We start from the raw sequence: 44,317 nt of genomic DNA on the forward strand, positions 1-44,317 counted from the left end.
TGCTGACCTCGCTGGTGAACCGGCTGCACGACGTCACCGAGGGCGCGGTGCTGCTGGACGGCGTGGACATCCGCGACATGGAGCTGGCCGAGGTGCGTCGCCGGGTCGCGGTCGCCTTCGAGGAGCCGGTGCTCTTCTCCGCGTCCGTCCGGGAGAACGTGCTGCTGGGCCGGCCGGAAGCCACCGACGACGAGCTGGCGGAGGCCCTGCGGGTGGCCCGTGCCGAGTTCGTGCACGACCTGCCCTGGGGCCTGGACACCCGGATCGGCGAGCAGGGTCTGTCGCTGTCCGGCGGTCAGCGGCAGCGACTCGCGTTGGCCCGTGCGGTGGTCGGCCGGCCGGAGGTACTGGTGCTCGACGACCCGTTGTCGGCGTTGGACATCCACACCGAGGCCCAGGTCGAGGCGGCCCTGCGGTCGGTGCTCGGCAGCACCACCGCGCTGGTGGTGGCGCACCGGGCGTCGACGGTGCTGCTGGCGGACCGGGTGGCGCTGCTGGCCGGTGGCCGGATCGCGGCCACCGGCACCCACAGCGAACTGATGGCGCGGGTTCCGGCCTACCGGGACCTGCTGGCGAGCCGCGAGGAGGTCGGGGCATGAGTGACACCACACCGGTGAGCACCGACCAGGACTGGCGCGGGGTGGCGCTGGAGGACGCCGACACCGTGTCGGCCGAGGCCGGTGTGAAGCTGCAGGCGCGTTCGCGTCGGCTGCTCGGATCGCTGCTGCGGCCGCACCGCCGGTGGGCCGTGCTGGCCGCCGTCGTGATGATCGTCAGCGAGGCGGCCTTCCTGGCCGGACCGCTGATCGTGGCGTACGCGATCGACACCGCCGCACCCGCGCTCATCGCCGGCGACGGCACCCCGTTGACCGTCGCCACCCTCGGCTACCTGGCTGCGGGCCTGGTCAACGCGGGCGCCAAGGCGCTGTTCGTCAGGCTGTCGGCGAAGGTGACCCAGGCGATCCTGCTCGACCTGCGCGGCCGGGTGTTCGACCACAGCCAGGAACTCAGCCTCAGCTTCCACGAGCAGTACACATCCGGCCGGGTGATCTCCCGGATGACCAGCGACCTGGACACCCTCTCGGACCTGTCCCAGGAGGGCCTGGACGGGCTAATCTCCGGCATCCTGTCGGTCACCGCGGTGACCGTGACGCTGATCGTGCTCGACCCGTGGCTGGGCATCGTGGCCCTGTTGGCGTTCCTGCCGATCTGGCTGCTCACCCGGGTCTTCCAGGCCCGGTCCCGGGCCATCTACCGCCGGACCCGGACGGCGATCGCAGCACTGATCGTGCAGTTCACCGAGACGATGAACGGCCTGCGGGCGGTGCTGGCCTTCCGTCGGGAACCGCGCAACCGCACCATCTTCCGGGAGTTCAACGAGGAGAACGCGCAGTCCAACGGGGACGGTCTGATCGCGCTGGCCCACTACGTGCCGGCGGTCCGGCTGGTCGGCAACCTGGCGCTGGCCGTGGTCATGGTGATGGGTTCGTTCCGGGTGCTCGACGGCGCGATGGAACTGGGTGTGCTGGCGGCGTTCCTGCTCTACGTGCGGCGGATGTACGACCCGCTGGACGAGCTGGCCATGTTCTACAACGGGTACCAGTCCGCGGTCGCGGCGCTGGAGAAGATCTCCGGCCTGCTGGAGGAGGTGCCGGCCGTCCCCGAGCCGGCCCGCCCCACGCCGATCGGCGCGATCGCCGGCGACGTCCGGTTCGAGCGGGTCGAGTTCGCCTACCACCCGGGCGCACCGGTGCTGCCCCGGATCGACCTGCGGGTGCCGGCCGGGCAGACCGTCGCGCTGGTGGGTGCCACCGGTGCGGGGAAGTCGACGCTGGCCAAGCTGCTGGCCCGGTTCTACGACCCGACCGCCGGCCGGGTGCTGCTCGACGGCGTCGACGTCGCCGGACTGTCCACCGCGGATCTGCGGCGGGGCGTGGTCACGGTGACCCAGGAGTCGTTCCTGTTCTCCGGGTCGGTGGCGGACAACATCGCGCTCGGCCGGCCCGACGCGACACGCGCGCAGATCGAGCAGGCGGCCGACGAGATCGGTGCCGGCGGCTTCATCCGGGCCCTGCCTGACGGGTTCGACACCGACGTCCGCAAGCGCGGCGGCCGGCTCTCCGCGGGGCAGCGGCAGCTGGTGGCGTTCGCCCGGGCGTTCCTCGCCGATCCCGCGGTGCTGATCCTCGACGAGGCGACCGCCTCGCTGGACATCCCGTCCGAGCGGGCCGTCCAGGCGGCGCTGACCACCGTGCTGCACGGCCGGACGGCGCTGATCATCGCCCACCGGCTGTCCACCGTGGCGATCGCCGACCGGGTGCTGGTGATGGAGGGCGGGCGCATCGTCGAGGACGGTGCACCGCACGACCTCATCGGCGACGGCGGTGCCTTCTCCGAACTGCACCGGGCCTGGCGGGAGTCGCTCGTCTGACCTGGTGCTGACCTGGTGCAGGGGCGGTGACGGTCGTACCGTGAGGCGATGATCCGCCGGCTGCTGGGCGTCGCCCTGGTGGGAGCGGTGCTGCTCGGCGGCGCCGCCGTCGCCCGGCTGCACTGGAGCGGCCTGGCCGGCATCGCGAGGACGCTCTCCGCCGAGCGGCCGGTGGCGGGCGACTGCATCCGGACCGCCGGCGAATTCGCCGAGATCGTCGCCTGTACCAGCGCGCACTCCGCGGAGGTGGTGCTGGTGCTGGACCGGGCGGACGCCGCCCGGCAGCGCCAGGCCGGCACCCTGGGCACCCTCTGCCAGCAGGCCGCCGACGGCTACACCGGCGGCCTGCGGGTGACGGCCGCGCCGGACGTCGTCGGCTGGCAGCAACCGGTGGTGCTGCTGCAGGTGGCGAGCACCCCACGGATCCGGCCGCCGGCCACCGGCCCCGATTGGCGGGCCTGCATCCTCGAACCGGTGGACACGCCGTCCGGCGGCTACCGCGGCGACCTGCGGTCGATGACCACCCGGGTGCCGGCCGAACTCGCGACCTGCGCGCGACAGGTCAGCAACCAGTACGGCGATCTCGCCGTGTCCTGCGACCGCCCGCACCAGAGCCAGACCTTCGCCCAGCAGATCGCCTGGGTGCCGGCCGACGACCGGCGGGCCGCGCTGCACGACCCGGACATGCTGGCGAGCTGCCGGGCGATCGTCGCCACCGCGATGGACACCGACGACCCGACGGCCGGCGGGAAGCTGGTGGTGGAGCTGGCCCGCACGCGCGGCACCACCGCGGTCACCCCGACCGCGGACCAGGATCCGGGTTCGCTGGGGATCCCCTTGGACTGCCGGGTGCGGGTGATCGGCACGGCGACCCTGGACGGATCGCTCACCGGGCTGGGTAACAACCCGCTGCCGCTGCAGCAGTAGGTGTCAGGCAGGTCGATCAGGCAGTTCGGGATCAGGCAGTTCGGGATCAGGCAGTTCGGGATCAGGCAAGGAAGATCAGGGCGGCGAACCAGCCGACCACGATGCCGAGGGCGACCCCGCCGGCGACCCATCGCAGTACCGGCAGCGTGCGGGTCAGCCAGACTGCCGGGGCCAGGCCACCGGCCACCACGAGGTTGATCAGCACCGCCATCAGCGGGACGTCCGCCAGCCCCGAGGACAGCACGAAGATCGCCACCCCGACGAGCAGGGCCGAGAAGAGCAGCAGTGCCACGCCGGGCGCCCACGGCGTGGGCTCGCCGGAGGAACGGATCTCCCGGACCCACCGCCAGTCCTCCGGATCGGCCCGGGGCCGGCGCTCCGGCGGGCCGGGGATGCCGTCCTGCTCGGTCCCGACCGAGTCCGGCTCGGTCCCGACCGTGGCCCGCTCTGCGGCGACCGCGTCCTGCTCCGGGGCGACCGCGTCCTGTGCCTGGTCGGCGGGTCCGGCTGTCATGCCCGCGATTCTGGCACGACCGGTCCGTCGGCCCCGGCCGCCAGCGCCGCGAAGACGATGGCACCGGCCGTGGCGATGTTGAGCGAGTCCACCCCGCGGGCCATCGGGATACGGACCCACCGGTCGGCGGCCCGCAGCGCCTCGTCCGTGAGCCCCGGCCCCTCCGAGCCCAGCAGGACGGCCGCCCGCAGCCCGCCGAGCCCGGCATCGGCGAGCGGGACGGCCTCGGGGCGCGGGGTGGTCGCGACCACGGTGAAGCCGGCCGTGCGCAGCTCCCCCAGCAGGTCGCCCACCGGTCGGTCGTCCACGGCGAACGGCACGTGCAGCACGGTGCCCATCGAGACCCGGACGCTGCGCCGGTACAGCGGGTCGGCGCAGCCCGGCCCGAGCAGCACGGCGTCGATCCCCAGCGCCGCGGCGTTCCGGAAGACCGCCCCGATGTTCTCGTGGTCCCCGACCCCTTCGAGAACGGCGAGAGTTGTTGCAGTGGAGATCATCCCGGAGACAGGCGGGAACGCGACCCGGTCCGCGGCGGCCAGCACCCCGCGGTTGAGGTGGAACCCGACGATCTGCGCCATCACCTCGGCGGTGGCCACGAAGAAGGGTGCCTCCAGGTGCGCCAGGTCGGCGGCCAGCTCGTCGTACCGGCGGTCGACACCGAGCAGCCCGCGCACCGGGTAGGTGGAGTCGAGCAGCCGGCGCACCACCACGGTGCCCTCGGCGAGCACGAGTCCACGCCCGCCGGGCCGGTCCGGCCGGCGGTCGGCCCGCTTCAGATCGCGGAAGTCACCGACCCGTGGATCGTCCGGATCGGTGATCTCGACACGCGGGGACACCTCAGCGCAGCGCGAGTTCGTTCATGATCGTCGCCGCCCGCTTCAGCACCTCGCGGTCGCGGGCGGACAGCGTCACCAGCTGCTCGGCGAGCCACTCCTGCCGCAGCCGGACGTACTCCTCCATCCGCGAGGCCCCCTGCTCGGTGATCTCCACCAGCACCTGGCGGCCGTCGGCGGGGTTCGCCTTCCGGAACACCATGCCGGCCGCCTCCAGCCCGTCCACCACCCGGGTGATGCTCGGCGGACGCACCTGCTCGCGGGCCGCCAGGTCCCCGGCCGTCAGCGGTCCCTCCCGCCACACGATGGCCAGCGCCGACAACTGCGTCAGCGTCATCTCGGACTCCGGCTGCTGCTGGCGGAGTCGGCGGGTGAGACGGTGGATGGACAGCCGCAGCTCGTTGGCCAGGGGCGCGATGTCGGGCATACCCGAGGCTAAGCCATCTTTCGCCCGGGCAACCACCGCGGGACCCCTGCCTGCACCACAAGCTGCGTCACAGGCTGCGTCACACCTGCCTTCACAGCCTGTGGATCTGGCAGACGCGGGGCCAGGCCGCCAGACCGTGGGCGGCCTCGCCGGCCACGATCGCCGTCAGCTCCGGTCCGCGCGCGTCGTCGGGCAGGTCGACGAATCCGCGGGCGCGGTAGTAGGGCGCGTTCCACGGCACGTCCCGGAAGGTGGTCAGGGTGAGGGTGTGCAGGTCGCGGGCGAGTGCCCACCGCGCGGCGTGGTCCAGCAGAGCCGTGCCGAGCCCGCGGCGGCCGACGGCCGGATCCACGCTCAACTGGGCGACGTGGGCGGCGCCGTCGACGATCTCTAGGGTCAGGTAGCCGACCGGCCGGTCGCCGCCGATCGTGGCGACCGCCAGCCGTCCGTCGGCCAGGAACGGCCGCAGCGCGGACGGCGTGGGCGAGGGGTCGTCGGCGATCGCGTCCATGCCGACAGTCCGGAACAGCTCGCCGGCGGCGTCCTCGATCCGGCCGAGCGCGGGCAGGTCGTTCTCCCGGCCGTCGCGGATCCGCGTCCCTGGCACCCGCGGGCCGACCGTGCTCATGTCGACCGACGGTAGTGGCCTACCCTGGGGGCGTGTCCGAGCACCCCGCCGCCCCGGCCGGTCCCCCGCCGTTGCCGCCGGTCAAGGCCAACCTCGCGCACATCGTGGTGCCGCTGACCGGTCTGTGGTTCGTGCTCTCGGTAGTGCTCTTCTTCGTCCGCGACGAACTGCGCGCCCACGATGCGATGATCTGGTTCTGGACCTGCCTGGCCGGTTGGGTGCTCGGGGTCATCGGGCTGTCCATTTACGCCTGGCAGCGGCAGGCGGCCCGACGGGGCACCCGCTCGGCCAACGCGATGGCGTTGGAGGAGAAGATCCGCTAGCCCTGCCCGCCCTGGCTGCCGCCGAGGTCGTCGACCGCGAGGTCGGTCCAGCGGCCCAGGGCGGCGGCCAGTGCGGTGCGCCGGAGCGTCCAGTGACCGGTGTGCCAGGCCGATGCCAGGCAGGCACCCTCGATGCCGTCGACCCACCAGCCGCCGTCACCGTCCGGCCAGAACGCCACCCCGACGGTCCGGTCCCCCGCCGACACGGTGAGGGCGTCCACGGCGCGGAGGACGGGCAGACCGGCGCCCAGTGCGGTCGAGATCCGGTCCAGCACACCCGGGTCGAGTGTCGTCGAGGATCCGGGACCGGGCCGCACGGCGCTCTCGGAAGCGGTGCGCAAGTCCAGCAGGTCGGCCACCGACGCCGGGTCCGCACCGCCCGGGACCACCGTGGCCGGGTCCAGAAGTCCGGCGTACCAGGGGACGTCGAGCACCACAGCGTCCTCCGCCGGGACGGCCGACCCGTTGACGGCCCGGACGAACGCCGGCAGGGGCAGGTCCGGATCCTCGCGCACCAGCGCCACCACCGCGGCGGTGAGTGCGGGCACGGCGGCGGGCGGGACCGTGCGGGCCGGGTCGGCGTAGCGCTGCAGCAGGTCCCCCGGTTCCTGCCGGACCGCCTCCGACAGGTCGGCCGGCACCCCGATCGCTGCGGCCACCGACCTGTCGTCGGTGAAGGGGAAGTCCTCGTACAGGCCGCGCGGAATGGTGCCACCCGGCCGCATCCACGTTCCCGCCCGCCGGCCGTCGAACCGGGCGTGCTCGCCGATCCACCAGGCGGCGTACCCGGGACCGTCGCCGACCCCGGTGAGCAGCGCGGCGCGGGAGTCCCGTCCCTCGGCCAGCATCCGCAGCGCCTGCGGCCACCGGTCCTCGTCGACGAGATCGAGATCGGCGACCAGCGAGGCGGTGCCGCCGGTCGTGGCCACCCCGGCAGGCAACTGCTGCCACCACCGGTCCAGGTCGGCGACGGCGGCGAACCGGGGATCGTCCGGGTCGAAGGAGTCGTCCAGGGTGGTCTCGATGATCCCGAATCCGCTGCGCAGCCCAGCCGCGAGCAGCACCTCGGCCGGACGTGATGTCCAGTCCGGGTGCACCTCGGGCAGATCCGCGTCGTCGGCGAGCACGTCCGCGAGCACGGCGCCCGGCAGCAGCAGCTCCGCGGCCGGCCAGGCCAGCCCGTCCGCGTCGGTCAGCACCAGGACGCCCAGTGCCCCGCCGCGCCCGCCCGCGGCCGCGAGATCCAGTGCCACGCCGGCGAGATCGTCGAGTTCGTCGGGATCGGGCTCGGCATCGTCGAGACCGTCCCGGAAGTCGGCGAACCGGTCGAGCACCGCCGGTGCGGCCAGCAGTTCGTCGGCACCGGCCCGCTCCGCACCCCAGCGCAGCAGCGCGCGGTGGGCCGCGGCGGCGTGTACCAGCGGCAGGCCCGGCACGAGATCCGCCACCCGGGTGGCGATCTCCGCCAGGCTGTCGTCGGCGAGCAGGGTGCCGCGGGCGCCGATCCGGCGATCCCCGTCGGCGAGAGGCACCGGGACACCGGCCATGTCGTCGGCGGACCGGTCGGCGAGCAGTTCGTAGAGCCGGGACCAGAACTCCGCCGGACGGTCCAGCCCGGCCAGCGCCGCGACCGCCTCGGACAGGCTGCGCCGGATGATCCCGAGCCGGCGGGCGGCCGCCCGTCCCGCGGCGGTGTCCGGTTCCGGGACGAGTCCCGGAACCGCCTGACCCAGCAGCTCGGCAGCGGCCGGGCCGACGCCCTCCACCATGCTCGCCGCATCCGGTGTGACCGGGTCCCCGGCGGTGGAGACCAGCACCGGCGCGCTGCGCAGCGCCTCCAGCACCGACGACTGCAGCCGGCCGTCCACCTCTCCGACCGGGAACCCGTTGCCCGGCACCAGGTCCCAGCGACGGTCGGGGGGCAAGGACACCACGAGTTCCAGGTAGCCGGTGACCGCCTCCGCCATCAGGTGATCGGTCAGCGGGCCGGGCGCGAGCCTCCGGCGGGTGTCCTCCACCGGGAACGTCCCGACCAGTCCGGCCGGCAGGGTCAGCCGCTCGTCGGTGGGCATGGGGGCGCCGAGCTGCGGCGGGACCGGCGTGGCGGCGCGCTCGCCCGGGAGGTCCCACACGTCGGACGCCACGGGCGCCGCCGGGAGCACCCAGCTCAGGCTCCAGCGGGTCCTTTCCTGCTCCTCCACCGGCCGGTCGGCGAGCAGGTCCGGCGGGATGGTGCCGGTGCGGGTGACCACCCGGTAGGCCTCGGCGTCCCCGGAGGCACTGCGCAGCACCACCTCGCCGTCCGGGCCGTCCTCCCGCGCCAGCTCCAGCGTGCCGTCCGGGGTCCGTACTTCGAGCCGCCGCAGGTCCGGCAGCGAGAAGAACAGGTCGCGGGCGCCGCCGGCCCGCAGCCGGTCGAGCACCCGCTGCAGGTCAGGCAGCCGGTCCGGCGGAACGGCGAGTTCTACCTCGGTGACAACACCCGCGGAGATGTCGGTGGTGTCGAGCGCGAACGGCAGCCGGAGCGTGGGCACCCGGCCGTCCCGGCGCTGCACCTCGCCGCGCAGATCACCATCCGCCGCGTCGAGGAGGGCGGCCGTCGCCGCCCGGTCGAAGAACACCGCACCGGAGGTGGACCGCACCACGATGTGGTCCGAGATCGTCGACACCGCAGTGAACCCCACGCCGAAGTGGCCCACACCGACCTGACCCACACCATCGGCAGTCCCCCGCTTGGCGGAGGCGCGCAGCGACGCCAGCGCCGCCACGCCGTCCGCGGTGAGCGGGGCACCGGTGTTGGCGACGACCAGCACCGCACCGCCACCGGCGGCGGCCGTGACCCGGATCGCCAGGTGGGCCGGAACCCCGGCGGCCACCGCAGCGTCCACGCCGTTGGCGGCCAGCTCCTCGATCACCCGGTCCGCGTACCCGCCGAGCGCGAGCGCCTCCTCGGCGTTCGCGTCCTCCCGGAACCGGCGTGGCGAGGCCGTCCAGGCCTGGAGCACCGCCTGCCGGAGCTGCGCCGTGCCGAACGGATCCGCGGCGCCGGTCGGACCTACGGCCGACGGGTCCGCGGAGCGGTTCACGCGCCGGAGTCCTCCGCGGCGCTCTCCGCCGGGTCGGTCTCCTCGGGGCGGTCCCCGTCCGGGCCGGTCCCGTGCGCGACAGCACCTGCCGCGACGGAGGTCTCGGCGACCGAGTCCTCGGAGAAGTCGGCGACGGTGCCGGCGCCCACCTCGGCGACGGCCTCCGGGAGATCCGCGACGGCGTCGGGAAGGTCGGACACGGCCTCAGCCACGACACCGTCCGGCACGGCGTCCTCCGCCGCGTCGAGCGGTGCGGCGTGCGCGGCATCCTCCTCCGCGGCCTGCTCGGTGGCCATCAGATCGTCCAGCACCTTCAGGTCGGCCAGGTCATCGGCGTCATCGGTGGGCACCAGCTCCCGATCGCCCCCGTCCAGTTCGGCCAGCTCGGCCACATCCGACAGCTCCGCGAGATCCGTTGCCACGGCACTGATGTCGGAGAGATCCGGCTCGCCGTCGGCGACCGTGACCACCTCCCGCTCCGGCCGGGGGTGCACCTCGAGCCGCAGCTCGTCCACCACGTTCTCGCCGGCGGCGGACAGCGGCGGCAGCTCCACCACCACCTCGGAGTGCGCGCCGCAGCCGTACCCGGCATCGACGACCCGACCCTCGGCCGGACCGAACTCGTTGCCGCAGGCGCCCGCGACCACACCCAGCGACCCGGCGAGCGGGAGGTAGAAGCCGCAGCTGCTGCACCGGGCCGGGGCCTGGTGCGCCATGTCCGACGAGGGACCGAAGGGCCCGTCGTGCCAGCGCTCCGCGACGTCGGCGCGGCCGTCCCGGCTCATCACCCGGACCCGTCCGATGCCGAGCTCGTGCGCGACGTCCTCCACCGCTGGGTCGTCGGACTGGACGTAGGCGGGGACCAACCGCGGATCGTCGACCGGCGGCGGCAGCAGGTCGCCGGGTCCGATGTCACCGGAGCGGATCCGCTCGCTCCACGGCAACCAGTCCGGCGCCAGCAGCGCATCGTGGCCCGGCAGCAGCACCACCTCGCTGACCGTCGGCCGGTCGTCGCCGACGAACGCCAGCGTCACCGACCACACCCACCCGCGGTAGCCGGGATCGGTGGCGGCGAACAACGCGGACACCGCCACCTCGTCCTCCGCGACGGCGCCGGCGTACTCGCCGACCGCGGTCCCGGCAGGCAGGTCGGCGGCCAGCGCGGCCCGGGCGATGTCGATCGCATCCATCGGCAGGGTCACCGGGGTGCGGACGTCGGCAACGGGCGCGTCGATCGCGGCGACGGACGCTGCCGAGGACTCGACGGCGGAGTCGGCGGACTCGGAGACGGTCGGGGAACTCACCGGCCCATGATGCCGCATCATCGGCCCGGCTCCCGCCTCGTCGGCACCGATCCGGCTGTCCGCCGACGGACGGCGGGACCGGTACGGCAGGATGGGACCGTGCACGAGCCGGGCGCCGACCAGGGTCCCGCCGGACCCCGGCGGGAGGACGGGGCTGCCCCGCGCCCGGCATACCCCTACCCGCCTGCGGAGCAGCCGCCGACGGCGGCGCCACGGGCCCAGTCCCCGGACCAGGAGACGACCCAGATCCATCGGCCGCGCCGGCCGCCGGTGCCGCCGCCCCCGGACCAGCAGGCCCCCCGCTACCGACAGGCACCCTCGGACCGGCAGCAGTACCAGCGACCCGCGCAGCCGCCGGAGCGCCCGTACGCCGCGCCGCCGCCGGCCCGCCGGGTCGAGACCCACCGGCCGCAGCCACCGGCCGGCGACCGGTACCGCGCGCCGGTCGACCCGTACAGCGGTGACGCCTACGAGACGGAGCAGCTGCGGCGCCCGGCCGCACCCCCGCGGCGCGACCCCCGGCAGTACGAACAGCCGCAGTACGAACAGCAGCAGTACGAACAGTCGCAGTACGAACCGCAACAGTACGAGCCCCGGCAGTACGAGCAGCAGTACGAGCCGGAGCAGTACGAACCGCCGCTGCCCCCGCGGGTGCCGATGGACAAGCGGCCGCCGCAGCCCCGTGGCGCCCACCTGCCGCCGTACCGGGAGCCGCTGGCCGAGCCGCCGGCCAAGGCCCCGTCCCTGGACCCCAGCCGGGCCACCGGCGGCCGGAGCCCGCGCAAGCTGACGGTCACCCGGGTCGCCGCGCTGCGCAGCCGGGAGCTGACCCACCGCGGCGTGCAGCTGTTCCAGCGCGCCACCACGGCCGACGGCGCGGACCGGTCCGGCCTGGCCCACCTCACCTATGCGGTGATGGCGAACTACGCCGTCGACGCCGCGCTGATGGTCGCGCTGGCGAACACCATCTTCTTCGCCGACACCGGATCACCGGGCAAGGTGCTGGCCTACCTGGCCATCACCGTCGCCCCGTTCGCGGTGGTGGCACCGTTCATCGGCCCGGCACTGGACCGGTTGCAGCAGGGACGGCGGATGGCGCTGGCCATCTCCAGCTGGGGCCGGGCGCTGCTGGCCGTGCTGATGGCGTTCAACTTCGAGCCGTTCAACCCGTGGGTCATCTACCCGTGCGCGCTCGGGAACCTGGTGCTGTCCAAGGCCTTCAGCGTGCTGAAGGCCGCGCTCACCCCGCGGGTACTGCCCGAGCAGATCACCCTGGTCAAGACCAATTCCCGGTTGACCGTGTTCGGCCTCATCGCCGGCGGTGTGGCCGGCGGCCTGGCCGCCGGGATCCTGGCGCTCACCGGATCACCCGGCGCACTGATCTTCACCGCGCTGTGCGCGGTGGGCGGTGGCATCCTCTGCCTCCGGATCCCGGCCTGGGTGGAGTCCACCGAGGGCGAGGTACCGGTCAAGGCCGTCGGTCACTCGCGCACGAAACGCAGCCTGCCACCGCCGGTGGTCGCGACGTTGTGGGCGAACAGCACGATCCGGATCGAGACCGGCTTCCTGGCACTGTTCATCGCGTTCGTGGTGAAGAACCAGTACGAGCACCTGTCGGCGTTCACCCAGCTGCTGCTGCTCGGCATCGTCGGCGGCGCCGCCGGTCTCGGCGGGTTCGTCGGCAACGCGCTCGGCGCCCGGCTCAACCTGTCCGCGCCGGAGCTGATCTCGAACATCTCGCTCGCCGCGACCAGCCTGGCGACCCTGGTGGCCGCGATGATCCCGGGCCTGCTCACGGCGACGATCGTCGGCCTGGTGGGATCGACGGCGTCGTCGCTGGCGAAGGTCTGCCTGGACTCGGTGATCCAGCACCACCTGCCGGAGGAGAGCCGGGCATCGGCGTTCGGCAAGACGGAATCCGTCCTCCAGATCGCCTGGGTCTTCGGCGGTGTGGTGGGCCTGTTGATCGGAGGCGTGTGGTTCGGGCATGTGGCCGGGGTGTACTCGATCGGCTTCGGCGTGGTGACCGCGCTGCTGGTGATGGGCATCGCCCAGTGCCTGATGATGCGCAAGGGCCGCACGCTGGTGCCGGCGATCCGGCGCACGCCGAAGCCGTCCGGGGCGTCGAGGAAGAAGCCGGCCGCCGGCACCACGACTCCGATGGGCCCGCTGCCGACCACCCCGGACGTGCACGGGGCACCACCGGTGAACCCGGCGCCGCCGCCGGGCCGGGCGCCCTCCGCCGCTCCCCGCAAGGCCGGCCGTCGACCGCGCAAGGCGGGCACCGACCGATGACGAGGCAGCTCCCCCGGCTCCCCCGACTCCCCCGACTCTCCCGGCTCCGCGGCCTCGCGGCGCCGGTCGGTCTGCTGGCAGCTCTGTTGGTGCTGGCCGGCTGCACCGCGCCCCGACCGGACGTGACGTTCTACGGCAACCGGCACGACGTGCAGACCGGTCCGGCGCTCTGGTGCACCGTCGACGACGCGAACCTGACCTTCGCCTGCCCGGAGCAGGACGACGCGTCCTTCGCCCGGTTGTCGCTGCGGGCCGGCCAGGGTGTGCAGATCAGCGTCGGCGCCGAGATCGGCGACACCCCATGGGTGGTCTACGTGCAGTACCGCTCCGCGGACGGCACCGAGGACGCGCTGCGGACGGCCTTCTTCACCGACGGCGAGCTGTCGGCCACCGTGCACCCGCCGGAGGCCACCGACCAGCTGCTCCGGGTGGAGGTCCAGGCCGGCCTGATCCTCACCGCCACCGCGGACGGGTCGGGGGTGGACTACACCTCGACCCGGTCCTGGGTGCTGCTGGTGGATCCCGAGGCGGAGCCGTCACCGGACGAGGGCACCTCGAGCTGACCGGCGGGACCCGTCAGGCGTCCAGCTCGTTGGCGACGGCGCGCAGCACAGCGGCGATGCGGGAACCCATCGCCCGGTCCGGGTAGCGACCGCGGCGCAGGTCCGGCAGCGCCTTGGACTCGAGCAGCTTGATCATGTCGTCGACCAGGCCGTGCAGCTCCTCGGCCGGCCGGCGGGTGGCGGCGACCACCGACGGCGGGGCGTCCAGCAGCTGCACCTGCAGCGCCTGGGGACCGCGGCGGCCGTCGGCCAGGCCGAACTCCACCTTCTGCCCGGGCTTGAGGGCCGCGACACCCGACGGCAGGGCGCCCGACCGGACGTGCACGTCGGCGCCGCCCTCCTGGGCGATGAAACCGAAACCCTTGTCGGCGTCGTACCACTTCACCTTGCCCGTAGGCACCTGACTCACCCGTCCGTCGTGTCGCTGCGTTCTCCGGACCGATTTCGGCCCGGCTTTCCAGCGTACTGGTCGGCCGGGCCGGACCAGGACCGGTTTCCTCGGGCGACGATGAGCCGCGACTCACGTCCCGGCGCCGACCAGCCGCGATATCCTCTCGGGGTGAGTGCCACCGAAGCCGCCGCCGACCGCCCGCACGCCGGCACGATGTCCAGGGTGAAGAACCGGCGCAAGGCCGCCCCGCTGGCCAAGGCCGGGATGATCCTGTTCGCCCTCGGCGTGGTGGCGATCTTCGCCGACATGATCCTGTTCGCGGCCGGGTCCAGGGACCTGCCGCTGTGGCTCAACCTGGGCGCGATGCTGGCCCCGGTCGGTCTCGGGCTGGGCCTGCTGGGCGTGGTCCTCGAGGCCCGCAAGGGATCCCGGCGCACCCCCGCCTGACCCTGCGAGCAGCCGGCCGGGCAGTGACTCGGAGGGTCAGTGGACGGTGGCCAGCAGGTAGCCGTCGAGCCAGGCCGGGAACGCGGTGAGGTCCTCCAGTACGACATCGGCGCCGGCCGCGGCCAGCTCGAGCGCACTGATCGGTCCGGTGGCGACCGACACGGACAAGGCGTCGGCCGACCGGGCGCCGGTGATGTCTCCCAGGTGGTCGCCGACGTAGACCTCGGCGCCGTGCTCGCGCAGCGCCACCGCCTTGGCCGAGCTCCACAGGTCGCCCACCACGTCGATCTCCGGCAGGCCCATCCGCTCCAGGTGCAGGCGCGCGGTCGGCCCGTACTTGGCCGTCACCACCACCACCCCACCGCCACGGGAGGTCACCGAACGGACGGCCTCCACCGCACCAGGCATCGGGACGGTCGCCGGCACCACCAGATCCGGGTAGAGCTCCCGGTACCGGGCGACCAGCTGGTCGCACACCTCCGGGGCGAGGTCGTAGCGGGCGAACTCGTGCGCCAGCGGGGGGCCCAGCCGGGTCACGAAGGCGCGGCCGTCCAGCGGGATCCCGGTCTCGGCGGCAAGGACGTCGAAGACCTCGATCATCCCGACGCGGGGATCGATGAGGGTCATGTCGAGGTCGAAGCCGACGGTGAAACGCACGTCCCCGAGGGTAAGCCGCGTTCCTGGGCGGACCGTTCCCCCGGACGGCCTCGATGCCCGAAGGTGACCCAGCCGTTACCCAGCGTGTGAATCAGGCCACAGCGCCGCAGGTCTGCGTGTTCCGGCACACCACGGAGAGTGACCATTCTCCGTTCCCGAACCAGGGCCCGGACGCGGTGGCTGCCTCTACGCTGGCCGGATGAGCCGGCGCGTCGCACTGCCCGACGGCGTCGCCGACCCGAACCGGACGGCGCGCCGGTGCTGCACCGTGCTGCTGCTCCTGGTGCTCGCGTTCATCGGCTGGATCGTGCTCAAGCCCGGTCCTCCGGCCGGCGTCGCGCAGCTGGGTCTGCGCGGCTATCTCTGGCACGGTGGGCGGCACGGCCTGCCCAGCTGGGTCAGCTTCGACTTCGTCGAGAGTCTGGCGAACGTCATCATGTTCGTCCCGCTCGGCCTGTTCGGGGCGCTCGCCGTGCCCCGAATGCAGTGGCTGGTCTGGCCGGCCTGCACCGCGCTGTCCGGGGTCATCGAGACGCTGCAGGCCCTGCTGCTGCCGGGTCGCTACGGCATGGTCGAGGACGTGGTGGTGAACAGCCTCGGCGCGCTGATCGGGGTGCTGCTGGCCGTGCCGGTGCTGGTGTCACGGCGCCGCCGCTATCGTCGCGCGGCGGCCGGGCGCCGGTCCGCGAAGGACCGGGTGCCGCGATCGGCCCGTCAGACGCCGAACGGGTCGGTGGTGCGGCCCACCAGGTCCGCCACCGAGTTGATCACCAGCGACGGCCGGAACGGGTAGGCGTCGATCGAGGCGGTGGTGGAGATGCCGCTGAGCACCAGGATGGTGCGCAGACCGGCCTCCATGCCGGCGATGACATCGGTGTCCATCCGGTCGCCGACCATCACCGTCGACTCCGAGTGGGCGCCGATGGCCCGCAGCGCCGACCGCATCATCAGCGGGTTCGGCTTGCCGACGAAGTACGGCGTGCGCCCGGTGGCCTTCTCGATCAGCGCGGCCACCGCGCCGGCCGCGGGCAGCACCCCGGCCCGGCTGGGACCGGTCGCATCCGGGTTGGTCGAGATGAACAGCGCGCCCTTCTCGATGAGCCGGATGGCGGTGGTGATGGCCTCGAAGGAGTACGTCCGGGTCTCGCCGAGCACGACGTAGTCGGGATCACGGTCGGTGAGAACGTACCCGGCCTCGTGCATCGCGGTGGTCAGCCCGACCTCGCCGATCACGTAGGCCGAACCGTGCGGACGCTGCGAGTCGAGGAACTTCGCAGTGGCCAGCGCCGAGGTCCAGATCCGGTCCTCCGGGATGTCCAGGCCGGAGGACAGCAGTCGGGCCCGCAGGTCACGCCGGGTGTAGATCGGGTTGTTGGTGACCACGACGAAGTTGGTGCCCAGCGCTGTCAGCTCACCGATGAACTGGTCCGCGCCGGGGACCATGTGCTCCTCGTGGACCAGCACACCGTCCATGTCCAGCAGGTAGGACCACTTCGTGCCGTCCGTCGTTCGCTCGCTCACCGGTCCATTCTGGCGGATCCGCTGCCGCCGCCCTACCGTCGGCGGATGGACGCCGCCGTGACCGACCCGACCCGGGCGGAACTGCTCGATCACCTGCAGCGCGAGTCGGCCAGGTTCGCCGGCCTGCTGGGCGACACGGACCCGGCCGCCCCGGTCCCCAGCTGTCCGGACTGGACGGCCTCCGACCTGCTCTGGCACCTGACCGAGGTGCAGGCGCTGTGGCGGACGGTGGTGCGGGACCGGCTGCACGGCCCGGCCGCGGCGCAGGCGGCGGCACCCGACCGCCCCGCCGACCATGCCGAGCTCCTCGCCCTGTTCGCCGGGACCAGCCGGGACCTGCACCTGGTGCTGTCCGATACCCCGTCGGCCACCGCGGTGTGGACCTGGGCCGACGACGAGGCCGACCACAGCGCGGGTTTCGTGCTGCGGCGGCAGGCGCACGAGGTCCTGGTGCACCGGCTGGACGCCGAGCTGGCCGCCGGCGCGGTGACCCCGTTCGACCCGGCGCTCGCCACGGACGGGATCGACGAGGTGCTGCACGTCATGTACGGGGGCTACCCGCCATGGGCCGACTTCGCCGCGGGCGGCGGCACGGGCCGGGTGGTGGCCACGGACACCGGGCGCAGCTGGGACCTGCAGCTCGGCCGCTTCACCGGGACCGGCCCGGAGAGCGGCCGCGAGTTCGACGAGCCCACCCTGCTGGTGGTGCCCGGTGGGCGGAGCGCGGTCGATTTCACCGTGTCCGGGACGGCCTCGGAGCTGGACCGGTGGCTGTGGAACCGGCCGGGCGATGTGGCGATCGACGGCGACGACGCTGCCGTCGCGGTGTTCCGGGAGATCCTGGCCGGCGGGGTGCAGTGACAGTCCTGCTGTGACAGTCGGGCAGCTGCAGGGGTGCAGCAGCACCGGTCAGCGCGGGTGGACCGCGATCTCCGTGGCCTTGACCGCCAGCACCACCGGCAGCCCGCTGACCAGTTCCAGCTCGGCGACCGCGGCCGGGGTGAGGTCGGCGGCGATCGATGCCGGCCCGCCCGAGGTGTCGACCCGCACCGTGCCGCCGACGGCCTGCACCGCCCGGACCACCGCGGGCCAGGCATTCCGCGGGCTGCCACCGGGCTGCTCCCGGTGCACGGCCACCGCCGACGGGGCGAACACGGCCACCACCGACTCCCCCGCCGCCACCGGCTCCGACGCGAGACCGCTGACCACGGAACCGTTCCCGGCCCGCACCTGCACCACCTCCCCGGATCCCACGGACTCCGACGCGGTGCCCTCGACCAGGTCCAGCCCGGCCAGCGCGGCCCCGAACACCGAGCGCGGCGCCTGCAGCACCCGCGCCACCGGGCCGCTGTCGGTCACCTCCCCGCGTTCCAGCACCACGGCGTCGTCGGCGAGCACGGCGGCGTCCAGCAGGTCGTGGGTGACCAGCACGGCGGTGGTGCCCTGCTCCCGCAGGTGGGTGCGCAGCACCTGGCGGACCTCCGGCGCGGTGGCGGCGTCCAGCGCGCCCAGTGGTTCGTCGAGCAGCAGCAGGTCCGGGCCGGCCGCCAGCGCCCGGGCCAGCGCCACCCGCTGGGCCTGGCCGCCGGAGAGCTGCCGCGGCTTGCGGCGCGCGAACTGCGCGAGACCGAGGACCTCGAGCCAGGTCTCGGCCTGTCGTCGGGCCTGCACCCGGCCGCGGCCCTGGGAGCGCGGGCCGAAGGCGATGTTCTCCAGCGCGGTCAGGTGCGGGAACAGCAGCGGCTGCTGACCCATCAGGCCGATCTGCCGCTGCTGCGGGGACACCGCCGCGGCCACCGACCCATCGGGGCGCACCTCGGTCAGCGTGCGGCCGGCCACCAGCACATGACCGCGGTCCGGCACCAGCAGCCCGGCGATCACCGAGAGCACGGTGGACTTGCCGGCGCCGTTCGGGCCCAGCAGGGCCAGGGTGCGGCCGGGTGCGACGTCGAGGGCGACGTCCACGGTGAAGGCGGAGCGGGCGACGGACATGCCCACCGACAGGCCGGCCCCGGCGACAGTGGTGGCGGTCATGTCGCGCTCCGGATCCGCCGCGGCTGCACCAGCGCCATGATCAGGATCGCCACCGCGACCAGCAGCAGGGAGAGCGCGATGGCGGTGTCCTGGTCCACCCCGGAGCCGTTGAACGCGGTGTAGATGGCCAGCGGCATGGTGCGGGTGACGCCGTCGGAATTGCCGGCGAACAGTGCGGTCGCGCCGAACTCGCCGAGGGCACGGGCGAAGCAGAGCACGGTGGCGGCCAGCAGGCCGGGGCCGACCAGCGGCAGCGTCACCCGGCGGAACACGGTCCAGTTGCCGGCGCCGAGGGTGGCGGCGACCGTCTCGTACCCGGTGCCGGCGGTGCGCAGCGCGCCCTCCAGCGACAGCACCAGGAACGGCAGAGCGACGAAGGCCTCGGCGATGACCACCGCGGTGGTGGTGAAGGCGATCTGGTAGTCGAACCAGAGGTCGAGGTACTTGCCGATCAGGCCGAGCCGGCCCAGCAGGTAGAGCAGGGCGATGCCGCCCACCATCGGCGGTAGCACCAATGGCAGGGTGACCATGGCCCGCAGCACCCGGATGATCCGGCCGTCCCGGCGGGCCAGCACCAGCGCCATCGGGATGCCCAGGATCAGGCAGACCACGGTCGCGGCGAGCGCCGTCTCCAGCGAGAGCCGCAGCGCCCGCAGCGCCGGGCCGGAGGTGATGGCGGAGGGCAGGGCCGGCCAGTCCGCCCGCACGAGCAGCGCCACCAGCGGCAGCAGCAGGAACAGCGCCCCGATGGTGGCCGGGATGTAGAGCACCCGCGGGACCTGCGAACGGGGGCGGCGCACCGCCCGGGTGATCCCGGGTGGTGCGTCGCCCCCGTCCGCGGGCTGCGGGGTGGTCAGCGGACCAACGGTCACGGAGCTCCGAAGCCGGCGTCGGCGAGCACCTGCTGGCCTTCGGCGCCGGTCACCATCGATACGAAAGCGGAAGCGGCCGCAGTGTTTCCAGCGTCCTCGGCCGCCGTCAGCACCCCGATCGGGTACTCGTTCACTGCGTCGGCGGCCTCCGGGAAGTCGACCCCGTCGACCCCGCCGTCGGACCCGGCGACGTCGGTCTTGTAGACCAGACCTGCGTCGGCGTCACCGGTCTCGACCTTGGTGAGCACCGCGGTGACGTTCTGCTCCTCGCTGACCGCGGTCACCGAGACCCCGGCGGCGTCGAGTGCCTTCTGGGCGGCGTTGCCGCACGGCACCTCGGGTGCGCAGAGCACGACCTTGAGGTCGGCAGCGGCCAGGCTCGCCAGGTCGGTGATGCCCTTCGGGTTGCCCGGCGCAACAGCGATCTGCAGCGTGTTGGTCGCGAAGTTCACCGGGTCGCCCACGATCAGGCTCTCGTCGGTGACCTTCTTCATGTTGTTCAGGTCGGCCGAGGCGAACACGTCGGCCTGCGCGCCGTTGATCAGCTGGGTGGCCAGCGTCGACGAGCCGTCGTAGGTGATCTCGGCGAACTCGACATCCGGGTGCGCGGCCATGAAGTCGGTCCGCAGCTGGTCGAAGGTCTTCTTCAGGGATGCCGCGGCGTAGACGGTCAGCGTGCCGGACAGGTCGTCCGGGGCGGCGCTGGTGGCCTCGGACGCGCTGGTCATCTCGGACGCACTGCTCGCGCTCGTCATGTCCGAGGCACCGGTGGCCGCGGAGGTGGTGGGGGCCGACGTGGTGGGCGGCGCTGTGGTGGGCGGCGTGGTGGAGCTCGCACTGTCGGAGGAGCTGCCGCAACCGGCGACCATGGCGACCGCCAGGGCGACGGCCAGGCCGCCCGCGGCACGGCGCCGCAGAGAGCTGGGGATCATGACTTGCCTCTCGGTGTCTCGACGATCACGGTGGTGGCCTTCACCACCGCGACGGCCAGGGAGCCGACCTGCAGGTCGAGCTCCCGGACTGCTTCGCTGCTCATCAGCGACACCACACGGTGTGGGCCGCACTGCATCTCGACCTGCGCCATCACCGTGTCCATGGTGATGGCGGTGACCAGGCCGACGAACCGGTTACGGGCGCTGCGGCCCACGCCGGACGGATCGTTCTCGGCGGGCGCGTGGTCCCGCGCGTACGCCGCAAGCTCGGCACCGTCGATGACCGCCGGGCCGTCACCGCGGCGGGCGGTCAGCACCCCGCCGTCGATCCAGCGCCGCATCGTGTCGTCGCTGACACCCAGCAGCTGGGCTGCCTCGGAAATCCGGAACTGCGTCATGATCCAGGATCATATGTCCGCATCTGCGGGAGCACGCACCCACTGCGGCCTGGTGTGACGCCGGTCGTACTGTGAGGTCATGACAATGAGGTTCGGACACTTCGTTCCGCAGGGCTGGCGACTCGACCTGGCCGGCATCGACCCGGCCGAGCACTGGCGCACCATGAGCGCGCTGGCACTGCGCGCCGACGCCGGCCCGTGGGAGTCGATCTGGGTCTACGACCACTTCCACACCGTGCCGGTGCCGACCGACGACGCGACGCACGAGGCCTGGACGCTGATGTCGGCGTTCGGCGCGATCACCCAGCGGGTGCGACTGGGACAGATGTGCACCTGCATGGCCTACCGGAACCCGGCCTACCTGGCGAAGGTGGCCGCCACCGTCGACCACGTCTCCGGCGGGCGGGTCGAGATGGGCATCGGCGCCGGCTGGTACGAGCACGAGTGGCGCGCCTACGGCTACGGCTTCCCGTCCGCCGGCGACCGACTGCGCGCACTGGACGAGGGCGTGCAGATCATGTCGCAGGCCTGGCGCACCGGATCGGCGACGCTGGACGGCCGCATCTACCAGGTGGACGGCGCGATCGTGCGGCCACTCCCGCTGCAGGAGAACGGCATCCCGCTGTGGATCGCCGGCGGCGGGGAGAAGGTGACACTGAAGATCGCGGCGAAGTACGCGCAGTACACCAACTTCGACGGTACCCCCGAGGGCTTCGCGCAGAAGTCGGAACTGCTGGCGGCGCACTGCGCCGACGTCGGCACCGACTACGGCGCCATCGTCCGGTCGGCCAACTACAACGTGCTGATCGGCCGGGACGAGAAGGAGGTCGAGGACCGCAAGGCCTGGATGGTCGACCACTACACGAAGGCGGCCGGCGCCGAGCAGGGCAGCACCATCGTCTCCCGCTACGGAAGCGGCCAAGCCGTCGGCACCGTCGAGCAGGTGATCGAGAACCTCACGAAGATGCAGGGTCTCGGTATGACCTACGCGATCCTGAACTTCCCGGAGCTGGCCTACGACACCTCCGGCATCGAACTCTTCGAGCAGCAGGTCATCCCGGCACTGGGCTGAGCGGGCGAATCCGCCGTGCCGGGTCTTCCCCGGCACGGCGGTGGCACGCCACGATGCCGGGATGGCAGCGGAACCCGCGGAGACCTACGACGACGATCCGGAGACGGCGGCCGCCGGCGCGGAACGGCTGAACTTCTTCTCCGACGCGGTGGTCGCCATCGCGATGACGCTGCTGGCACTGGAACTCCCGGTGCCGGAGGGCCGGACACCGGCCGAGTTCTGGACCGGGTTCGCCGAGAACTCCGGCGACTACCTGGCGTTCCTGCTCGGCTTCCTGGTGATCGCCCTGCACTGGCGCAACCACCACCGGATGATGGTCTACCTGCGGCGCAGCGACAGCACCCTGCGGCTGCTGGACCTGCTCTGGCTGCTGACCATCGTCCTCATGCCGTTCGCCACGAAGCTGCTCGCCGACGGTCCGCCGCCGGACGTCGAGGACTCGTCACGCGGCGCCCGGTTCGCGCTCTACGCGGCCCTGCAGGTGCTGTCCTACGTGCTGTTCGTACTGATGGTCCGGCAGATGTCGCGGCACGGCCTGGCCCGCGGCATGCCGCCGGGCCTGGTCACCGCGTCGGAGCGGTCGGTGCTGCTCATCGCCGGCGGCTTCGCGGTGTCGGTGCCCTTGTTCTTCGTCACGCACTGGGCGTGGATCTGCTGGGCGGTGGGCATCCTGCTTCAGGGGTTCTGGCTCCGGCTGACCCAACGCCGGCACCAGGTCCCGTAGGGACCGTCAGGGCACCAGCCGGGGCGCCGGGACCGGCTCGCCCCGGCCGAGAGGCCCGAGCACCGCGGCCATGTCGCGGTCCGGCGCCGGCTCGTCGGTGATCTCCACCTCCGCGATCCGGTCCAGCCGGAAGTGCCGGCCGTCCTCCCGGGTGCGGCACCAGCCGAGCAGGTAGCGGCGCCCTGACGCGGTGAGGATCCCGGACGGCTCGACGATGCGCTCGGTGGTGCGCCCCCGCCCGTCGGTGTGCAGGAAGGTGACCACCCGGCGGACCGCGATCGCCTCCTCCAGTGCCTCCAGCACGTCCTCGTCCACCTGCTGCCGCTCGGGTGCCGGGGCCGGCTTCCCGCCGAACAGCCGGACCACATTGCCGGGCAACACTTCCGGCTGCCGGGCCGGCGGTGCTGCCGGCCGGGACGCAGCGGATGGGGTGGCAGCGGGCCGGGTCACCGCCGGACGGCGGGGCTCCTCGTCGGCCGAGACGACCGCACCGGCCAGCTTGCGCAGCGCGCCGAGCACTGCCGGATCACGGCCGTCGGCGGTGGTCGGGACGGTCGCCAGCGCAGCCGTGATCGCCTCCACCTCGGCGAGGGAGAAGGCGATCGGGGGCAGGTCCGCGGGCATGTCCGGCAGCGTACGTCCGGCCGCCGACAGCCTCCGGGACCGACACGGTGCTACCCAGGGCTGCCCGGGCTCACCCGGCCGCGGCCAGCACGGCGCGGGCGGTCAGCACCCGCGCCAGGTGCTCGCGGTAGTCGGCGGCGGCGGAGGTGTCGTCGACCGGTGAGGTGCCCTGTGCCGCGGACTGCGCGGCGGCGCGCACTGCCTCCGCGGTGGCCGGCCCGCCGACCAGCGCCTGCTCGACCGCCGACGCCCGGATCGGCACCGCGCCCATGTTGGTCAGCCCGACCCTGGCGGCCCGGACGATGCCGCCCTCCACCTGCACGGCGGCCGCGACGGAGACGATGGACCAGGACTGCGCGACGCGGGTGAACTTCTCGTAGTGCGCGCCCCAGCCGGCGTAGGACGGGAAGGTCACCGCCACCAGGATCTCGTCCTCGGCGAGCGCGGTCGTGTAGTAGTCCTGGAAGAAGTCGGCCGCGGCCACCGTCCGCCGGCCCTGCGGCCCGGCGACGTCGAACTCCGCGTCCAGGGCGACCGCGACGGCGCCGAGATCACCGGCCGGGTCGGCGTGCGCCAGTGCCCCGCCCATGGTCCCCCGGTGCCGCACCTGCGGGTCGGCGACGGTCTGCTCGGTGTCGGACAGCAGCTTCAGGTGCTCGACCACCAGCGGGTCGTGCACCACCGAGTGGTGGGTGGCCATGGCGCCGATCCGGACGCGGTCGCCGTCCATCGAGATGCCCTGCAGCTCTGGCACCTTGCGAATGTCGACGAGGATGCCCGGGGCGGACATCCGCAGCCGCAGCACCGGGATCAGCGACTGCCCGCCGGCCAGGATCTTGCCGTCCTCCCCTGCCTCGGCCAGCGCGGTCAGCGCCTCGTCCAGCGTCGCCGGGGCGACGTAGTCGAAACCTGCGGGGATCATCGGGCGGACCCTTCCTCGTCGGCGGGGGCGGTGCGGGCACCGGTGGACAGTGCACCGGGGTCATCCGGCACGCCTTCGACCGGGATCTGTTCCGGAGCAGCGGCTCCGGAGACCGCCCGCCAGACACGCTCCGGGGTGCAGGGCATCTCGATGTCACTGACCCCGAGATGGCGTACGGCGTCCAGGATCGCATTGACCACGGCGGGGGTGGAGGCGATGGTGCCCGCCTCGCCGACACCCTTGACGCCCAACGGGTTCGTGGTCGCCGGGGTGACGGTCCGGCCGGTGGTGAACTCCGGCAGGTCGGCCGCCGACGGCACCAGGTAGTCGACGAAGGTGCCGGAGGTGAGCTGGCCGTCCTCGGTGTAGAGGGCCTCCTCGAACAGCGCCTGGGCGATGCCCTGGGCCAGGCCGCCGTGCACCTGCCCCTCGACGATCAGCGGGTTGATCACCTCGCCGATGTCGTCGACGCAGACGTAGGAACGGATGGTGACCCGGCCGGTCTCGGTGTCCACCTCGGTCGCGCACAGGTGGGTGCCGTGCGGGTAGGAGAAGTTGTCCGGGTCGACCACGGCATCGGAGTCCAGGGAGGCCTCCACCCCGTCCGGCAGGTTGTGCGCGGCGAAGGCGGCCCAGGCGATCTCGCCGATCTGCATGGACGTGTCGGTGCCGCGCACACTGAAAGTGCCCTTGTCGAACTCGATGTCGTCGACCGAGGCCTCCATCAGGTGCGCGGCCACCACCGTCGCCTTCTTGATCACCTTCTCCGCGGCCTTGACGATGGCCACCCCGCCGACCACCAGGGACCGGGAGCCGTAGGTGTCCATGCCCTTCGGCGCGGACTGGGTGTCGCCGTGGATCACCTCGACCAGGTCGAAGTCGACACCCAGCTGGTCGGCGACGATCTGCGACCAGGCGGTCTCGTGACCCTGCCCGTGGGCGGACGACCCGGTGATCACCTCGACCCCGCCGGTGGGCAGCATCCGGATCGACGCCGACTCCCAGCCGCCGGCGGCGTAGGACAGCGCACCGAGCACCCGCGACGGTGCCAGGCCGCACATCTCGGTGAAGGTGGAGATGCCGATGCCCAGCTGGACCGGGTCACCGGAGTCCCGGCGGCGCTGCTGCTCGGCGCGCAGCCCGGCGTAGTCGAACAGCTCCATGGCCTGCGCGGTGGCGGCCTCGTAGTTGCCGGAGTCGTAGGTGAGCCCGGCGACCGTGGTGAACGGGAACTCCTCGTGGGTGATCCAGTTCTTCTGCCGCAGCTCCATCGGCTCCATGCCGAGCTCGGCGGCCAGTTCGTCCATCATCCGCTCCACGCCGAAGGTGGCCTCCGGCCGCCCGGCGCCGCGGTAGGCGTCGGTCAGCGTCTTGTTGGTGAAGACGTTGGTGCAGGAGAAGCGGTAGGCGGGGATCTTGTAGATGGCGTTGAACATGAAGGCGCCGAGGATCGGCACACCGGGACCGACGGTGCCGAGGTAGGCACCCATGTCGGCGAGCAGCTCGACGTCGAAGGCGGTGACGGTGCCGTCCTTGCGGGCGGCCAGGGTGAGCTGCTGGATCTGGTCCCGGCCGTGGTGGGCCGAGATCAGCGACTCGGAACGGGTTTCCGTGTACTTGGCCGGCTTGTGCAGCTTCCGGGCCACCATGATGGTGATGACCTCCTCCGGCGTCAGCTGCAGCTTGCCGCCGAAGCCGCCGCCGACATCCGGTGCCACCACCCGCATCTTGTGTTCCGGGATGCCCTGGGAGAGCGCGAGCAGCACCTTGAGCACGTGCGGGATCTGGGTGGCCGACCAGATCGTCAGCTGTTCGGAGGTGGGGTCGACGACGGTGGAACGCGGCTCCATGAACGCCGGGATCAGCCGCTGCTGCCGGAAGGTGCGGCGGACGACCACCTGGTCCGGGTCGTTCTCGGCCGCGGCGATCGCCGCCTTCGCGTCCCCGCCGGTGCCGGCCTCACCCGAGTCGAAGGTCCAGACCGCGTTGCGGTTGGTGCCGAGATCGGGGTGCACCAGGCGGGCGCCGTCGGCCAGCGCGGCCGGCATGTCGGTGACGGCATCGACCGGGCTCCAGTCGATCTCGATCAGCTCGGCGGCGTCCACGGCAGCAGCCTTGGTGCGGGCGGCCACCACCGCGACGATCTCGCCGGCGTGCCGGACCTCGCCCACCGCGACCGGCAGCCGGGTCGGCGACTTCATGTCGGCGGTGATCGGCCAGGCGCACGGCAGGCCGCCCTGCTCCGGGAAGTCGGCCCCGGCCCAGACCCCGACCACCCCGTCCGCGGCCTTCGCCGCGGCCAGGTCGCCGACCTCGAAGGTGCCGGCCGCGATCGGCGAGCGCACCATCGCCAGGTGCACCATGCCGGGCAGTGACATGTTGTCGGTCCACCGGGTGCGCCCGGTGATCAGGTGCGCGTCCTCCTTGCGGCGGCGCTCCCGGCCGATCTCGGCCGACGCGCCCAGGGTGGCGGTCATGCCTGCGCCCCGGCCGGGTCCGGCACGTCGGCGATCGCGGCCGCGTTCATCCGCTGCGCGGCGTCGCCGACCGCGGCGACGATGTTCTGGTAGCCGGTGCAGCGACAGAGGTTGCCCTCCAGGCCTTCCCGGATCTCCGCCGGACTCGGGTTCGGGTTCTCCCGGAGCAGGCAGGTGGCCTGCATGATCATCCCGGGGGTGCAGTAGCCGCACTGCAGCGCGTGCTTCTCGTGGAAGGCCTGCTGCACCGGGTGCAGCTCCCCCGGCGCGCCGAGGCCCTCGATGGTGGTCACCTCGCTGCCGTCGGCCTGCACGGTGAGCACCGAGCAGGACTTCACGCTCGTCCCGTCCAGGTGCACGGTGCAGGCGCCGCAGTTGCTGGTGTCGCAGCCGATCACCGTCCCGACCTTGCCGAGGCGCTCGCGCAGGTACTGCACGAGCAGCAGTCGGGGCTCGACGTCGTCGGAGTACTGGACCCCGTCGACTCGCAGGGACACGGCCGTCATGGGCACTCCTCGGATCGGCGGCGAAGCGGCGTACAGCAGCGGATTCCCGGAGGGCGGCGTCCGGGTGACCGTGATCACAACAGTGCGCCCGCGACGGTGGGCCTGCAACCGGAACAGCGCATCGGTTCCCGCAGGTCAGTGGCTCCTTGTCGATGCCTTCCGCATGTGCGGAGATTGGATGGATCTGACACCGCAACTGCGTAATTCGGTGATCGACCGGACCCTCTCGCATCCGGCCACACAGCCTGCTAACATTTGTTTCGTCTTGCTAATTATCTGACCTGGCGGCAGTGGCGCCGCCCTGTGGAACGTCCGGGAGGTACCGGCCCGATGAGTGCTCATCCGTCCGCGCACGGCGATGTGAAGGCGCCGAGTCCGTTCAAGCAGCCGCGCGCGGTGTGGGCGGTGGCCTTCGCCTGCGTGGTGTCTTTCATGGGCATCGGCCTGGTCGACCCGATCCTGAAGAGCCTGGCCGGCCAGCTCGGTGCCTCCCCCGCCGACGTCCAGCTGCTGTTCACCAGCTACCTGGTGGTCACGGCGATCGCGATGCTGGTGACCGGCTGGATCTCCAGCCGGATCGGCGCCAAGCCGACGCTGATCACCGGCCTGGTGCTGATCGTGCTCTTCGCCGCTCTGGCCGGAGCGTCCGACAGCATCGGCGGCATCGTCGGTTTCCGGGCCGGGTGGGGCCTCGGGAACGCGCTCTTCATCGCCACCTCGCTGGCGGTCATCGTCGGCGCCGCGTCCGGTGGGTTCGCCGGCGCGATCGTGCTCTACGAGACCGCCCTGGGCATCGGTATCGCGCTCGGCCCGCTGGTCGGCGGCATCCTGGGCAACATCTCCTGGCGGGGACCGTTCTTCGGCGTCTCGGTGCTGATGGCGATCGCCATGGTGGCCACCATCGTGTTCCTGCCGAAGTTGCCGAAACCCACGCACAAGCAGAAGCTCTCGGAACCGCTGGCCGCGCTGAAGCACAAGAACCTGGCCATCACCAGCATCACCGGGCTGCTCTACAACTGGGGCTTCTTCACCCTGCTCGGCTACTCGCCGTTCCTGATGGGCATCGACAGCCCGATCCTGCTCGGCCTGGTGTTCGCCGGCTGGGGCATCCTGGTCGCCGTCTTCTCGGTGTTCGGTGCCCCGGCACTGCAGCGCCGCTTCGGCACCCCGCGCACCCTGTACGGCAACTTCGTGCTGATGGCGATCGACCTCGCGGTGATCGGCATCTTCCCGGACCAGCCGACGGTGGTGATCGTCGCGGTGATCGTGGCCGGCGCCTTCATCGGCATCAACAACACCCTGGTGACCACCGCGGTGATGAGCATCGCGCCGGTCGAACGTCCCGTCGCCTCCGCCACCTACGGCTTCGTCCGGTTCATCGGCGGTGGTCTGGCACCGTTCGTGGCGGGCATCCTCGCCGAGCACTTCAGCGCCCACATCCCCTTCCTGCTCGGCGCTCTCGCCGTGCTGGTGGCCGCGGTGGTGCTGAGCACCGTGCACAAGGGCCTGGACGCCGCCGACCGCGGCGAGATCGCCCAGCCGGAGAAGGACGAACTGGACCGGATCGAGGACGCCGACCCGCTGCCCGAGGCGATGACCGTCGGCAACGCGGACTGATCGGTCCGCCTTCAGGCGGTGCGGGCCGACCCCTTCCGGTTGACCGGGAGCGGGATCGGGGCGGCCACCGGCTCGCGGTGGATGGCGCCGGAGGTCTCGGTCAGCGGCCGGCCGCCGCCGTCCCAGCGGCGGGCGATGATCTCGGCGGCGATGGAGATCGCGGTCTCCTCCGGGGTGCGGGCGCCCAGGTCGAGACCGATCGGGCTGGACAGCCGGGCCAGGTCCGCCTCCGCCACCCCCGCCTCCTGCAGCCGCTGGATCCGGTCGTCGTGGGTGGCCCGGCTGCCCATCGCGCCGACGTAGGCGACGTCCAGCGGCAGCGCGAGCGCCAGCACCGGGACGTCGAACTTCGGGTCGTGGGTGAGCACGCAGATCACCGTGCGCGGATCGATCGCACCGGCATCGATCTGGGACTGCAGGTAGCGGTGCGGCCAGTCGACCACCACCTCGTCGGCGTCCGGGAAGCGGCGGCCGGTGGCGAACACCGGGCGGGCGTCGCACACCGTCACCCGGTAGCCGAGGAAGCTGCCCATCCGGGCGACCGCGGCGGCGAAGTCGATGGCGCCGAACACCAGCATCCGCGGGGCCGGGGCGAACGAGGAGACGAACACCTGCAGCCCCTCTCCCCGGCGCTGACCCTTCGGGCCGTAGGTCAGGGTGGCGGTGCGGCCGGCGGCGAGCAGCCCGCGGGCGTCGTCGGTGATCGCGTCGTCCGCCCGGGCCGAGCCGACCGAGCCGGCCGTCCGGTCCGGCCAGATCACCAGGTGCCGGCCGGCGCTCCCGGCCGGTCCCTCGATCACCGTGGCGAGTGCGACCGGCTCGTCCGCCCGGATGGAGTCGGCCAGCTCGCCGAACTCCGGGAAGGTGGTGCGCGACACCTGCTCGGTGAAGATGTCGATGATCCCGCCGCAGGTGAGCCCGACGGTGAAGGCGTCGTCGTCGGACACCCCGTAACGCTGCAGGCCGGCCGCCCCGTCGCCGTCGCGCAGCTGCGTGGCGCGCTCGTACACGGCGCCCTCGACGCAGCCGCCGGAGACGGACCCGACCGCGGTGCCGTCCGGGCCGACCAGCATGGCGGCGCCGGGCGGACGCGGCGCGGACCGGAAGGTGCCGACCACGGTGCCCACACCGACGGACTCGCCGGCCCGCCACCACTGCAGCAGGTCGTCCAGCACCTCACGCATCCCGGATCACCTCCAGCAGTTCCTCGAGTGTCGCCAGCGTGTGGCCGGCCAGGAAATGATCCAGGTACGGCAGCACGGCGACAATCCCAGTCTGCACCGGCGCGTACCCGTCCTTGCCCTTGTGAGGGTTCACCCACACCGTCGTCCGCGCCAGTCGGTGCAGCCGGTCGACCTGCTCGGCGAGGAGTTCCGGCCCGCCGCGCTCCCAGCCGTCGGAGAAGATCACCAGCACCGCGCCGCGGGCGGTGCCGCGGCGTCCCCACCGATCGGTGAAGGCGCGCAACACCTCTCCGAGCCGGGTGCCGCCGGAGTAGTCCGGGATCACCTCGGCCGCCGCGGCCAGCGCCTGGTCGGCATCGGCCCCGGACAGTGCCCGGGTGATCCGGGACAGCCGGGTGCCGATGGTGAACACCTCGACGGCCCGGGGCCGGCGGCGGACCAGCAGGTGTGCGAAACGCAACAGCGAGTCCGCGTACGGCGCCATGGATCCGGAGACGTCGACCAGCAGCACGATCCGGCGCGGGCGGGTGCGCCGGCGGTGCCGCAGCAGCGCCGCCGGTTCGCCGCCGGCCCGCAGCACCGCCCGCACGGTCCGGTGCGGATCGACCGGGCCGTGCCGGTGCGGCCGGCGGCGGGACGAGCGGCGGTCCGGCAGCCCCGGGCGCAGCAGGGCGAGCATGGCGGCCATCTCGGCCTTCTCGGCGGCGGTCAACCGGGCCAGGTCCTTGTGCCGCAGCACCTCGGCGTCCGCGGCCGCGGCCCGGACCGGCGGGGTGTCGGCGGTGCTGTCCTCGGTGCCGGCTCCGGTGGTGGTCGCCATCGTCATCGTCGTCCGCCGCACGGTGCCGGGCGGTCCGGTGCGTGCCGCCGCCACCGGGTCACCGCCGAACCAGGCCTCGAAAACGGCGTCGTAGAGGGGGATGTCGTCCGGGTGAGCGGTGAGGGTCGCCCGCCCGGCCCAGTACACCCCGTCCGGCCGGCCGGCGTCGACGAGATGGGTCGCGCGCAGGAAGGAGTCGGTCCGGTCCGGCCCGACCGCCAGCCCGGCCGCGGCCAGCGCCCGCGGGAACCCGGCCAGCGGGGCGAGCCGATCGGTCGTCACCGCGGTGTCGGTCATCGCGGGGCGGTCAGGAGGCGAGCAACGCGGCGAGGCCGGAGGCGGTGACCCGGGTGATGTCCTCCCGGTACTTGAGCACGGCCCCCAGGGTGGCCGCCGCGGTCTCCGGGTCGAGATCGGCGCAGCCCAGGGCGTGCAGGGCCCGGGCCCAGTCCAGCGACTCGGCCACGCCGGGCGGCTTGAGCAGGTCGGCCTCGCGCAGCCGGCCGACGGCCCGCGCCACCTGCGCGGCCAGCCCCGCCGCCACCTCCGGTGCGCGACGGCGCAGGATGTCGATCTCCCGCTGCAGCGACGGGTGCTCGACCCAGTGGTAGAGGCAGCGCCGCTTGAGCGCGTCGTGCACCTCGCGGGTCCGGTTGCTGGTGAGCACCACCAGCGGCGGCGTCTCGGCGGCCACCCGGCCGAATTCCGGGATGGTGACGGCGTTCTCGGACAGCACCTCGAGCAGGAACGCCTCGAACTCGTCGTCGGCCCGGTCCACCTCGTCGACCAGCAGCACCGCACCGGGGGTGCGCAGCGCCTGCAGCACCGGCCGGGCCAGCAGGAACCGCTCGGAGTACAGCTCGTTCTCCACACCATCCACCGGCCCGCCCGCCCGCAGCGCCCCGGCCGCCTCCAACGTGCGCAGGTGCAGGATCTGCCGCGGGAAGTCCCAGTCGTAGAGCGCCTGTGCCGCGTCGATGCCCTCGTAGCACTGCAACCGGATCAGCGGCACCCCGCGCACCTGGGCGAGGGCCTGGGCCAGTGCGGTCTTGCCGACGCCGGCCTCCCCCTCCAGCAGCACCGGCCGCCCCATCGCACCGGCCAGGAAGGCGACGGTGGCGATGCCGTCGTCGGCCAGGTAACCGACCGAGTCCAGCGCGGCCGCCAGCTCGGCAGGGGTCGTCGGGGTGCTCACCGCGCACCGGGCCGCATCATGTGACCAGTGTGAACCACACCCCGCGGCAGCGTGGACAGCGCCGTGACCGCGGACGAACGGCACCGCGGACCTCGGCACCGGGATCACTGGCACACGGTCGGACCAGCCGGTCCGGTTACCCTGGGGGCATGTCGACGGTCGCCCTGGGCCTGCCCCGGCCCGGGGTGCGCCCGGGCCGGGCCGGCGACGTCTCCGCAGTTGCGGACCCGTCCCGCCCGGCATCCCCGTATCTGCTGGACCGGTTCGGCAGGCGCGCTCGCGATCTGCGGGTCTCGCTCACCGACCGGTGCAACCTGCGCTGCACCTACTGCATGCCGGCCGAGGGCCTGGACTGGATGCCGCAGGACCAGGTGCTGTCCGACGACGAGCTGCTGCGGCTGATGCGGGTGGCGGTGGAACGGCTCGGCGTCGAGGAGATCCGGTTCACCGGCGGTGAGCCGCTGCTGCGCAAGGGCATCGTCGACCTGGTCCGGGAGACCGCGCTGCTGCGGCCGCGCCCGGAGATCTCGCTGACCACCAACGGCATCGGGTTCGCCCGCCGGGCCGCCGACTTCGCCGACGCCGGACTCGACCGGATCAACATCTCCCTGGACACCCTGCGATCGGACACCTTCACCACGCTCACCCGGCGGCCCCGGCACGCCGACGTGCTGGCCGCGCTGGCCGCCGCCACCGAGGCGGGCCTGCGGCCGGTGAAGATCAACGCGGTGCTGCTGCGCGGGGTCAACGACCACGAGGCCGTCGATCTGTTGGCCTTCGCGCTGGAGCACGGCTACCACCTGCGGTTCATCGAGCAGATGCCGCTGGACGCCGGGCACTCCTGGCAGCGCTCGTCGATGATCACCGCCGACGAGATCCAGCAGCGGCTGCAGGAGCGCTTCGAATTGCTGCCGCATCCCGCCCCGCGGGACGGCGCTCCGGCCGAGCTCTTCGACGTCGCCGGGTACTCGACCGACGGTGCCCCGGCGACCGTGGGCATCATCGCCTCGGTGACTCGCCCGTTCTGCGGCGACTGCGACCGCACCCGGCTCACCGCCGACGGCCAGATCCGCAACTGCCTGTTCGCCCGGTCGGAGACCGACCTGCGGGCCGCGCTGCGGTCCGGTGCCGATGACGAGCAGCTGGCCGACCTCTGGCGGGGCGCGATGTGGTCCAAGCTGCCCGGCCACGGCATCGACGACCCGTCCTTCCTGCAGCCCGACCGGCCGATGAGCGCGATCGGTGGCTGACCCCGCTGATCCCGCGGTCCTGATCCGGTACTTCGCCGCGGCCCGGGCCGCCACCGGCACCGAGCAGGAATGGGTCTCGCCGGTCCCGGCCACCCTGGACGACCTGCTGACGATCGCGGTCGGCCGGCACGGCGCCGCGCTGCAGCGGGTGCTGCCGCGCTGCAGCTACCTGCTCGACGAGATCGCCGTGCACGACACCGGTGTGGCCCTGGTCGCCGGTGCGGCTGTCGACGTGCTGCCGCCCTTCGCCGGCGGCTGAGCGATCAGGCCGGTAGGTCCGGACGGGCGATGGCCGTTCTCCCGCAGTTGGGCCGACGGTGTATCAACGGTGTCGCGGGCGTCCTCGTCCTGGGTGTGCGGAACGGCCGGTCGCGCCGGACCGTGCACAAGCGCCGCGCGCGGAAGGCGTGTCCGACTGTTGCCACCTGCGACGGGAGGGCTACCGTTTCGCGCAGGTGTTGCACACCGTCACCGTGAGCGCACTCCACGCTCGCACCGACCAGGAGGTCCTCGTGTCCCAGCCCCCCGGCGGCTATCCGCCGCCCCCCGAGCAGCCCCCGTCCGGTGGCTACCCGGGCGGGTTCCCCCCGCCGCCTCCGGCCGGACCGCCTCCGGGCGGGGCTCCCGGTGGCTACCCGCCGCCGCCCGCGGGCGGTTACCCGCCGCCGCCGGCACCCGGTGCCTACCCGCCGCCCGCGGCCCCGCCACCGGCCGGCCCGCCGCCGGGTGCCTACGCCCCTCCCGGGCAGCAGCAGCCCCCGCCGCCCGGATACGGTGCGCCCGGCGCCTACCCGCCGCCCGCCCAGGGCGGCTACGGCCCGCCGCCCCCCGGCTACGCGCCGCAGGGTCCCGGCTCCGGGGCACCGTCCTTCGACCCGTCCAAGGTGTCGATCGCAGGATGGGGTGTGATGGGTGCGGCGCTGCTGACCCTGATCGCCAGCTTCTTCAGCTTCTGGTCCGTGTCGTACGCCGCTGTCTACATCGGGTACGGCTTCGGTCTCAGCGGCTGGTCGCTGTGGTGGTGGATCCCGGTGCTGATCGCGCTGGCGGTCGGCGTGGCCTACGCGCTCACCCTGTTCGGGGTACTCAAGCCCGGCCAGGTCAAGCCGGAATGGCTGGTCTACGGCGCGGCCGGCTCGTTCGTGCTGATGATCATCGTGCTGATCCACACCTTCGCCTACAACGGTCCGTTCGGCGCTTACTCGGACGGGAGCACCGGCCCGAGTTTCGGTGTCTGGTTCGCGCTGATCACCACCCTGGCACTGACCTACTTCACCGCGCTCGCCGCGCAGAGCGCCGGCGCCCGGCTGCCGATCAAGGTGCCCGGACCGGCCTGATCCGCACCTCGCAGCGCTCCTGACAGGGCCGCGACCACCTCGGTGGTCGCGGCCCTGTCGCGTCGGAGGATGATCGCGGGATGACCGGCAGCCCGATCGCACAGGCCGCGGCGCTCTTCGACGGCGACCCCGGCTACCTCAACACCTCCTCCTACGGGCTGCCGCCCCGCCCGGCGTTCGAGGCGATGCTCGCCGCACAGCAGGACTGGCAACGCGGGCGCACCAGCTGGGAGGGCTGGGCTGCCTCGGTCGACGACTCCCGGGCCGCGTTCGGCCGGTTGATCGGGGTGCCGCCGGAGCGGATCGCCACCGGATCCGCGGTGTCGCAGCTGCTCGCGCCCGTCGCCGCGGCGGTGCCCGACGGCGGCACGGTGCTGGTGCCGGACGTCGAGTTCACCTCTGCCGTCTTCCCTTTCGCCGTGCACGAGGGCCGCGGGGTGAGCGTCCGCACGGCGCCGCTGGACGGTTTCCTGGATGCGATCGTCCCCGGCGTCGACCTGGTCTCGTTCTCCGCCGTCCAGTCCGCCGGCGGCGAGGTGGCCGACATCCCGGCGATCGCCGCGCGCTGCCGGGAGGTGGGTGCCCTGGTCGTGCTGGACGCCACCCAGGCGGCGTCATGGCTCGACCTGCACCCGGACCTGGTCGACGTCGGCGTCTGCGGTTGCTACAAGTGGCTGTGCAGCCCGCGCGGCACCGCGTTCCTCTGGACCGGCGCCGGGGTCGGCGACCACCGGGCCGACATCACCGACCGGATGCTGCCACTGGCCGCCGGCTGGTTCGCCGGGGCCGACGTGCACTCCTCCTACTACGGGATGCCGCTGCGGCTCTCGACCGACGTCCGGCGTTTTGACATCTCCCCGGCCTGGCATGCCTGGGTGGGCGCGGCACCCGCCCTGGACCTGCTCGCCGACCTCGGCCATGAAGCCATCGGCGAGCACGACATCGCCTTGGCCCAGCTGTTTCTCGACCGGTTGGGTATCAACCGGACCACGGATTCGGCGATCGTCAGCGTCCCCGCGGACGAGGCCGCACTCCGGCGCCTGGTGGACGCCGGAGTGCGGTTCGGGGTGCGGGCCGGTCAGGCCCGGTTCGGGTTCCACCTGTACACGACCGCGTCGGACGTGCAGCTGGCGGTGGCCGCCCTGACCGGTGGTCCTACGCCGTGACCTTGCGCATCGTGGTGTAGCCGCCGGCCACCAGCAACAGACCGAGCAGTGCCGAGAAGCCGGTGATGGCAAGGATGTCGGTGTTGACGAAGAACCGCCCCACCTCCGGCCACCAGCCGCGGACCGAGACCAGCACCGCCGCAGCCAGGACCACCAGCACCAGCGACGCGGTGAACACCACCACGCCCACCATCTTCCAGCGCGCCCAGATCAGGCCGGCCCACAGGCCGAACAGGAAGGCCAGCACGAGGAACACCACGGTGGTGATCAGCACCTGGTAGAGCGGGCCGTCGGTGAACCCGGGGATGCGGAAGAAGTGGATGTTGCGACCCCAGCCGCCGGTGATGCCCTCGAGCCAGGTGCAGAAGGTCAGCAGCAGGCCGTGCCCCACCGAGAGGATGACCATGGTGAGAGCTGTTCCGGCGTAGTACTTCTTCCTGGTCAGGCCCAGCGCCATGCCGAAGGGCAGGAACTTGCCCACCGCCTGGGCACCGAGCACGACCATGAAGAAGTAGATGGTCGCCAGGGCCCCGGTGTAGTAGTTGGCATCCGGGTTCGGCGGCACCAGCGTGAAGATCACGAAGTTGACCGCGAAGATGAAGGTGAGCACGCCCCAGGTCAGCCAGGTCAGCGAGTACCGGTCGATCAGGTGCAGCCGGACGATCGAGAACGGGTTCACCCCGGGCATTCTCGCGCCCCGGAGGGCCCCTGCTGTCGCTGTGGTCATGCCGGCACCGCCTTCGTCTCGTCCCCTGCCACACCTGTCCCCGCGCCGCCCTCGGCCCCGGTCCCGGATGCCCGGACCACCAACTGCTGCAACGAGACCGGCTCGATCACGAGATCCGCTGCCCTGGAACGGTTGCGATCCTCCCGGTCGAACGGACCGAGCACCATCACCTTGCTGCGCCCGCCCAGATCCTGTCGGTGCAGCACCTTCCGGCGCCCGACGACGTCGGCGACCGCCGCGGTCGGGCCGCTCACCGTGACCGCCCGTTCGCGCAGGTCGTCGGCGGAGCCGGCCAGCACCAGCCGTCCGTGGTCGATGACCAGCACGTCCTCCAACAGGTCACCGACCTCGTCGATCAGATGGGTGGACAGCACGACGGTGCGCGGATGCTCGGCATAGTCCGCCAGCAACCGGTCGTAGAACGTCTGCCGCGCCACGGCATCCAGCCCGAGGTAGGGTTCGTCGAACACCGTGAGTTCGGCCCGGGAGGCCAGGCCCAGCACGATCCCGACGGCCGACATCATGCCGCGGCTGAACTTCTTCACCGGCCGGTTCAGCGGCAGCTGGAAGTCGTCCACCAGCTGCGCGGCGAAGTCGGCGTCCCAGTGCGGGTGGAACCAGGACCCGGCCTCCAGCACCCTCTTGAACTTGATGTCCGGGTAGATCTGGCCCTCCCGCACCACCGACATCCGGCGCAGTACCCGCTCGTTCTCGGTCGGGTCCTCGCCGAACACCGACACCCGCCCGGACGTCCGGAACTCGTGCCCGGCCAGGATGCGCATCAGCGTGGTCTTGCCGGCGCCGTTCCGGCCGAGCAGCCCGGTGATGGTGTGCTCGCGGACCGACAGCGAGATGTCGTCGAGTGCGGTGATGCCACGGTAGCGGCGGGTCAGGTGTTCGATCTCGACCACGGCCATGACGTCCTCCTTCTCCGTTGTGGAGTCCCCCGGCCGGCGGAACGCCCGCTCCCGGTGGAACTCTCGATCAGGTCCTGTGCAGTGGTGTCACATACCGTTCCGGCGTCGCCGGTCGGTGTCCTCGATCAGTGCGGACAGCTCCGCCGTCCCCATGCCCAGCCGGTCGGCCTCGGTCAGCAACGGCACGATGTAGGCGTCGGCGAACTGCTCTCGCCGACCCTGCAGCAGCCGCTCCCGCGCCCCGTCGACGACGAACATGCCGACGCCGCGGCGCTTCTCGAGCAGACCCTGGTCGACCAGGAGGTTGATCCCCTTGGCCGCCGTGGCGGGGTTGATGCGGTGGAACGAGGCGAACTCGTTGGACGACGGCACCCGGGCACCCTCGGCGAGGCTGCCCGACACGATGTCCGCCGACAACTGCTGGGCGATCTGCACGAACAAGGGCGTCCCCTCGTCCAGCATGGCACCTCCCGGTCCGTCGGTTCATTACTCGACTAATGTACCCACGAACCGCGGCAACTCGCAACCCTTCCCGGAAACGGCGACGGCCCGGTCCCCCTGCGCGGGGAACCGGGCCGTCGAAAGTTCTCGGAGTTGTGCGGTGCACCCTCCCGGTCAGGACGATGCGGAGAGGCGCCTGACTGCTTCTGCCATCTGCTCGACCGCTTGCTCCAGGACGTCCGCCGGCATGGCGAAGTTGAGTCGGACGAAGTCGTCGCCGATGTCGCTGCCGCACGGGCGACCGTCGGTCAGCGCGACCCCGGCCTCCCTCAGGAAGAACTCCGCTGCCGGCTCGCCCAGGCCCAGCGCCGAGCAGTCCAGCCAGGCCAGGTACGTCGCCTGTGGCCGGGACGAGGTGATCCCCGGCAGCAGTGCGGGCAACAACTCGTAGAGCCGGTCACGGTTGTGCTCCAGGCGCACCATCGTGTCGGCGAGCCAGGCACCGCCCGCGCTGTACGCGGCTGTGCTGGCGATCACCCCCAGCGTGCTGGCCCCGTGGCTGGGCATGAATCCCACCCGGTCCCAGATCTCGAGGTCGGCCGCCCCGCCGAGGATCAGCTGGGCACACTTGGTACCGGCCAGGTTCCACGCCTTGGACGTCGAGGTCACAGTGACCGTGTGCGCGGCAGCGACGCCGTCGACGGACGCGTACGGGACGTGGATCGACCCACTGAAGAGCAACGGCGCGTGCACCTCGTCCGAACAGACCCGGGCTCCGTGCCGGGCGACGATCGAGCTGAGGGCGGCGAGTTCGTCCGCGGCGCTGGTCACCCCCAGGGGGTTGTGCGGGTTGCAGAGCATCAGCATTCCGGCGCCCGCCGCGAAAGCCCGGTCGATGCCGTCCAGGTCGAGCCGGTACGTGCCCGGTCCGCCGATCATCGGCACCTCCACGACCTCCCGGCCGAGGGAGCGCGGCAGCGTGTAGAACGGCGGGTAGGCGGGCGGCGTGACGATCACCGGACTTCCCGGGGCACTGAAGTGCTCGATCGCCACCTCCATGCCCTTCAGCGCGTCGGGCACCAACACGATCCGGTCGTGATCGACCTCCCACCCGTACCGGGAACGCATCCAGCCGGCGCAGGCCTGGACCAGGGACGATCGGGCGCTCTCCGGGAGATAGCCGAACAGGTCCTGCTCGATCGCGGTGCGCAGGGCCTGTGCGACGGCGGGGGCCGTCCCGAAGTCCGACTCCGCCACCCAGGCACCGAGGGCGCCGGGGAACTGGGTCCACTTCAGGCTGCCGCGGCCACGCAGTTCCGCCACGGTGCCGGCCCGGGCGGTGCGGACGTCGGCCGGTCCGGACACGGTGGTCATCGCCGGCCCTCTCACTTCGACCGGACGGCGGCGACCGGGGCGGGCCCGGCGGAACCGTCCCCGTCGTCCCCGATCTCGTTGAGGTAGTTGTAGATGGTGAAGCGGGTGACACCCAGCACCGTGGCCACCATCTGCACCGAGTCCCGCAGCATGAACATGCCCTTCTGCTTGAGAGTGCGCACCACCTGGAGCTTGTGCTCCTTCTTCATCAGTTCCACCGGGACCGCGATGTCCCGGACCGCTCGGTGCACGAGATGGGCGGCGAGCTCGTCCAGGTCCTTGACGAAGAGTTCCTGACTGGGCTCCTCCGCCTCGTCGGAACCGGTCGGCGCGGGCAGCTCGATGACCGGGTCCGGCACCTCGTGCGGACGGACACCGCCCAGCATCATCTCGGCCACCCGGACCACCGACTGCCACGCCGAGATGTCGGTGTTGATGCACAGGGCCAGCACCCGCGCACCGTCGGCGTCCCGGACGATCATCGTCGACGACCGCATCTTGCGACCGTCGGCCAGCTTCGTCTCGTAGCCGGTCTCGATGTCCTCCCCGGCGCCCGAGGCGATCCTCTCCAGCAGCAGGTCGGTGGCGGGGTCACCCGGCGACCGACCGGTCACGTCGCCGTGCACGGCCACGATGGAGTTCGGCAGCCGGGCGAGATCGTGCAGCACCACCTCGCTGCACGACGGCAGGGAGCGCCCCAACGGCTCGACCAGTGCGGTGAAGACGGCCATGAGCCGTTCCGCGTCCGGCGACCTGAGCGGCTTCCGGCGTGAGATCTGAGATGTCATCAACGTCCCTGGATAGGTGGTGCACGGTCCGGTGGTGGGCGACCACCCGCCGGTCACCGCATCGCGAACGGTGTTTCGGATCCTGCCCGCCGAGTGGTCAACAGGTTGTTGAAATCTGCGATCGAGGTGTTGAAATCGCCTGCACTGCAGTGGGATTGGTTCCGGTATACCGATGATCGCGGGCGCTGCCAAGGCCATGGGTCAACGTGCCGTTGAGACCTCCGTCGCATCGGTAAACAGACTGTTAACGCCGTCAACAGGCCATTGACCGTCTCCACAGCAGTGAGAGAAGAATCGGTCCAACGAGCCGGGACCTCGCAGTCGGACTGCCTCCCGATGACTCGGAGTTGAGCTGCACAGCCCTGCTCCTGCAGGCACTCTCGTCACGCAGTGGATCCCGGGCCCCGGGATCCACCCGCCGGCGAACCAGATGGACCCCGAGAAACGGCCGCGCCGAACGGACGTGATCGGGGACGACGCCCGATCCGCCCGGAGGTGGACATGCCGCACGACCTCGACATGCCGGCGCCTGCGCGCACCGCCCCTGCCCGCCCGGAGGCGGCTGCGGACAGCAGTGACCTCGCCGCGGTGATGGCTGCCGCCTCTCGTCCGGTGGTGCGGCGGCGTCGGCCGGGGATGTGGGTGTTGACGGCGGTGGTGGTGGTGCTGACGGTGTTCTCGGTGCTGTCGGTGGCGCGGAACCCGGCGATGGAGTGGTCGGTGGTGGGTGACTACTTCTTCTCCTCGTCGGTGCTGGAGGGGTTGTGGCTCTCGGTGTGGGTCACGGTGCTGGTGACGGTGTTGTCGCTGCTGCTGGGTGCGGTGCTGGCGGCGATGCGGCTCTCGCAGCAGCCGGTGCTGCGCGCACTGGCCTGGGGCTACGTGTGGATCTTCCGGTCGGTGCCGCTGCTGGTGCAGCTGTTGGTGTGGTTCAACATCGGCTACCTCTATCCGAAGCTGTCGTTCGGCATCCCGTGGGGTCCGACGTTCGTGGAGGCGCCGGCGCGTGAGGTGATGACCGCGGTGCTGGCGGCGCTGCTGGGGTTGACGTTGCACGAGACTGCTTATGCCACCGAGATCATCCGGGGCGGTCTGCTGTCGGTGGATGCCGGGCAGCGGGAGGCGGCGCACGCGCTGTCGCTCTCGCCGCTGTTCACCTTCACCAGGATCGTGCTGCCGCAGGCGATGCGGGCGATCCTGCCGTCGGCGGGGTCGCTGTTGGTGGGCACGTTGAAGGCGACGTCGATGTTGTCGGTGATCGCGGTGGCGGACCTGTTGTACTCGGTGCAGATCATCTACAACCGCACCTTCCAGATCATCCCGCTGCTGACGGTGGCCTGCATCTGGTACCTGATCGTCACCTCGGTGCTCTCCGTCGGCCAATGGGGCATCGAGAAGCACTTCGCCCGAGGCACTTCCCGCTCTGTACCCGGGGGATTCATCGCCCGCTACCGAGGTTCCCGTCGTCGTACCCTGGAGGTGGAGGCATGAGAGCAGCTGGAGCTGCTGCCGCACAGCTGATCCCGGGTGCCCTCGATCGCCCGGTGATCCGGATCCGGTCGTTGACCAAGTCGTTCGGTGCGTTGCAGGTGCTCAAGGGCGTCGACCTCGACGTGCACCGCGGTGAGGTGGTGTCATTGATCGGCGCGTCCGGGTCGGGGAAGTCGACGCTGTTGCGCTGCATCAACGGTCTGGAGGACCCGGAGACGGGTCTGATCGAGGTGGACGGCGCGTTGATGGGCCGGGAACTGCGCGGTGGCCGGATCCACGAGGTGTCGCCGCGGCGGGCCCGGGCGCAGCGGGCCGAGGTGGGGATGGTGTTCCAGAGCTTCCACCTGTTCGGGCACCGGACGGTGCTGGAGAACGTCATGCTTGCGCCCCGCCATGTGCGCCGGGTGTCGCGGGACGCGGCCCGGTCGGCGGCGATGGAGCAGCTGGAGCGGGTGGGGTTGGCGGACAAGGCCGGTAACTATCCGCGGCAGCTCTCCGGCGGCCAGCAGCAGCGGGTGGCGATCGCGCGGGCGCTCTGCATGCGGCCGACAGTGATGCTGTTCGACGAGCCCACGTCGGCGTTGGACCCGGAGTTGGTGGGTGAGGTGCTGGACGTGATCAAGGACATCGCCGCGGACGGCGCGACGATGATCATCGTGACCCACGAGCTGGCCTTCGCCCGGGACGTGTCCGACCAGGTCGTCTTCCTGCACCACGGCACCATCCTGGAGTCCGGCCCGCCCGAGCAGCTCTTCGGGGCCCCGCGCCACGAGCGCACCCGGGCCTTCCTGCAACGCTTCACCGGCACCGACTGACCCTGCCGGCGCTTCGATCTCCCTTCGGACCGTCCGCCGGACATACCGACCTCTGTTGCTCCGCCGATGTTCCCGGCGACCCCGCACGCCCCCGACACGACCGTGATCGGACCCCTTCCCCACGAGGAGTTCCCTTGTCTGCTGTGTCTGCTGCGCTGCGCCATCGGCGCAAGCCCGCCCTGCTCGCTCTGCTGGGAGTCACCGCACTGGTGGCGACCGCCTGCGGTTCCGACAGCTCGACGGCGTCCTCCAGCACCTCCGCTGCCACATCCGCTGCAGGTTCGGCGGTCTCGTCGGAGGCGTCGTCCGCGGGTTCCTCCCCGGCCTCGTCTGCTGGATCTTCTCCGGTGGGTGAGGCGTTGACATTGTCGGCGACGACGTACCGGGACTGGACGCCGGCGGCGTACGAGAACGAGGCCGGTGAGCTGACCGGGTACTTCACCGAGTTGGAGACCGCCGCCGCGACCGCCGCCAACTGGACCCTGGAGTGGGACACGCCGGCGTTCGAGGCGGTCATCCCGGGTGTGCAGTCGGGGAAGTACGACCTGGGTGGCGGTGTCGACATCACCGCGGAGCGGTTGAAGGTGATCGACATCGTGTCGGTGATCCGGGTCGGCTACACCTTCTTGACGCTGGCAGACGGCGGCGCCGAGGTCGCCGATGACACCACGGCGCTGTGCGGGGTGCGGGTCGGCGCCGTCGCGGCGCAGGCATCGCTGGAGGAGTTGGGCGAGATCTCGGACGCGTGTGTGGCCGCCGGCCAGCCGGCGGTGGAGATCTCGACGTATGCCAATGATTCCGCCGGGCTGTTGGCGCTGAAGTCGGGCAACATCGATGTGCGGACGATCAACACGGCCGAGGGTGGCTTCTTCACGAAGTCGCAGCCGGAGTTCGCGGTGACCGGGCCGATCATCACCCAGGTCGATGCGGGGATCGCGTTCGCCAAGGGCAGCCCGCTGGCGCAGCAGTTCGCGGATGCGGTGAACAAGACGATCGAGGACGGCACGTACGCGCAGATCCTGGAGTCCTACGGGGCGCAGGAGGTCGCGATCACCAGGTCCGAGGTCAGCCCGACCCCGATGCGCTGACCCTTCTCGCTCCGGCGGCCGGTCACCGGCCGGCCGCCGGAACGCGGGCCCCGTTCGCGACACCGCGACGGCGGATCCGAGGGGGATGTGCTCGACCGCCCCTGGTCGCGACCCCCGGTCGCGATCCTGTCGCGTTCTCCCGGTCAGCGGGGTCCGTCTGCGTGAGTTCTGTTCTGCCCTGTTCAGTTTCGATGAAAGGCCTGTTGTCGTGACCGAGACGTCCACCGCTGCAGCACAGTCCGAGGGTGGTTCCGGGGATTTCCCGGTGTTGTTCTCGCCGATCGCGGTGGGGCCGCGGGTGTCGCGGAACCGGATCATCAATTCGGGGCACGGGACGTCGTTGGCGCCGGGGCGGCACAACGAGGAGTTGTTCCTCTACGAGGAGACCCGGGCGCGGGGTGGTGCCGGGATCGTGACGACGCAGTCGCAGTGGATCAACCAGGGCGCCGGTGATTTCGACGTGCGCTACGAGGTCGCGTCGGGCGCGTACGACGAGTTGGCGTCCCGGGTGCACGCGGGCGGCGCTCTGTGTTTCATCCAGATCAACCATCCCGGCCGGCAGGGGTTTTTGGGGCCGCGGAACCGGGAGTACGCGGTCGCGCCGTCGCAGGTGCCGGGCCGCTTCTACGGCGGGCAGGTGCAGATCCCGCATGCCATGACCGAGGCGGAGATCATGGCGGTGATCGAGGATTTCGCCGGGTCGGCGGAAGCGATCACCACCACCGCGGCCGACGGGGTGGAGATCCATTTCGGTCACGGGAATCTGGTGCAGCAGTTCCTGTCCCCGCACACCAACCGGCGCACCGACCGGTGGGGCGGCTCCTTCGAGAACCGGACCCGGTTCGCGCGGGAGGTCATCGCCGCGATCCGCGACCGCATCGGCACCGACACAGTGGTGTTCGGCGCCCGGATCAACGGCGCCGCACCCGGCGACCCCACCGAAACGACGCTGCTCAACGATTTCGCGACCATGTTGCTGGACATGGACCCGGGGATGCGGCTGGACTACCTGTCGGTCACCGGCGGACACTTCTCCTCCGCCTGGGGCACCTCGTTCAACCTGCCCGATTCCTCGTTCCCACCGGCGCTGTGGGAGTCGCAGGCCCGCCGGGTACGGGAACAGGCTCGGGATAGGGGGGTGCCGATCTTCCAGGTCGGCCGGATCCTGGGCCCGGCGCTGGCGGAGCGGCTGCTGGCCT

Annotated in this window: 45 protein-coding genes (1 of these 45 running past the window's edge); 20 read left to right on the forward strand and 25 right to left on the reverse strand. The window is 72.1% G+C overall.

All coding sequences use genetic code 11. The annotated features are described in order from the left end of the window. The 3 genes in view from GIS00_RS23850 to GIS00_RS23860 are tightly spaced (at most 48 nt apart) and all read left to right on the forward strand, a layout consistent with a single transcriptional unit that may run on beyond the window. Positions 1–599, forward strand: partial view of an ABC transporter ATP-binding protein gene (locus GIS00_RS23850; protein ID WP_154770975.1) — the 3' portion only. Its footprint begins 1,204 nt before the window's first position; 599 of the gene's 1,803 nt are visible here — the last part of the coding sequence; its start codon lies off the left edge, out of view; it ends in the stop codon at positions 597–599. Then, positions 596–2,431, forward strand: coding sequence for an ABC transporter ATP-binding protein (locus GIS00_RS23855; RefSeq protein WP_154770976.1), 1,836 nt, complete (start codon positions 596–598; stop codon positions 2,429–2,431). Before GIS00_RS23850 ends, GIS00_RS23855 begins: the two co-directional genes overlap by 4 nt. Positions 2,432–2,479: 48 nt before the next feature. Beyond that, positions 2,480–3,358: a hypothetical protein gene (locus GIS00_RS23860; protein ID WP_154770977.1), complete on the forward strand. Its 879-nt coding sequence runs from the start codon at positions 2,480–2,482 to the stop codon at positions 3,356–3,358. Between the two features lie 61 nt (positions 3,359–3,419). Here GIS00_RS23860 and GIS00_RS23865 read toward each other — a convergent pair whose 3' ends face one another. The 4 genes from GIS00_RS23865 to GIS00_RS23880 form a co-directional block, all read right to left on the reverse strand. After that, positions 3,420–3,872: a DUF2537 domain-containing protein gene (locus tag GIS00_RS23865; RefSeq protein WP_154770978.1), complete on the reverse strand. Its 453-nt coding sequence runs from the start codon at positions 3,870–3,872 to the stop codon at positions 3,420–3,422. Beyond that, complete coding sequence (locus GIS00_RS23870) at positions 3,869–4,708, reverse strand: TrmH family RNA methyltransferase (RefSeq protein ID WP_322098370.1); 840 nt, start codon at positions 4,706–4,708, stop codon at positions 3,869–3,871. Before GIS00_RS23870 ends, GIS00_RS23865 begins: the two co-directional genes overlap by 4 nt. Position 4,709: 1 nt before the next feature. After that, a complete protein-coding gene (locus GIS00_RS23875) occupies positions 4,710–5,132 on the reverse strand; it encodes a MarR family winged helix-turn-helix transcriptional regulator (RefSeq protein ID WP_154770979.1) in 423 nt (140 codons plus the stop codon). Between the two features lie 91 nt (positions 5,133–5,223). Further along, positions 5,224–5,760: a GNAT family N-acetyltransferase gene (locus GIS00_RS23880; RefSeq protein ID WP_154770980.1), complete on the reverse strand. Its 537-nt coding sequence runs from the start codon at positions 5,758–5,760 to the stop codon at positions 5,224–5,226. A 32-nt stretch (positions 5,761–5,792) separates the two neighbouring features. Here GIS00_RS23880 and GIS00_RS23885 point away from each other — a divergent pair, with 32 nt between their 5' ends. After that, a complete protein-coding gene (locus GIS00_RS23885; protein ID WP_322098371.1) occupies positions 5,793–6,083 on the forward strand; it encodes a DUF2530 domain-containing protein in 291 nt (96 codons plus the stop codon). On the opposite strand, the gene GIS00_RS23890 is transcribed toward GIS00_RS23885, so the two are convergent. Together GIS00_RS23890 and GIS00_RS23895 are read right to left on the reverse strand one after the other, a co-directional pair. Next, positions 6,080–9,169 carry a sacsin N-terminal ATP-binding-like domain-containing protein gene (locus tag GIS00_RS23890; protein WP_154770981.1) on the reverse strand — a complete coding sequence of 1,030 codons (3,090 nt, stop codon included), beginning with the start codon at positions 9,167–9,169 and terminating at the stop codon, positions 6,080–6,082. The genes GIS00_RS23885 and GIS00_RS23890 overlap by 4 nt on opposite strands. After that, positions 9,166–10,473, reverse strand: coding sequence for a DUF3027 domain-containing protein (locus GIS00_RS23895; protein ID WP_322098372.1), 1,308 nt, complete (start codon positions 10,471–10,473; stop codon positions 9,166–9,168). The genes GIS00_RS23890 and GIS00_RS23895 overlap by 4 nt, the downstream gene beginning before the upstream one ends. 99 nt (positions 10,474–10,572) lie before the next feature. Between GIS00_RS23895 and GIS00_RS29165 the strand changes: the two genes are divergently transcribed. Together GIS00_RS29165 and GIS00_RS23905 are read left to right on the forward strand one after the other, a co-directional pair. Further along, complete coding sequence (locus GIS00_RS29165) at positions 10,573–12,768, forward strand: MFS transporter (protein WP_322098373.1); 2,196 nt, start codon at positions 10,573–10,575, stop codon at positions 12,766–12,768. Next, positions 12,765–13,331, forward strand: a complete 567-nt coding sequence (locus tag GIS00_RS23905; RefSeq protein WP_154770982.1) for a DUF2771 family protein — start codon at positions 12,765–12,767, stop codon at positions 13,329–13,331. Before GIS00_RS29165 ends, GIS00_RS23905 begins: the two co-directional genes overlap by 4 nt. 13 nt (positions 13,332–13,344) lie before the next feature. On the opposite strand, the gene GIS00_RS29450 is transcribed toward GIS00_RS23905, so the two are convergent. Continuing rightward, entirely contained in the window at positions 13,345–13,731 is a 387-nt protein-coding gene (locus tag GIS00_RS29450) for a cold-shock protein (RefSeq protein WP_407666919.1), read from the reverse strand. A 159-nt stretch (positions 13,732–13,890) separates the two neighbouring features. Here GIS00_RS29450 and GIS00_RS23915 point away from each other — a divergent pair, with 159 nt between their 5' ends. Continuing rightward, the gene (locus GIS00_RS23915; RefSeq protein ID WP_230314071.1) at positions 13,891–14,169 is read left to right on the forward strand and encodes a hypothetical protein; all 279 of its coding nucleotides are present in this window, start codon (positions 13,891–13,893) and stop codon (positions 14,167–14,169) included. 36 nt (positions 14,170–14,205) lie between these two features. Here GIS00_RS23915 and GIS00_RS23920 read toward each other — a convergent pair whose 3' ends face one another. Beyond that, positions 14,206–14,826 (reverse strand): HAD family hydrolase, encoded by a 621-nt coding sequence (locus tag GIS00_RS23920; RefSeq protein WP_322098374.1) that lies wholly within the window; start codon positions 14,824–14,826, stop codon positions 14,206–14,208. 199 nt (positions 14,827–15,025) lie between these two features. On the opposite strand from GIS00_RS23920, the gene GIS00_RS23925 reads away from it, so the two are divergent. Beyond that, entirely contained in the window at positions 15,026–15,619 is a 594-nt protein-coding gene (locus GIS00_RS23925) for a VanZ family protein (protein WP_154770984.1), read from the forward strand. On the opposite strand, the gene GIS00_RS23930 is transcribed toward GIS00_RS23925, so the two are convergent. Next, on the reverse strand, positions 15,541–16,299 hold the full coding sequence (locus tag GIS00_RS23930; protein WP_154771022.1) for an HAD-IIA family hydrolase: 759 nt from the start codon (positions 16,297–16,299) through the stop codon (positions 15,541–15,543). The two genes, GIS00_RS23925 and GIS00_RS23930, sit on opposite strands and share 79 nt — an antisense overlap. A 93-nt stretch (positions 16,300–16,392) precedes the next feature. Here GIS00_RS23930 and GIS00_RS23935 point away from each other — a divergent pair, with 93 nt between their 5' ends. Continuing rightward, the gene (locus GIS00_RS23935; protein ID WP_154770985.1) at positions 16,393–17,208 is read left to right on the forward strand and encodes a maleylpyruvate isomerase family mycothiol-dependent enzyme; all 816 of its coding nucleotides are present in this window, start codon (positions 16,393–16,395) and stop codon (positions 17,206–17,208) included. 48 nt (positions 17,209–17,256) lie between these two features. Here GIS00_RS23935 and GIS00_RS23940 read toward each other — a convergent pair whose 3' ends face one another. The 4 genes from GIS00_RS23940 to GIS00_RS23955 form a co-directional block, all read right to left on the reverse strand. Further along, positions 17,257–18,381 (reverse strand): sulfate/molybdate ABC transporter ATP-binding protein, encoded by a 1,125-nt coding sequence (locus tag GIS00_RS23940; RefSeq protein ID WP_230314072.1) that lies wholly within the window; start codon positions 18,379–18,381, stop codon positions 17,257–17,259. Continuing rightward, positions 18,378–19,181: an ABC transporter permease gene (locus tag GIS00_RS23945; RefSeq protein WP_407666920.1), complete on the reverse strand. Its 804-nt coding sequence runs from the start codon at positions 19,179–19,181 to the stop codon at positions 18,378–18,380. Before GIS00_RS23945 ends, GIS00_RS23940 begins: the two co-directional genes overlap by 4 nt. A gap of 68 nt (positions 19,182–19,249) precedes the next feature. Beyond that, positions 19,250–20,185, reverse strand: a complete 936-nt coding sequence (gene modA, locus GIS00_RS23950) for a molybdate ABC transporter substrate-binding protein (RefSeq protein WP_154770986.1) — start codon at positions 20,183–20,185, stop codon at positions 19,250–19,252. Continuing rightward, positions 20,182–20,583, reverse strand: coding sequence for a TOBE domain-containing protein (locus GIS00_RS23955; RefSeq protein ID WP_154770987.1), 402 nt, complete (start codon positions 20,581–20,583; stop codon positions 20,182–20,184). The genes modA and GIS00_RS23955 overlap by 4 nt, the downstream gene beginning before the upstream one ends. Positions 20,584–20,668: 85 nt before the next feature. Between GIS00_RS23955 and GIS00_RS23960 the strand changes: the two genes are divergently transcribed. Continuing rightward, positions 20,669–21,655 (forward strand): LLM class F420-dependent oxidoreductase, encoded by a 987-nt coding sequence (locus GIS00_RS23960; protein WP_154771025.1) that lies wholly within the window; start codon positions 20,669–20,671, stop codon positions 21,653–21,655. Positions 21,656–21,716: 61 nt separating this feature from the next. Further along, entirely contained in the window at positions 21,717–22,379 is a 663-nt protein-coding gene (locus tag GIS00_RS23965) for a TMEM175 family protein (protein WP_154770988.1), read from the forward strand. 6 nt (positions 22,380–22,385) lie between these two features. Here the strand turns inward: GIS00_RS23965 and GIS00_RS23970 are convergent, their stop codons facing one another. From GIS00_RS23970 to GIS00_RS23985, 4 genes are all read right to left on the reverse strand, one after another. Continuing rightward, positions 22,386–23,003, reverse strand: coding sequence for a helix-turn-helix transcriptional regulator (locus tag GIS00_RS23970; protein WP_154770989.1), 618 nt, complete (start codon positions 23,001–23,003; stop codon positions 22,386–22,388). 70 nt (positions 23,004–23,073) lie between these two features. Beyond that, positions 23,074–23,925 (reverse strand): FAD binding domain-containing protein, encoded by an 852-nt coding sequence (locus tag GIS00_RS23975; protein WP_154770990.1) that lies wholly within the window; start codon positions 23,923–23,925, stop codon positions 23,074–23,076. Continuing rightward, on the reverse strand, positions 23,922–26,402 hold the full coding sequence (locus GIS00_RS23980; RefSeq protein WP_154770991.1) for a xanthine dehydrogenase family protein molybdopterin-binding subunit: 2,481 nt from the start codon (positions 26,400–26,402) through the stop codon (positions 23,922–23,924). The genes GIS00_RS23975 and GIS00_RS23980 overlap by 4 nt, the downstream gene beginning before the upstream one ends. Then, the gene (locus GIS00_RS23985) at positions 26,399–26,908 is read right to left on the reverse strand and encodes a (2Fe-2S)-binding protein (RefSeq protein WP_154770992.1); all 510 of its coding nucleotides are present in this window, start codon (positions 26,906–26,908) and stop codon (positions 26,399–26,401) included. Before GIS00_RS23985 ends, GIS00_RS23980 begins: the two co-directional genes overlap by 4 nt. Positions 26,909–27,238: 330 nt before the next feature. On the opposite strand from GIS00_RS23985, the gene GIS00_RS23990 reads away from it, so the two are divergent. Further along, positions 27,239–28,525, forward strand: a complete 1,287-nt coding sequence (locus tag GIS00_RS23990; RefSeq protein WP_154770993.1) for an MFS transporter — start codon at positions 27,239–27,241, stop codon at positions 28,523–28,525. 11 nt (positions 28,526–28,536) lie between these two features. Here GIS00_RS23990 and GIS00_RS23995 read toward each other — a convergent pair whose 3' ends face one another. Genes GIS00_RS23995 through GIS00_RS24005 form a run of 3 tightly spaced genes read right to left on the reverse strand, consistent with a single transcriptional unit; the run spans position 28,537 to position 31,724 of the window. Then, on the reverse strand, positions 28,537–29,709 hold the full coding sequence (locus GIS00_RS23995) for an XdhC family protein (RefSeq protein WP_154770994.1): 1,173 nt from the start codon (positions 29,707–29,709) through the stop codon (positions 28,537–28,539). Beyond that, complete coding sequence (locus GIS00_RS24000; RefSeq protein ID WP_154770995.1) at positions 29,702–30,826, reverse strand: vWA domain-containing protein; 1,125 nt, start codon at positions 30,824–30,826, stop codon at positions 29,702–29,704. The genes GIS00_RS23995 and GIS00_RS24000 overlap by 8 nt, the downstream gene beginning before the upstream one ends. Before the next feature lie 10 nt (positions 30,827–30,836). Next, positions 30,837–31,724 (reverse strand): AAA family ATPase, encoded by an 888-nt coding sequence (locus tag GIS00_RS24005; protein ID WP_322098378.1) that lies wholly within the window; start codon positions 31,722–31,724, stop codon positions 30,837–30,839. 149 nt (positions 31,725–31,873) lie between these two features. Between GIS00_RS24005 and moaA the strand changes: the two genes are divergently transcribed. The 4 genes from moaA (at position 31,874) to GIS00_RS24025 (ending at position 35,477) form a co-directional block, all read left to right on the forward strand. Then, positions 31,874–32,974 (forward strand): GTP 3',8-cyclase MoaA, encoded by a 1,101-nt coding sequence (moaA, locus tag GIS00_RS24010; protein ID WP_154770997.1) that lies wholly within the window; start codon positions 31,874–31,876, stop codon positions 32,972–32,974. After that, positions 32,967–33,233 carry a MoaD/ThiS family protein gene (locus GIS00_RS24015; protein WP_322098379.1) on the forward strand — a complete coding sequence of 89 codons (267 nt, stop codon included), beginning with the start codon at positions 32,967–32,969 and terminating at the stop codon, positions 33,231–33,233. Before moaA ends, GIS00_RS24015 begins: the two co-directional genes overlap by 8 nt. 253 nt (positions 33,234–33,486) lie before the next feature. Continuing rightward, on the forward strand, positions 33,487–34,311 hold the full coding sequence (locus GIS00_RS27040; protein ID WP_196073431.1) for a hypothetical protein: 825 nt from the start codon (positions 33,487–33,489) through the stop codon (positions 34,309–34,311). A gap of 80 nt (positions 34,312–34,391) precedes the next feature. Then, the gene (locus GIS00_RS24025; protein WP_154770998.1) at positions 34,392–35,477 is read left to right on the forward strand and encodes an aminotransferase class V-fold PLP-dependent enzyme; all 1,086 of its coding nucleotides are present in this window, start codon (positions 34,392–34,394) and stop codon (positions 35,475–35,477) included. Here the strand turns inward: GIS00_RS24025 and GIS00_RS24030 are convergent. The 5 genes from GIS00_RS24030 to GIS00_RS24050 all read right to left on the reverse strand — a co-directional run bounded on the left by GIS00_RS24030 (position 35,467) and on the right by GIS00_RS24050 (position 39,667). After that, complete coding sequence (locus GIS00_RS24030) at positions 35,467–36,156, reverse strand: ABC transporter permease (protein WP_154770999.1); 690 nt, start codon at positions 36,154–36,156, stop codon at positions 35,467–35,469. The two genes, GIS00_RS24025 and GIS00_RS24030, sit on opposite strands and share 11 nt — an antisense overlap. Positions 36,157–36,200: 44 nt before the next feature. Next, positions 36,201–37,121, reverse strand: coding sequence for an ABC transporter ATP-binding protein (locus GIS00_RS24035; RefSeq protein WP_154771000.1), 921 nt, complete (start codon positions 37,119–37,121; stop codon positions 36,201–36,203). An 87-nt stretch (positions 37,122–37,208) separates the two neighbouring features. Further along, a complete protein-coding gene (locus tag GIS00_RS24040) occupies positions 37,209–37,583 on the reverse strand; it encodes a GntR family transcriptional regulator (protein ID WP_154771001.1) in 375 nt (124 codons plus the stop codon). Between the two features lie 153 nt (positions 37,584–37,736). Next, positions 37,737–38,936: a MalY/PatB family protein gene (locus GIS00_RS24045; RefSeq protein ID WP_154771002.1), complete on the reverse strand. Its 1,200-nt coding sequence runs from the start codon at positions 38,934–38,936 to the stop codon at positions 37,737–37,739. A gap of 11 nt (positions 38,937–38,947) precedes the next feature. Continuing rightward, positions 38,948–39,667 carry a helix-turn-helix transcriptional regulator gene (locus GIS00_RS24050; RefSeq protein ID WP_154771003.1) on the reverse strand — a complete coding sequence of 240 codons (720 nt, stop codon included), beginning with the start codon at positions 39,665–39,667 and terminating at the stop codon, positions 38,948–38,950. Between the two features lie 558 nt (positions 39,668–40,225). On the opposite strand from GIS00_RS24050, the gene GIS00_RS24055 reads away from it, so the two are divergent. From GIS00_RS24055 to GIS00_RS24070, 4 genes are all read left to right on the forward strand, one after another. Further along, the gene (locus GIS00_RS24055; RefSeq protein WP_154771004.1) at positions 40,226–41,215 is read left to right on the forward strand and encodes an amino acid ABC transporter permease; all 990 of its coding nucleotides are present in this window, start codon (positions 40,226–40,228) and stop codon (positions 41,213–41,215) included. Further along, entirely contained in the window at positions 41,212–42,030 is an 819-nt protein-coding gene (locus GIS00_RS24060; protein WP_154771005.1) for an amino acid ABC transporter ATP-binding protein, read from the forward strand. Before GIS00_RS24055 ends, GIS00_RS24060 begins: the two co-directional genes overlap by 4 nt. 143 nt (positions 42,031–42,173) lie before the next feature. After that, complete coding sequence (locus GIS00_RS24065) at positions 42,174–43,118, forward strand: transporter substrate-binding domain-containing protein (RefSeq protein ID WP_322098381.1); 945 nt, start codon at positions 42,174–42,176, stop codon at positions 43,116–43,118. Between the two features lie 208 nt (positions 43,119–43,326). Next, the coding region (locus tag GIS00_RS24070) for an oxidoreductase (RefSeq protein ID WP_456094179.1) at positions 43,327–44,317 on the forward strand (991 nt) is incomplete at its 3' end.

It is taken from the genome of Nakamurella alba (assembly GCF_009707545.1).
Classification (GTDB): Bacteria; Actinomycetota; Actinomycetes; order Mycobacteriales; family Nakamurellaceae; genus Nakamurella; species Nakamurella alba.

Excerpts from the sequence above, each read along its gene's own strand:
- GIS00_RS23855 (WP_154770976.1), top strand. The coding sequence starts at position 596 with ATGAGTGACACCACACCGGTGAGCACCGACCAGGACTGGCGCGGGGTG.
- GIS00_RS23860 (WP_154770977.1), top strand. The coding sequence starts at position 2,480 with ATGATCCGCCGGCTGCTGGGCGTCGCCCTGGTGGGAGCGGTGCTGCTC.
- GIS00_RS23865 (WP_154770978.1), bottom strand. The coding sequence starts at position 3,872 with ATGACAGCCGGACCCGCCGACCAGGCACAGGACGCGGTCGCCCCGGAG.
- GIS00_RS23875 (WP_154770979.1), bottom strand. The coding sequence starts at position 5,132 with ATGCCCGACATCGCGCCCCTGGCCAACGAGCTGCGGCTGTCCATCCAC.
- GIS00_RS23880 (WP_154770980.1), bottom strand. The coding sequence starts at position 5,760 with ATGAGCACGGTCGGCCCGCGGGTGCCAGGGACGCGGATCCGCGACGGC.
- GIS00_RS23905 (WP_154770982.1), top strand. The coding sequence starts at position 12,765 with ATGACGAGGCAGCTCCCCCGGCTCCCCCGACTCCCCCGACTCTCCCGG.
- GIS00_RS23925 (WP_154770984.1), top strand. The coding sequence starts at position 15,026 with ATGAGCCGGCGCGTCGCACTGCCCGACGGCGTCGCCGACCCGAACCGG.
- GIS00_RS23930 (WP_154771022.1), bottom strand. The coding sequence starts at position 16,299 with ATGGACGGTGTGCTGGTCCACGAGGAGCACATGGTCCCCGGCGCGGAC.
- GIS00_RS23935 (WP_154770985.1), top strand. The coding sequence starts at position 16,393 with ATGGACGCCGCCGTGACCGACCCGACCCGGGCGGAACTGCTCGATCAC.
- GIS00_RS23940 (WP_230314072.1), bottom strand. The coding sequence starts at position 18,381 with ATGACCGCCACCACTGTCGCCGGGGCCGGCCTGTCGGTGGGCATGTCC.
- modA (WP_154770986.1), bottom strand. The coding sequence starts at position 20,185 with ATGATCCCCAGCTCTCTGCGGCGCCGTGCCGCGGGCGGCCTGGCCGTC.
- GIS00_RS23955 (WP_154770987.1), bottom strand. The coding sequence starts at position 20,583 with ATGACGCAGTTCCGGATTTCCGAGGCAGCCCAGCTGCTGGGTGTCAGC.
- GIS00_RS23960 (WP_154771025.1), top strand. The coding sequence starts at position 20,669 with ATGAGGTTCGGACACTTCGTTCCGCAGGGCTGGCGACTCGACCTGGCC.
- GIS00_RS23965 (WP_154770988.1), top strand. The coding sequence starts at position 21,717 with ATGGCAGCGGAACCCGCGGAGACCTACGACGACGATCCGGAGACGGCG.
- GIS00_RS23970 (WP_154770989.1), bottom strand. The coding sequence starts at position 23,003 with ATGCCCGCGGACCTGCCCCCGATCGCCTTCTCCCTCGCCGAGGTGGAG.
- GIS00_RS23975 (WP_154770990.1), bottom strand. The coding sequence starts at position 23,925 with ATGATCCCCGCAGGTTTCGACTACGTCGCCCCGGCGACGCTGGACGAG.
- GIS00_RS23980 (WP_154770991.1), bottom strand. The coding sequence starts at position 26,402 with ATGACCGCCACCCTGGGCGCGTCGGCCGAGATCGGCCGGGAGCGCCGC.
- GIS00_RS23985 (WP_154770992.1), bottom strand. The coding sequence starts at position 26,908 with ATGACGGCCGTGTCCCTGCGAGTCGACGGGGTCCAGTACTCCGACGAC.
- GIS00_RS23990 (WP_154770993.1), top strand. The coding sequence starts at position 27,239 with ATGAGTGCTCATCCGTCCGCGCACGGCGATGTGAAGGCGCCGAGTCCG.
- GIS00_RS23995 (WP_154770994.1), bottom strand. The coding sequence starts at position 29,709 with ATGCGTGAGGTGCTGGACGACCTGCTGCAGTGGTGGCGGGCCGGCGAG.
- GIS00_RS24000 (WP_154770995.1), bottom strand. The coding sequence starts at position 30,826 with ATGACCGACACCGCGGTGACGACCGATCGGCTCGCCCCGCTGGCCGGG.
- moaA (WP_154770997.1), top strand. The coding sequence starts at position 31,874 with ATGTCGACGGTCGCCCTGGGCCTGCCCCGGCCCGGGGTGCGCCCGGGC.
- GIS00_RS24025 (WP_154770998.1), top strand. The coding sequence starts at position 34,392 with ATGACCGGCAGCCCGATCGCACAGGCCGCGGCGCTCTTCGACGGCGAC.
- GIS00_RS24035 (WP_154771000.1), bottom strand. The coding sequence starts at position 37,121 with ATGGCCGTGGTCGAGATCGAACACCTGACCCGCCGCTACCGTGGCATC.
- GIS00_RS24040 (WP_154771001.1), bottom strand. The coding sequence starts at position 37,583 with ATGCTGGACGAGGGGACGCCCTTGTTCGTGCAGATCGCCCAGCAGTTG.
- GIS00_RS24045 (WP_154771002.1), bottom strand. The coding sequence starts at position 38,936 with ATGACCACCGTGTCCGGACCGGCCGACGTCCGCACCGCCCGGGCCGGC.
- GIS00_RS24050 (WP_154771003.1), bottom strand. The coding sequence starts at position 39,667 with ATGGCCGTCTTCACCGCACTGGTCGAGCCGTTGGGGCGCTCCCTGCCG.
- GIS00_RS24055 (WP_154771004.1), top strand. The coding sequence starts at position 40,226 with ATGCCGCACGACCTCGACATGCCGGCGCCTGCGCGCACCGCCCCTGCC.
- GIS00_RS24060 (WP_154771005.1), top strand. The coding sequence starts at position 41,212 with ATGAGAGCAGCTGGAGCTGCTGCCGCACAGCTGATCCCGGGTGCCCTC.